Genomic DNA, 57,671 nt, shown 5'->3' on the forward strand with positions numbered 1-57,671 from the left:
CTGATCGAAGCCACCGGCGTCAAGACCCATGGTCTGCACGCCGTGGTGGTAGGGGCATCCAATATCGTCGGTCGCCCCATGACCCTCGAGCTGCTGCTGGCCGGTTGCACCACCACGACCTGCCACCGTTTCACCCAGGATCTTGAGACCCAGGTTCGCCGCGCCGACCTGCTGGTCGTCGCCGTCGGCAAACCGAACTTCATCCCGGGTGAGTGGGTGAAGCCTGGCGCCCTGGTGATCGATGTGGGCATCAATCGCCTCGCCGACGGCAGCCTGGTGGGTGACGTCGAGTTCGCCACCGCCCGCAGCCATGCCGCCTTTATCACCCCGGTTCCGGGCGGCGTCGGCCCCATGACGGTGGCCAGCCTGATGGAGAACACTCTGATAGCCTGCCGTGACTACCACAGTTAAGAGCCCAGGCTCTGAATAACAGAAGGCAGGCCCAGGCCTGCCTTCTCTCTTTGCACATCCCTCGTCCGCCAACCGCTCAGCCTCACTGCGTCACTTTCTTCGATGCACCTCGGCGCTGCGTCCGAAATGATCCTGTAACGCCGCCAGCACCCGCCGCACCTTGTGAGACACCTCTCGTTCAGGCGTGATGGCATGCAACGCCATGGTCGCCATCCGGTGATCGGGAAGCACCTCCTGCAGGCGTCCTTGCGCCAGATCGTCAACCAGCTCGGTCTCGGGCAACAAGGCAATGCCCTGCCCCGCCAGGGCGAACTGGCGCAGGGGCAGCACGTTGTTGCACAGCACCCTGGGAGCGAGCCGCAGCGGCTGCGGCACCCCCTGTTCATCCGGCAGGGTCAAACCAGCCCCGGGCAGATCGGTCAATAGCCAGTCATGACTCGTCAACTCCGCGAGGCGAGTCGGCACCCCACGCCGGGCCAGGTAGGCCGGTGATGCACACAGCAGCATGCGCGTCTCGCCGAGGCGACGGGCCACCAGACTCGAATCGACCAAGGTGCCGACTCGCAGTGCCACATCGATGCGCTCTTTGAGCAGATCACGCTTCTCGTCATCGGCGATGATGATGAGGCGCAAACCGGGATGCGCCTGCAACAAGGGGGAGAGCGCCTGGGCCAGGGGCAGACCCGCCATGCCCACGGGGGCCGTTATCCTCACCTCCCCCATCAGGCTGTCGCGCACCTCCCCAAGCCGCAGTTCGGTCTGAGCCAGGGTCTGGCGCAGGGACTGACAACCTTGCCACACCACCTCTCCCGCCTCGGTCAAGTCGAGACGGCGCGTGGATCTGTGCAACAGGGTGAGGCCAAGCAGGGTCTCGAGCTGGCTGATATGCTGGCTGACCGCCGAGGGCGTCATGCCCAGGGCCTTGGCTGCCCCCGTCATGGTCCCCGCCTCCACCACGGCAGCGAAGATGGCATAGCGTTTAAGCTGCTCCATTATTAAGCCCTGCTTATGAGTGAGTGAATATTTTACCAGATTATTAAATCACACCGGGAGGCGTAGGCTAGACCTATCTTAATTGTGCAGGAGAATTTCCCATGAAGATTGCCCTGATAGGCGCCACTGGTTTTGTCGGCCATGCCATCCTCGAGCAAGCCATTGCCCGGGGTCACACCGTCACCGCCATCGTCCGTGACACCAGCAAGATTGCTCCCCATCCGCAGATCCAGGTGATGGGGGTGGATGCGCAGGATCCCCAGGCATTGGCGTTGGCGATCGCAGGCCACGATCGGGTGATCAGTGCCTATAACCCGGGCTGGGCCACCCCGGACATCTATGAACAATACCTCACAGGAGCGGCCGCCATCGTGCAGGCGACCAAGGCGGTAACAGGCTGGCTGCTGGTGGTCGGCGGTGCCGGCAGTCTGGAAGTGGCCCCCGGGGTCCAGCTGGTCGATACCCCCGAGTTTCCGGCCGAATGGCGCCAGGGGGCCCTGGCGGCTCGCGATGGGCTAGTCGCACTGCGCAGCGAGTCTGAGCTCGACTGGCGCTTCGTCTCCCCGGCCGTCATGCTGGTGCCGGGGGAGCGCACTGGTCAATATCGGTTGGGGGGCGATCAGGTGTTGTTCCTGGAGGATAAACCGGCCGAGATCTCTGTCGGCGATCTGGCCGATGCCATCCTCAATGAGGCCGAGCACCCAGTCCACCTGCGCCAGCGCTTCACCCTGGGCTACTGAACCCGCCCATGGAGCGCGATATGCGCTCAATAAAAGAGTAGGGAGGCCATGGCCTCCCTACTCTTTTTGCATCAGACAAGCTGGCTCATGTCGCCCGACACCAGCGGTTGCGTCCCGTCTGTTTGGCCCGATAGAGCGCCAGATCGGCGTCGGCCAGCAGCTCACTCAGGCTCTCCCCTGGAGAGGCCTGGCGCAAGCCGCCGCTGATGGTGACCCGCATTGCCTGCACCAAGGGACGATCTGCGACCCCCTGGATCAGGCGATCGGCCTGCTCCGCCAGCTCGCTCTCCCCTCCCGGCGGGAGCAAGACGGCAAACTCCTCGCCGCCCATGCGCCCGAGCAGGGCCCGGGGTGGCAGTAATCCCTCGAGTCGTTGGCAAAGCTGCACCAACACGGTATCCCCCGTGGGATGACCGTGTTCATCATTGATCTTCTTGAAGAAATCAACATCGAGCAGCAACAGGGCTCCACCTTCACGTTCCAGACGTTGCTCGGTCGCCTCGCTGAAGGCGCCGCGATTGAGCACCCCGGTCAGATGATCATGACTCGCCACTTGCTGCAGGCGGGCGAACAGCTGATCCCGCTCGGCCACGGCGCAGGCCGTGGTGATGGCACTCAGGGCCAGTATGGAGATACCGGTACGAAAGGAGTAGACGGTGGCCGCGTCCTTGCTCCACTGATGCAGCAGCTGGTCATCGAGCACGGTGAACATATAGAGGGAGGCGGCGCAGGTGGCCAGACAGGTAAAGAAGCGGTTGCCAGAGAGGGCCAGCCAGATGAGGGCGGGCACCGGCAACACCAGCAGACCGGGGCCCCCCAGATGCTTGTCGAGCAGCAGGATCAACAGCAAGAAGAGCAATGCCGGGACAAGATAGCGGCGGTCGCGCCACATCTCCTGGCGACATTGCCGCCAGGAGCCCGGCAGCGTCAACAGGCTGGGTAATAACACCGAGAAGTTAATCAGCTCGGCCAAATACCACATGATGGTGCTCTTCCAGCCGGTCGAACTGCCCAGCCAGACCACGGCGGCGCCGCCACACAGAGCCCCGGCCAGGATGGCGGGTTGGCAATGGAGCATCAGTCTGGGGATCGCCGTGGCGCTGATCAGGCCTTCGGGACCCCACCCCTGACGACGCAGGCTGAGCCAGGCGATGGCGACGGTGAGAATATTGGCGCCGTTGAGCAGCAGACTCTTGCGCAAGGGGGTGCCATAACAGGCATCGACCAGCAGGAGGCCAAGCAGCGCCACCAGTAGATGCACCAGCCCAGCCCTGGGATAGTAGCGCAGCAAGATGCCAACCAGAGCGGCATTGGCGGGCCAGAGCAGGGAGAAGCTGCTGCCACCTCGCGCGGCCACCCCGATCCAGGTGAGCAGGGCACTGATCAGCAGCAGGCACATCAGGGCAGCAAACTCGCGACCTAGTCGTGATCCAGACTGAAGTGAGGGGCTGGCCGGCCCGGGATCAATAGACAAGAGGATCTCCCTGTGTGGCAAATGAGCCTCGATACTAAGGGAGTGAGCGCCTGACGCCAAGCCAAGAGTGGTTTGGTGTTGCAATAGAACAGTATTAATACCGCAAACCGAACTCTATTTCGATTTTTGTCTATAACTAAGAATTATTTGTTGTTTTGCCATCTCAATCCGAAGAGATAGCATCCTTCCAACCCAAATGGCGCCGTGCTCTGCGACGCTGTCATCCCAGGATCCCAGTTGGAGGTGCTCATGGTATTGCTTTCCCCCCTGTGTGACTCACGTCATGCTTCCAACGCAGTGCTCTCCCCTGCGGCCCGGCCAGTCAGTGACTCATCCGCACCCATTGTGCCAACCAGCAGTCTGCCCACCCTGGATTACGGCCAGTTGTTGCCGGGATCCCCGCACCGGGACCAGGCCCTCATGGCGCTGCGCCGGGCGGCGCGCGACCCCGGCTTCTTCTATCTGGAGAACACTGGGCTGGATCTGGGCCAGCAGACCGAGCTACTGGCCCTGGCAGCCCGGCTCTTTGCCCTGAACGATGCCCAGAAGCAAGAGGTGCAGATGGTGCACTCCCCCCACTTTCGCGGCTACAACCGGGTGGGGGTCGAGCTGACCCGGGCCCGCCCGGACTGGCGTGAGCAGTTCGACATCATGGCCGAAGAGCCCTGCCTGCCCGATGCCCTGTTGCACCACCCCTGGCAAGGATTACAGGGCCCCAACCTGTGGCCCTCCGCCCTGCCCGAACTCAGGGGGGCCCTGCTGGGCTGGCAGGCGCAGTTGACCCTGATTGGATTGACCCTGATCCGCGCCTTCGCAGAAACCCTGGCGCAACCGGCCGATGCCTTCGATGAGAGCTTGAGCCCGCTCCCCTATCGCCATACCAAGCTCATCCACTACCCGGGACGGGACGAGGATGACGGTCAGGGGGTGGGTGCCCACAAGGATCCCGGCTACCTCACGCTCCTGCTGCAAGATAGTCACGGCGGACTCGAGGTCCTGACCGAACAGGGGTGGACACCGGCGCCCCCCCGAGCGGGAGCCTTGCTGGTCAATATCGGTGAACTGCTGGAACTCGCCTCGAACGGTTACCTCAAGGCCACCCTGCATCGGGTGGTCAGCCCGCCCCCGGGGGTGTCGCGCCTCTCCTGTGCCTTCTTCATGGCGGCCCGGCTCGATGCCACTGTGCCCTTGCTGACGCTGCCCCCCTCCCTCGCGGCCGAGGCGACGGGGCTCCAGAGCGATCCGGACAACCCGCTCTTTTATCAGGTGGGGGAGAACGTGCTCAAGGGACGACTGCGCTCCCACCCGGATGTGGCGGCCCGCCACTATGCCACCCCACCGGCCCGGGAGCCCCAGCGGCGAACGCCCGCATAACCTGCCACTCTTATCCCCTTATGGCGATCGGTCGCCACAAGGACACCCCATTCACCCTGCGCAGCCGCGCCCAGGGCTATAAGAGGCCAGCCCACTGGCCATGACGGAGAGATGATGAAATTCAAGACCATGAGCGTACACAGCGGCCAACGGCTCGATCCCCAGACCGGCGCCCTGACGACCCCGCTCTATCAGAGCAGCACCTTCAGCTATTTCACGGCCCAGGCTGGCAAGGAGCGGTTCGCCGGGCAAGCGCCAGGCTACATCTACAGCCGCTTCGCCAACCCCACCACCGCCGAGCTGGAGGTGAAACTCGCCGCCCTTGAGGGTGCTGACGAGGCATTGGTGGTCGCGAGCGGCATGGCGGCGGTGAGCGCCATTCTCTATGCCCTGGCCGACAGCGGGGACGAGGTGGCCTATGTCGGCCCCCTCTATGGTGGCACCGAGGCCTTCCTCAAGCAGACCTTCAGCCGCGCGGGTATCCGCATCACCGGCTATGACAGCGACCGGGATCTGCTGGCCAATATCCACCCGGGCACCAAGTTGGTACTGTTCGAAACCCTGACCAATCCCACCCTCAAGCTGGTGGATCCCCGCATTGTGGTCGACGCCGCGCGCAGGGTCGGTGCCCTCACCGTCTGCGACAACACCTTCCTCACCCCCTATCTGCTGCGCCCCCTTGAACTGGGTATCGACATCGTCATGCACAGCGGCACCAAGTATCTCGGCGGCCACGGCGACATCATCGCCGGGGTGGTGGCCGCCCGCCACGAACTGATGGCACGCATCCGCACCGTGGCACTCAAGCACCTGGGCTCCCCCATCGGCCCCCAGGAGGCTTACTTGCTGCAACGGGGGGTCAAGACCCTGCCCCTGCGCCTGGATGCGCACCTGCACAACGCCCAGCGGGTGGCCCAGTTCCTGGCCGCGCACCCTGGCGTCAAGAAGGTGATCTATCCGGGCCTCGCCGATCATCCCGGCCATGGGGTGCTGGGAGAGATCGCCACAGGTTACGGCGCCATGATCAGCATAGAGCTGGAGGGGGGCTTCCCCCGCTGTGCCCGCCTGCTCGATCAGTTGCAGCTCTTCGTGCAGGCGGTGAGTCTGGGGGATCTGGAGAGCCTGGCCTGTCACCCGGCCAGCACGACTCATGCCGCCATGGATGAGGCCAGCCGAGTGGCCGCCGGGGTCAACGATGACCTGATCCGGCTGAGCATTGGGGTCGAGGATGCCGATGACCTGATTGCCGACCTGGCCGCGGCCCTGGCCCACACGTGAGCTTGAGCTTGGCGTCATGATGGCCAGCCACAGAGAGCAGAAGGGAAGGCAGATGCCTTCCCTTCTTGTTTCGAGCACGCTAGCTCAACGGCTCTCGCGTTTCATCCAGAGAGCCGGTGGCTGCCATCCCTTAGCCACGGGCCAGCAGGATGCGCAACATGCGGCGCAGCGGCTCGGCAGCGCCCCACAGCAGCTGATCACCGACCGTGAAGGCGGCCAGGTATTCCGGGCCCATGTTGAGCTTGCGCAGGCGGCCAACCGGTATGTTGAGGGTGCCGGTCACCGCGGCCGGGGTCAGCTCGCGGGCGCTGATGTCGCGCTCGTTGGGGATGACCTTGACCCAGTCGTTGTGGCTGGCCAACAGGGCTTCAATCTCGGCCAGCGGCACATCTTTCTTGAGCTTGATGGTGAAGGCCTGGCTGTGGCAGCGCAGGGCGCCAATGCGCACGCACAGACCGTCGACAGGCACCGGGGCCGCCTCGATGCCGAGGATCTTGTTGGTCTCGGCCTGACCCTTCCACTCTTCCCGGCTCTGGCCGTTGTCGAGTCTGGTGTCTATCCAGGGGATCAGGCTGCCAGCCAGGGGCACACCGAAGTTGTCCACCGGCAAGTCGCCGGAGCGGGTCTTCTCGGTGACCTTGCGCTCGATATCCAGAATGGCGGAAGCGGGATCCGCCAGCTCGACCGCCACTTCATCACGCAACATCCCCATCTGGGTGATCAACTCACGCATGTGACGGGCGCCGCCACCCGAGGCCGCCTGGTAGGTCGCCACGCTCACCCACTCCACCAGATCGGCCTTGAACAGACCGCCCAGGGCCAGCAGCATCAGGCTGACGGTGCAGTTGCCACCGACGAAGGTCTTGGTGCCGGCATCCAGTGCCTGGGCTATCACATCGCCATTGACCGGATCCAGGATGATGACGGCCTCTTCTTCCATGCGCAAAGAGGACGCGGCATCAATCCAGTAACCCTGCCAGCCGGCGGCTTTCAGGCGCGGATAGACATCCTTGGTGTAGTCGCCGCCCTGGGCCGTGATGATGATCTCCTGCTCAGCCAGCGCCGCTATGTTGAAGGCATCCTGGAGCTGACCGGCATCGACGCCGAAGTTGGGGGCGGCCTCACCGGCCTGGGAGGTGGTGAAGAAGGTGGGTTGAATGTGCGCAAAATCCTGCTCTTCCTGCATCCGGCTCATCAGGACAGAGCCCACCATGCCACGCCAACCGACCAAACCTACTTTTTTCATAATGTCCTACCCTGGATAACGACTTGATAGTGCGGAGCCTCTATCGTTCCGACCCGGGAGGCATTCGCCTCCTGACACCACAGTGGCGCCATGTAGATCCTGAACAGATAAAATTCTGCTGCGAAAAATGTGTCTATCCACATTACGGATTGTGGCGAGGGACGCAAGTCGATTTGCGCAATATTCCCTGCCGTTTGCTGCAATATCAAGCGATGAGGCCCGGGGAGGCGCCTCTCCTTGGCAAGCGCGATCCGGCTCTGGCAATATGAGTCCCAACGGCCATCGCGCCCGGCGGGGACGACCCCGCTGCCTGACCGCTGGCAGGGACGACCCTGCCCCCTGATGGATACCCCTTTTATGCCCTGGATATTGCTGCTCATCGCCGGTCTGTTCGAGGTCGCCTGGGCCATTGGCCTCAAATACACCGACGGCTTCAGCCGCCCCCTTCCTACCTTGCTGACCCTCGCCGCCATGGGGGTGAGCGTCTTGTTGCTGGCCCTGGCGGTCAGGCACCTGCCCCTTGGCACCGCCTACGCCGTCTGGACCGGCATAGGCGCAGTCGGCACAGTGCTGATGGGGATCTGGCTGTTTGGCGAGCCCGCCACGGCGGTGCGACTGTTCTGCCTGGCGCTCATCATCGGCGGCATACTGGGTCTCAAGGCCATCGGCTAACTGGCCCTCTTCTCTGTCCCGGATTGGCAACCAATCAGCTCTTTCTCTATCCGGGCCCCTGGCATCATCTCCAGCAAGCCGGCGATCAGCCGATCGCCGGCCTCCTGCAAGGCAGCCAGCGGCATCTCCGGCAGACTCTCCAGAATGAACCACATCTGCTCAGACTCCACGCTGAGTCGGGTTCTGACACCCTGCCGCCAATTCCAGCGGCGACAGGTCACCCCCATGTCATCCCGCCAGACGACCTCTCCCGGCTCGGGCGTTTCCTGCGCAGGCAACCCCCCTTTCATGGTGTCAAACCGTTCGCTGCCATCGGCAATCACCAGGCGGGGCACCCCCTCATAGGCCACCAGATTTTCCCCTCCGACCGGAATGGCATACTCGATGCTAATGGCGTTGTAGAGATCGACGATAGGATCGATGCTCGGCAGTGCCCCCTCCCGCAGCACTCTCTTTCGCAGGGCTTCGGCCGAGCAAGGGGTGCGTTGTGGTTTGGCACCGAACCGCCTGAACACCTCGGCCCACGCCGACAGATGAGCGTGCGCCCAGGGCGCGCCTCCCGCCGCGACGGACTGGCAGGCCCGCTTTAATGCCTGGGCACCCACGCTCATATCGGTGATGGCGGCCGCATCGACCTGGATGCTGAGGGCTCTGAAGCCGGGCGCCAGTGTGGTGATGTCAGACTCCACTCGCGGTGTCATGGATGGCATAGGGACTCCCAATTCGTGATCAACGGCCGAGCCGATAGAGGAATAGTGAAGGCGAACAACTTGTCGCAGCAGCAATGGGCGCTATCACGCCGTGTTCACCCGGCAAAACGTGGCAGCATGATGCGCAACGGCCAGACATAATGAAATCTACTTTTCCTTAATATCATTAAGAATTTCTAATGATGGTCAGGTAGGCTAGCACTTGCCGCTCGCCACAACAGGCGCAACAGCCTTGTCCACTCCCCTTTCAGACACTGAAAAGAGCGCGGACGGCGCCATTGTCTAGGCCGCATCTCTTGCGACTCATGCTATTATCTGCGACCAAACATGAGCCAATAAAAATCAGGATATCGTGATGACAGACCACACTTTTATTCCCGGCAAGGACGCGGCGCTGGAAGACTCCATCGAGCGCTTCCAGACCAAATTGCAGGCCCTGGGGTTTGATATTGAAGAGGCCTCCTGGCTCAACCCCGTGCCCAATGTCTGGTCCGTGCACATCCGGGACAAGGAGTGCGCTCTTTGCTTTACCAACGGTAAAGGGGCCAGCAAGAAGGCGGCCCTGGCCTCGGCGCTTGGCGAGTACTTCGAGCGTCTCTCCACCAACTACTTCTTCGCCGACTTCTATCTGGGCCAGCAAATCGCCGATGGCGACTTCGTGCACTACCCCAACGAGAAGTGGTTCCCCATCGAGGGCGATCACTTCCCGGCGGGTCTGCTCGACGACTTCACCCGTCACTTCTACAACCCGGAAGGGGAAGTGACCGCCGACATGCTGGTGGACCTGCAATCCAACAACGAGGAGCGCGGCATCGTCGCCCTGCCCTTCGAGCGCCAATCCGATCATCAGACCGTTTACATTCCGATGAACATCATCGGCAACCTCTATGTCTCCAACGGCATGAGCGCCGGCAACACCAAGACCGAGGCCCGCACCCAGGGGCTGTCCGAGGTGTTCGAGCGTCACGTGAAAAACAAAATTATCGCCGAGGCCATCAGCCTGCCGGAGATCCCGGCGGAGGTGATCGCCCGTTACCCCGGCATTGCGGCCTCCATCGCCGCCCTTGAGGCCGAAGGCTACCCCATCTACAGCTTCGATGCCTCCCTGGGCGGTCGCTATCCGGTCATCTGCGTGGTGCTGCTCAACCCGCGTAACGGCACCAGCTTCGCCTCCTTCGGTGCCCACCCGCGCTTCGAAGTCGCGTTCGAGCGTACCGTCACCGAGCTGCTGCAAGGCCGTGGCCTGAAGGATCTGGATGTCTTCGTCGCTCCCTCCTTTGATAACGAGCAGGTGGCGGATCACCACAATCTGGAGACCCACTTCATCGACTCTTCCGGTCTCATCAACTGGGATCTGTTCAAAGAGGAGTCAGACTTCGAGTTCGCCGACTGGGATTTCCGGGGCACCTCCCAGCAGGAGTTCGATCACCTGATAGGCATCTTCCACGAGCTGGAGCAGCCGGTCTACATCGCCGACTACGAGCACCTGGACGTCTACGCCTGCCGCATCCTGGTACCCGGCATGTCCGACATCTACCCGGCCGAAGACTTGCTGCTGGCCAACAACAACATGGGCGCCAACCTGCGGGAAGTGATCCTGGCCCTGCCGTCCCTGGAGTGGGACGCCGAGCAGTACATGGCTTTCTACGATCAGCTGGAAGAGGAAGGTCACGACGAGCGTACCCGGGTGCGCGAGCTGCTTGGCATCGCTGCCGCCAAGGGCACCGCCCTGCACACCCTGCGCATCGGTGAACTCAAGGCCATGCTGGCCCTAGCCGCAGGCGAATTGGAGACGGCGCTGGATCTCATCAACTGGACCATGGAGTACAACCAGTCGGTGTTCAGCCCTGAACGTGCCAACTACTACCGCGCCCTCAAGAGCTGCGTCGAGCTGTTCCTGGACCAGGAACGCGAGCCCGAGCAGTACAGAGCCGTGTTCACCCGCATGTATGGCGAACAGGCATTGGCACAGGCGTGGGCCCATGCCAGCGGCGAGGCTCGCTTCCACGGGTTGGAGCCAGCCGATGAGTCTCTCAGCCAGTTCCCGCTGCACCAAAAACTGCTGGCAGCCTATGAGAAGCTGCAAAAAGCCAAGCGCAACGCCAACTGGCAGTGAGTGCTGCGCCGCAGTCATCAAAAACCGGGCCCACGTGGCCCGGTTTTTTTATGTCATGAAGGGTCAAGTCACCCAGGCCGCAGCGGCCCTATCCTCACCCCTTGCTGACTGCACCGCTCACCCCTTGCCCAGCCTGGCGCGCAGGGCGGCGATCACCATGGGCAGCAGGGAGATGCCAATGATGACGAAGATGAGCAGGGTGAAGTTCTCCTTGACCAGGGGCAGGTTGCCGAAGAAGTGGCCCACATAGACGAAAGAGAGCACCCAGCACAGGCCACCCACGGCGTTAAAGGCCATGAAACGTGGATAACTCATCTTGCCCATGCCTGCCACGAAGGGGGCGAAGGTACGCACTATGGGGGCAAAGCGGGCGATGATGATGGCCTTGCCACCATGGCGGTCGAAGAAGGCGTGGGTCTGGTGCAGATAATCCTGACGGAACAGTCGTGAGTCGGGGCGGCTGAACAGCCGCTCCCCAAACAGCCGACCCAGGGTGTAGTTGGTGAGATCGCCGAGTATGGCGGCCAGCACCAGCAGGGCACTGAGCAGATGCACATCCAGGGCACTGTCTACCGTGAGGGCGCCTGCGGCGAACAGCAGGGAGTCACCGGGCAGGAAGGGCATCACCACCAGCCCCGTCTCGCAGAAGATGATGAGAAACAAAATGGCATAGATCCAGACGCCGTAATCGGCAAACAGTGCCTTGAGGTGGATGTCTATGTGCAAGATGAAGTCGACGAGGAACAAGATAAGATCCATGGATCGGGCTCGGTATTAAGGGATGGATGATGACAGAGGGGCCGAGTCTACCCCTTCCCCTCCCTTACCACAATTTCGCCGCAAACCATGGCCAACATCTGGGGCAGCGCAGGCTGGCGCCTGGCTACTCATCCCCCTCCTGTTTCCCCTTTTTCTCCCCCGCTTTTTCGGCAATGGCCTGACGCACCTCGGCGGGCAAGCAGGACTCCCAGCCCCAGATCAGCCAGATGAAGAGCGTGAGATCATCCACCCAACCGAGCACGGGAATGACATCCGGCACCAGATCGAGAGGGCTGAGGCCATAGACGAACACCAGCAGTGCCAACCCCTTGGCCCAGAGCGGGGTGGCCGGGTGGCGAAAGCCCAGATAGAGGCGACGTAACTTGGGCCCAATCCCGAGCAGGGCGCGCAGCGGCCTCAACTTTCAATCAACTCGTGGCGCAGTCGCTGGATGCTGTCGCGCAGGGCGGCGGCCTGCTCGAACTCCAGATCCCGGGCATGCTGGAACATCTGCTCTTCCATGCGTTTGATCTCCTTGGTGATCTCGCTGGTGGTGCGGGCATGGTACTCCCCTTGCGGCTCGGCGGCCTTGCGACTCCCTTTGCCAGCCTTGCCCGAGATGCGGCTGCCCCCCATGTCCATCATGTCCCCCACCGCCTTGTTGAGGCCCTTGGGGGTGATGCCGTGCTCGAGGTTATGGGCATGCTGCAGGGCGCGGCGCCGCTCCGTCTCCTCGATGGCTACTTTCATGGAGTGGGTGATGCGATCCCCATAGAGGATGACCCTGCCGTTGAGGTTGCGAGCGGCCCGGCCAATGGTCTGGATCAGTGAACGGGTGGAGCGCAGGAAGCCCTCTTTATCGGCATCCAGTATGGCCACCAGGGAGACCTCCGGCATGTCGAGCCCTTCGCGCAGCAGGTTGATGCCCACCAGCACATCGAACTTGCCGAGCCGCAGATCGCGGATGATCTCGACCCGCTCGACCGTCTCGATGTCCGAATGCAAATAGCGCACCCGCACGTCGTGATCCGCCAGGTATTCGGTGAGATCCTCCGCCATCCGCTTGGTCAGGGTGGTGACTAGCACTCGCTCGTCCACCGCCACCCGCAGCCGGATCTCGGAGAGCAGGTCGTCCACCTGGGTGCCGACCGGACGCACTTCAATCACGGGATCGAGCAGGCCGGTGGGGCGCACCACCTGTTGCACCACATCACCACCGGATTTTTCCAGCTCATAGGGGCTGGGGGTGGCCGAGACAAACACCGTCTGTGGCATCAGGGCCTCAAATTCGTCGAACTTGAGCGGCCTGTTGTCCAGGGCAGAGGGCAAGCGGAAGCCGTACTCCACCAGGGTCTCCTTGCGGGATCTGTCCCCCTTGAACATGGCGCCTATCTGCGGCACGGTCACATGGGACTCATCGATGATGAGCAGACCATCCCCCGGCAGGTAGTCGAACAGGGTGGGCGGCGGCTCCCCCGGCGCGCGCCCCGACAGGTAGCGGCTGTAGTTCTCGATGCCCGAGCAGTAGCCCAGCTCCTGCATCATCTCGATGTCGAACTGGGTGCGCTGGCTGATGCGCTGCTCCTCCACCAGTTTGTTGAGGGAGATCAGCTGTTCGCGCCGCCCCTTGAGCTCCTCCTTGATGTGATCGATGGCACCGAGGATGGTTTCGCGGGGGGTGGCGTAGTGGGTCTTGGGATAGATGGTATGACGCACCACCGTCTGCTCGATGGCGCCGGTCAGGGGGTCAAACAGGGAGAGTCGCTCTATCTCTTCGTCAAACAGCTCGACCCGCAGCGCCAGCTTGTCCGATTCCGCCGGATAGATGTCGATCACCTCGCCACGCACCCGGAAGGTGCCGCGCTGGAAGGCCAGGTCGTTGCGGCTGTATTGCAGCTCGGCGAGGCGACGCAGTATGTCTCGCTGGTTGATGATGTCGCCGAGTTTGAGGTGCAGCATCATGCTCAGGTAAGCCTGGGGGTCCCCCAGGCCATAGATGGCTGACACCGAGGCGACGATGATCACGTCCCGCCGCTCCAGCAGTGCCTTGGTGGCCGACAGCCGCATCTGCTCGATGTGATCGTTGATGGAGGCATCCTTCTCGATGAAGGTGTCCGTGGTCGGCACATAGGCTTCCGGCTGGTAGTAGTCGTAGTAGGAGACGAAATACTCCACCGAGTTCTCGGGGAAGAACTCCTTCATCTCCCCATAGAGCTGGGCGGCCAGGGTCTTGTTGGGCGCCAGTATCATGGTGGGCCTGTTCAGGGTCGCTATCACGTTCGCCATGGTGAAGGTCTTGCCCGAGCCGGTCACCCCAAGCAGGGTCTGGTGGGCGAGTCCGGATTCTATCCCCTCAAGCAGTTGGCTGATGGCGGCAGGCTGATCCCCCGCAGGGGAGAACTGGCTGACGAGTTGAAACGACTTGCTCATGAAGACTCCGGACAAGAAACGGCAAAGGGCAAGTGTACCTCGACTTGTACCACTGCGGGTATAGCCTCCCCCCATGTACCCCGACCCATACCACTGGGGTATTACCCTCCTCCCCCATCATGTAGTGCCTCGACTTGTACCACTGGGGGTATAACCTCCCCCCATGTCCCCCGACCCATACCACTGTGGGGATCACCCTCCTCCCCCATCATGTAGTACCTCGACTTGCACCACACCGGGTATCGCTCTCCTCCCCCAGTCGGCGGTTGACCCCGTCCGGCGACCTCTGTATAGTGCTCCTCCTTGCCTGATGTTCCCTCGTAGTTCAGTCGGTAGAACGGCGGACTGTTAATCCGTATGTCACTGGTTCAAGTCCAGTCGAGGGAGCCAATTCCTCACCATCTCGGTGCAAGTTATCCACTTTAGTGCCCCTCGCTACCAAATTTAATGCACAAGCTGCCACGGCTTGACAGCACTCCCCTTTATTCGCCCTCACTCCCCCTTCAGCACTTTGTGCTGTTGCAGCTAACCATTTGATTTTTATGCAAACAATTATTTGCCGGTATTTTTTGAACAGGCCTTGCAACCCAGTATTGGCAAGGCCTGGCGGCCTGTTTTCAATTTTCACACACAGGGTTATCCACAGAATCTGTGGGTAAGTCGCGCCAGCCCAGACCCAGCCTGGGTTTGGCTCATTCAGCCCCCATTTATCTTGGCCCCCCAGGGCAAACCCGATTTTATGCTGTTTTGCCTCGTCTCCTTGAACCGGATTTTTTTGGCGTCTGAAGGATCTTTTTTAATACAGGATTCCCCACCCCAGATGCAGTGGGTCAGCGGTGCATTTGACACCAGTCCAGGATCCTGAGGTTGGGAAGCGCCGTGCCAAACCGGCAGCAGCTTGCTCTGTAATCACCCCCATTTTTTACGGGGCACAGGATTCTATAAATGCCGAGGGGCATCCGCTTGTCTGCTGGGACAGACAGCATGAATCACTAATTGACAGCGGTTCACGCAGACAGAAAAACCCATCCTTTCCCCCCAGCGCGATGGGTCGCCTGGGCGTGGCCGCCCAATATGCAGCTTTGTCCCAACCGGCGCTTCTTTATTGGCGGGGGATGCGGCACAATATCGGCCCCACTTTTTTCTCGGTTTGTCCGGGCATGACCATAGATTTCGTGACACTGCTACACCAAAGCGACTCCCTGCTGCTGTTCGTGGTACTGGCCTTCGGCCTGCTACTTGGCAAGGTGCGGGTCGGCAACTTCCAGATTGGCAACACCATAGGGGTGCTGTTCACCGCCCTGCTGTTCGGTCAGATGGGGTTTCAATTCTCCGCCACCACGGAAAACGTCGGCTTCATGCTGTTCATCTTCTGTGTCGGCATAGAGGCGGGACCGCATTTTTTCAGCGTCTTCCTGCGCGATGGCATCCACTACATCACCCTCACCCTGGTGATATTGCTCACGGCGCTGCTGTTGACGGTGGGCCTGGCCAAGTTCTTCAACCTGGGGCCCGGCATGGCGGCGGGCATACTGGCAGGCTCGCTCACCTCGACCCCGGCCCTGGTAGGTGCCCAGGATGCCCTGCGCAGCGGCCTGCTCAACCTGCCCCATGGCACCGACATGCAGCCCGTGCTCGACAACATGGGCATCGGCTATGCGCTCACCTACCTGGTGGGGCTGGTCGGCTTGATGCTGGTGGTGCGTTATCTGCCCGCCCTGGCCCGCCTCGATCTCAGCACAGAGGCCCAGAAGATAGCCCGCGAACGGGGCCTGTCTGACAATGAGAACCGCAAGACCTATCTGCCCATCATCCGCGCCTACCGGGTCGGCCCGGAGCTGGCCGCCTGGATAGGGGGCCGCACCCTGCGTGAGACCGGCATCTATCCCCACACCGGCTGCTATGTGGAACGGATCCGCCGCAACGGCATACTGGCAAGCCCCGATGGTGACGCCGTCATTCAGGAAGGGGACGAGATCGCCCTGGTCGGGTATCCCGAGAGCCACGAGAAGCTGGATGTCAACTATCGCAACGGCAAGGAGGTGTTCGACAGGAACCTGCTTGATCTGCAGATCGTCACCGAAGAGATAGTGGTCAAGAATGATTCCGTGGTGGGCCGTCATCTGGTGGAGCTCAATCTCACCGAAAAAGGCTGCTTCTTGAACCGGGTGGTGCGCTCCCAGATAGAGATGCCGTTCGATCGCAACATCATGCTGCAAAAGGGTGATGTGCTGCAGATCAGCGGCGAGAAGATCAGGGTCAAGCATCTTGCCAACAAGATTGGCTTCATCAGCATTCACAGTCAGACCACGGATCTGGTGGCCTTCACCACCTTCTTCGTGCTCGGCTTGCTGATAGGCTCCGTCTCCCTGGTATTCGGTCAGCTCGAATTTGGCCTTGGCAACGCCGTCGGTCTGCTGCTGGCGGGGATCCTGATGGGTTACCTGCGCGCCAACCACCCGACGGTCGGCTATGTGCCGCCGGGTGCCCTGCGTCTGGCCAAGGATCTGGGCCTGGCCGTCTTCATGGTGAGCACGGGCCTCAAGGCCGGTGGCGGCATTCTGGATCACCTGAGCCAGGTGGGCGCCGTGGTGCTCTTCTCCGGCATGCTGGTCACCACCTTGCCGGTGCTGGTGGGCTACCTGTTCGGGGTCTGGGTGCTCAAGATGAACCCGGCCCTGCTGCTCGGCGCCATCACCGGGGCCCGGACCTGCGCCCCCGCCATGGACGTGGTCAACGAGGCGGCCAACAGCTCGATCCCGGCGCTCGGCTATGCGGGCACCTACGCGGTGGCCAACGTCATGCTCACCCTGGCCGGATCCTTTATCATCGGCTTCTGGTTCTAAGCCGCGTTTGAACAGGGGGCATCATCTGCCCCCTGTTCAATCCCCTCGGCCAGGGTGCAGCCTCTGCCCCCACTTTCTGACTTGCCTTTCTTGCGCTCTTCTCCCCGCCCCTCTGTCCGGCCCCTCGGCGCTCTTTTCGGGATATTTCTCTCGTAGCTGAACCCAGGCTGTCTGATCCCGGCAACTGCCATTGACAGTCATACCCATCTCCACAAAGCTGGCCCGCGCTTTAATGTGACGCAATTCTCATTCTCTTTTTCTCAGCCGGAGGCCACCATGCTCCCTCACTCCTATTCTCGTCTCGCGATCGCCCTGACCCTCGGTATCCTGCTCGGCGGCTGTGGCCAAGCGGGGTCCGACGCCAAGACCATCGCCTCCCCCATATCAGTGCAGACCCTTACCCTGACTCCCCAGCCCCTGAGTCAGGATATCAGCCTGCCGGGACGCACCTCGGCCTCCCGGATCGCCGAGGTCCGCCCCCAGGTGTCCGGCATCATCCTCCACCGTCTGTTTGAAGAGGGGGCCAACGTCAAGGCGGGGGATCCCCTCTACCAGATAGATCCCGCCAGCTATCAAGCCGCCTTCAACAGTGCCAGTGCCCAGCTGGCCAAGAGCAAGGCCGATGCCGAGGTGGGCTACAAGACCTATGTTCGCTACCAGGCGCTCGTCAAGCGCGGCCTCATCAGCCGTGAACAGTTCGATCAGGCCGAAGCGACCTGGCAGCAGGCCAAGGCGCAGACAGGTATCGACCAGGCCAGCCTGGAACAGGCGAAGATCCAACTCGGCTATACCCAGGTACGAGCCCCCATCTCGGGGCGGATCGGCATCTCTCAAGTCACCGAGGGGGCGCTGGTCACCACCAATCAGACCAACAGCCTGGCCACCATACAGCAGCTGGATCCCATCTATCTGGACATGACCCAGGCGGTGAACACCCTGGGAGACGTGAGCGACAGCTTGCGCCCGGGGGCGGCGCCGAAAAAAGTCAGCCTGCAGACCCAGACCGGGAAATCCTATCCCCAGAGCGGCAGCCTCGCGTTTGCCGATGTGAGCGTCAATGAGTCCACCGGCAGCCTGACCCTGCGCGCCATCATCCCCAATCCCCAGCAGAGCCTGCTGCCGGGCATGTTCCTGCGTGCCACCATTGCCGATGACAAGCCCGGCACCGGATTGCTGCTGCCCCAGACCAGCGTGACCCAGTTGCCTGGTGGCAAGGGCGCCGTGCTGCTGGTCAATGCCAACAACCAGGTAGAGCCGCGCCAGGTCAGTCTGGGCGCGAGTCGGGGGGATCAGTGGGTGATAGCAGATGGCCTCAAGGCGGGAGAGAGGGTCATCGTCTCCGGCCAGGTCAAACTGCGTCCGGGCATGGCGGTCAAGGCCACGGCCGCCATGCCAGTTTCCACTCAGGCGGCGGGGTAAGTCATGTCACGTTTCTTCATCGATAGACCCGTCTTCGCCTGGGTGCTCGCCATCCTCGTCATGTTGGGCGGGGTACTTGCCATCATGGGCCTGCCCATCGCCCAATACCCGACCATAGCCCCCCCCGCCATCCAGGTGAACGCCGTCTACCCCGGGGCCTCGGCCTCGACCGTGGAAAACAGCGTGACCCAGATCCTCGAACAGAACATGAAGGGGCTCGACCACCTGCTCTATATGTCCGCCACCAGCGACTCTGCCGGCAACGTCTCCGTCACCCTCACCTTCCAGGCGGGTACGGATCCGGATATCGCCCAGGTCCAGGTGCAAAACCGCTTGCAGCAGGCCAATAGCCAGTTGCCCGCCGAGGTGCAGCAGCAGGGGATCAGCGTGCGCAAGAGCTCCTCGAGCTTTATGAGCCTCATCGCCTTCAAGTCCGACGATGGCAGCATGAACTCCCAGGACATCGCCGACTATGTCGGCTCCCATCTGCTCGATCCCATCAGCCGCCTGGAAGGGGTCGGTGACGTCACCCAGTTCGGTACCCAATACGCCATGCGCGTCTGGCTCGATCCCAGCAAGCTGACCAGTTACCAGCTCACCCCCCTGGACATCTCCAACGCCATCAAGGCCCAGAACAGCGAAGTGACCGTGGGTCAGATTGGCGGCACCCCGGCCATCCAGGGCCAGATGATCAATGCCACCATCACCGCCCGCAACCGCCTCGAAAGCCTGGCGCAGTTTCGCAACATCTTGCTCAAGGTCAACCAGGATGGCTCCCAGGTTCGCTTGAGCGATGTGGCGCGCCTCGAACTTGGCGGTGAAAGCTATGACAAGATCGCCCGTCTCGATGGGGACAACGCCTCGGCCATGGGCATCAAGCTGGCCACCGGCGCCAATGCCCTGGATACCCAGAAGGCGGTCGATGCCAAGCTGGCCACGCTCTCGCAAAGCTTCCCGCCTGGCCTCAAGATGGTGAAGGCGATGGAGACGGTGCCTTTCATCAAGATCTCCATCGAGGAGGTGATCAAGACCCTGCTCGAGGCCATAGTGCTGGTCTTCCTGGTGATGTACCTCTTCTTGCAGAACCTGCGGGCGACCCTGATCCCCACCATCGCCGTGCCCGTGGTACTGCTGGGTACCTTCGGCATCATGTCGGCCCTGGGGTTCACCATCAATACCCTGACCATGTTCGGCCTGGTGCTCGCCATCGGTCTGCTGGTCGATGACGCCATCGTGGTGGTGGAGAACGTCGAACGCATCATGCAAGAGGAGGGGCTGAGCCCCCTGGAGGCGACGCGCAAGTCCATGACCCAGATCAGCGGCGCCCTGATTGGCGTCGCCCTGGTGCTCTCGGCGGTGTTCGTGCCCATGGCCTTCATGCAAGGGTCAACCGGCGCCATTTATCGCCAGTTCTCCCTGACCATCGTCTCGGCCATGGCGCTCTCTGTGCTGACCGCGATGATTCTGACCCCGGCCCTGTGCGCCACCCTGCTCAAGGGGGATCACCAGCCTCACCAGCACGGCTTCTTCGCCTGGTTCAACCGCCGCTTCGAGTGGCTCGCCCATCGCTATGAAGGGGGCGTCAGCCGGATATTGCAGCGCTCGGGCCGCAGCCTGATCCTCTATGTGGCACTGCTGATCACCCTGGGCTGGATGTTCCATCTGCTCCCCTCCTCCTTCCTGCCGGAAGAGGATCAGGGCAACTTCATGGTGATGGTGCAGCTCCCCGCCGGCGCCAGTCAGCAGCGTACCGAGGCGGCGGTGGCCAAGGTGCAGCACTATTTCGCCACCCATGAGCAAGCGACGGTGCAAACGGTGCTCGGCATCACCGGCTTTAGCTATTCGGGCAACGCCCAGAATGCGGGCATGGCTTTTGTCTCTCTCAAACCCTGGGATCAACGCCAACAACCGGGGCAGGATGTCAACGCCATCATAGGCCGCGCCATGAAGACCTTCAGCAAGATTGACGATGCCATGGTGTTCGCCGTCAACCCGCCCTCCATCCGTGAACTGGGCCACGCCACCGGCTTTGATTTCTATCTCGAAGACAATGGCGGTCTGGGGCATGAGCGGCTGATCGCCGCCCGCAACCAGCTGCTCAAGGCCGCGAGTCAGGATCCTGCTCTGCAGAAGGTGCGACCCAGCGGCCTCAATGACAACGCCCAGTTCTTCATCGACATCGACTACGAGAAAGCGATGGCCCTGGGGCTGAACGTCGATGAGATCAACCGCACCCTCTCCATCGCCTGGGGCTCCTCCTACGTCAACCAGTTCGTCGACCATGGTCGCACCAAGAAGGTCTATCTGCAGGCGGATGCCCCCGATCGGATGTCAGCCCAGGATCTCGACAAGTGGTTCGTGCGCAACACCAAGGGGGACATGGTGCCTTTCAACGCCTTCAGCAGCACCCATTGGGGTTATGGGGCGCCGCAGCTGGCGCGCTATAACGGCAACCCTGCCGTTGAGATAGTCGGTGAAGCGGCCCCGGGGCACAGCACGGGGGAAGCCATGGCCGCCATCGAGCGGATGGCCAGCACCCTGCCCCACGGGGTCAGCATCAGCTGGACCGGCATGTCCTACCAGGAGCGCCAGGCTGGCAACCAGGCGCCCATGCTCTATGGCATCTCCATCCTGATCGTCTTCCTCTGCCTGGCGGCGCTCTATGAGAGCTGGAGCGTGCCGCTCTCGGTGATCCTGGCCGTGCCGCTCGGGGTGCTGGGCGCCGTGCTGGCCACCAGTCTGCGGGGCCTGGAGAACGACGTCTACTTCCAGGTGGGCCTGCTCACCACCATGGGGCTCACCGCCAAGAATGCCATCCTCATCGTCGAGTTCGCCAAGGAGCTGCACGAACGAGGCATGGACTTGCTCGAGGCGACCATGACCGCCTGCCGCCAGCGGCTCAGGCCCATCATCATGACCTCCCTCGCCTTCATGCTCGGGGTCTTGCCCCTGGTGCTCAGCAGTGGCGCCGGGGCCAATGCCCGTCACGCCATCGGCACCTCGGTGCTGGGCGGCATGCTCAGCGCCACCCTGCTGGCGATCTTCTTCATTCCGCTGTTCTTCTTGCTGGTGTTCAAGCTCAGCCATCGCAAGTCAACACTCTGACGCCGGGACAGCCATCACCACAAGGGGGAGCCTCAGCTCCCCCTTGTTCTCTTCATGATGTGAACGGCCAATCACCGACTGGCCTCAACGCTCGCGCACTATGTTGCGATCCTTGGGCCATTGATCCCCGAGCTCGGCATATTTTTGCTCGAGCAGATGACGACGGATCTTCATGGTCGGGGTCAGCACGCCGTTCTCGATATTCCAGGGGGCCTTGACCACCAAGATGCCCCGCAGCCTGGCATGGGATTCGAGCTTGTCGTTGACCCGCTGACGGGCGGCCTCCAGCTCGGCATCTATCTGGGCACTGTTCCCCTTCATGGCCTGCTCCGAGAGCTGCACCAGGGCGATGGGCTGCGGCATGCCATAACCGATCACGCACAGCTGCTCGATGATGGACTCCTGGCCGAGCAACCCCTCGATGGGCACAGGGGCCACATACTTGCCCTTGGCCGTCTTGAACACATCCTTCATCCGCCCCGTGATGGTGAGGTAGCCTTCGCTGTCGAGCTTGCCCATGTCTCCGGTGCGCAGCCAGCCTTCGGTATCGATGGCTTCGCTGCTGTGTTCCGGATCCTTGTAGTAGCCCAGCATCATGCCCTCGCAGCGGCAGAGGATCTCCCCCTCCGGCGAGATCTGGATGCGCACCCCGGGCCCCGCCTTGCCGACCGTGCCTATCTTGTCGGCCCGGAAGGGGTAGTTGAGGGTGGCGTAGGCATGGTTCTCCGTCATGCCCCAGGCCTCGGTGATATTGAGGCCGATGCTGTGATACCAGGCGAGCAGCGCCGGAGCCACCGGAGCCGAGCCGCAGCCCAGCACCCGTGCCTGATCCAGCCCCAGACCCTGTTGCAGCTTGCGTTTGATAAGCGTGCTGACAAAGGGGATCTTGAGCAGCAGGGCCAGCTTCTTCTGGGGCAGTTTTTCGTGGATCTTGATGCGGAACATGGCCCAGAGCCGGGGCACAGAGATAAATACGGTAGGACGGCAGCGTTTGACGTCCTCGATAAAGGTATCCAGGGATTCGGGGAAGCTTATCTCGGCGCCGCTAAACAGGCTGCCACCATAGATGTAGACCCGCTCGGTGATGTGGGCGAGCGGCAGGTAGGAGAAGCCGCGATCGGCCTCCCGCAGCCCCACGGCCTCGACCAGCTTCTCGCAAGACCAGGCGTAACGCTCGACGCTGAGCATGGCTCCCTTCGGCTTGCCGGTGCTGCCGGAGGTGTAGACCAGGCTGAGCAGATCCTCGCCCCGTTGCGGGGCCAGATCCCGGGCCGGTTCGTGGCTGGCCAGCAGGGCATCCCACTGGTGCTGGGCCGGCATGGTGTCATAGGGCATGGCGATGCGGGGAAGCTCCGCGGGCAGACCCGCTTCCTGGCTATGCCAGTCATCGAGTTTGCCGACGAATACCGCCTTGGCCTCGCTGTGGCGCAGCACATACTCAATGGTGTCTATGTTGGCGGTGGGATAGATGGGGACGCTCACATATTGCCCCATCTGCAGCGCCAGATCGGCGATGAACCACTGGGCGCAGTTCTTGGAGAGCAGGGCTATCTTGTCCCCGGGCTCGAACCCCAGGGCGCGCAGGGCTGTCACCAGACGGCGCGCCTCGTCGGCGACCCTGGCCCAGCTGAAATCTTGATACTGACGGTTGATGGTCTGACGAAGATAGACTCGATCCGGGCACTGTTGTTCCCACTGATAGAGCATCTCAAGCGGCAGCCGTTGGGCTATGGTAGAGGCGCTGGTCATGGTGCTTTCCCTGAAACAAATGAGGTAGTTTATTATTAACCTTTTGTTAACCTTCGGGAAAGCACAACCTTAAACTTGTGTTTGAAATGTGTCTGGGATCAAGCTTCTGCCTGCAGTTGCAGTCGCTTCCACATGGCCTGTACCAGGGTCTCATCCTGCTCCGACAACTCCCCCTGCAAGATGGCGTCGTTGAGGCTGCGCAGCACGTAGCTCTTCACATCCCGGATCAGCGTCTTGCCCTCCAGCTCGGCCCTGGCCACCGCCAGGGAGATATGGCCCCGCAGATAACCCCCGGCAAACAGCTCATCTTCGGTCGCCGTGGTCACCATGCTGTCTATCAGTGCCAACAATTTGTGTTCAAATTCATGAATCGTCATTTAACGCAGCCTCATTCGCCGGGATTGCCGGCAAGATAACTTGGGGTTGGAACCCTGATCCGGTTGATCGGGCTCCACAGGGCATGCCGCATCCTTGCAGTGCTATTGTGGGTTGGCCACCGGATAGATGACCTGATCCCTATATCCTGTCGTGATCCTTTGATAACCGCACAGCGCGCGATCCAGCGCCTCGTCACCGGTATCCACCAGCAGAGGGCGCCCTTCCAACGCCGCCAGTTTGCGCTTGCTCGCCACCACCAGGATGTTGTCCAGACCGACCGCCCGGATCACCTCCGGGCTGAGCTGCTGGTTGCCGCGACCAAACAGGTGCCCCTGTCCGCCTATCAGGGTAATGATCAGTCGGCAGTGGCGGCCACGAGTCCGGGTCAGGATCTCGTGAGCGCCCAGATCCTGCCCGATCAGCTGACCATTTTCCACCAGATCCACACCGAGCAGACTATTTTCCAGACCCAGCCGGTCCATGCAGGCCGCAACGGTCCCCCCCGATCCCATCAGGTAGAGGGTATCGGGCTCCATCTGCTCCATCACTTCGGCCGCTATCTCGTCGAGCACCAGCTCTTCACTCTCCCGGCCCCCCTGCTTGACCGACTGCACGTAGCGCAGATCGTTCGGAACCTTGAGCTGACCATAATGGCGGGCTCGCACCCGCCCCTCGCGAAAGGCGACCTCGTCGATGTCCATCACCTCCCCCTCCATCAGGCTGAGCAGCTCACCTGCGATCATCCGGGCCACAACCCGGCCGCTCGCCTGAGGGGTCACGCCATAGACCCCAGAGTGAATTTTGCAGCCAGCCGGGATACCGAGCACGTGCAGCTGCTCTCCCACCTCGGCGCAGATATCCCGGGCCGTGCCATCACCGCCAGCAAACAGCAGCAGATCGACGCCAGCGTGCATCATCAAACGTGCCGCGGCTCTGGTGTCTTCCGGTGTCGTCTGGAGCGAAACGGGGTCATAGATCACCCTATGGGGCAGGCCAAGCTCATCCGCCAGGCGCCCTCCCATCTCACCGGCCACCGTCACTATCTCAAAAGAGTGAGCCAACCCAATCAACGGTTGCAGCGCCTGGCGGGTACGCTCATTGGCCCTGGGCACGGCACCCCGGGCCAGTGCCTCGCCCAGCATGCCGTCACTGCCCTTGAGGGCGACCTGACCACCTATGCCGGCCACGGGATTCACTATCAGACCTAACCGAAACATGTTCTTCCTCTCAGGGCCAAGGGTTGGGATCACGCGATGGCACCATGGTACAACGTGATAAGCACTGTTAGAATGCACCGCTTTTTTATTCACTCACAAGGCTAGTTACATCATGTTTGAATGGATGCTTGACCCCACCGCCTGGGTTGCCCTTGCGACCCTGACACTGCTCGAGATCGTACTGGGCATAGATAACATCATTTTCATCTCTATCCTGGTCGGACGTCTGCCTGAAGCGCAGCGTCAGCGCGCCCGAGTGATTGGCCTTGGCCTCGCCATGGGTACCCGCATCCTGCTGCTGCTCTCTCTCGCCTGGGTGATGCGCCTGACCGATCCGATGTTCAGCATCTTGGACGAGGCGATCTCCGGCCGTGATCTGATCCTGCTCATTGGTGGCCTCTTCCTCATTGCCAAGAGCGTGCATGAGATCCATGTCTCCCTGGAGGGGGCGGCCGAAGCAAGTACCGCCCAGACAGTGGGGGCCAGCTTCGTCAGCATACTGATACAGATCGCTATCCTGGACATCGTCTTCAGTCTGGATTCTGTCATTACCGCCGTCGGCATGGCCGACCATGTTCCCGTCATGGTCTTGGCCATCATGATCGCAGTCGGGGTCATGATGTTTGCAGCAAAATCCATCGGTGACTTCGTCGATGAGCATCCAACCATCAAGATGCTGGCCCTTGCCTTCCTGATCCTGGTCGGGGTCGCCCTGATGGCAGAAGGTCTGGATCTGCATATTCCCAAGGGTTATATCTACTTTGCCATGGCCTTCTCCCTCGTCGTGGAGATGATCAATATCCGTCTGCGCAGGCACAACTCCAGGCCGGATTGAGAGCCATTCATCCAACAAATGAGGGCGCTGTGGCGCCCTTCTTATTGTCTGCCAAAACGTCCTGTTATTGGTTGGGCACTATGATGGATACCCGACGATTCTGGGCCCTGCCTTCACGGGTCTTGTTGTCGGCGATGGGTTCAACCTCGCCTCGCCCCTGAATGATCAGGTTGGCCGGGACCATGCCGGCCAAGACCATGACATCGGCCACCGACTGGGCACGGGTCAGAGAGAGCCGCTGGTTATAATCGGCCGGGCCGTTGGTGTCGGTATGACCTTCGATCCGCACCCGGTTCAAACCGACCAGTCGCAAATTGTCGGCCAATGTACGCACAGCCCCTTGCGTCTGCTCGCTGAGTCGGCCCACATCGTTGGCAAACAATACCCGATTGGAGAGGTCCAGGGTCCAGCCCTCTTCGGTCAATCGAAACCCCTGCTCCTTGAGCATGGCGAGCTGTTCGGCGCTCAGGCCCGTCTGGGTGGCGCAGCCACCAAGCAGCGTCAGCAGCAGCCCGGTCAGGGCGACGCGAATAACCATCTTCATTACCTACTTTCCTCTTTGGGTGTGTGAACCTCTGACTCCCTGGCCCGCTGCGCCTTGCCTTGCCGCTTGGCAAGATACATGGCGTGATCGGCGTGCTGCAACAGGGCCTCGGCGCTGTCGCCATCGGTGGGGAAATGGGCAGCCCCTATGCTGAGGGTGCAATCGAGCCGACTGTCATCGGCCAGGGCAATGGGTTCGGCCATGGCCTTGCCGATGCGATTGATGATATCGACCACATCCCGATCGGCCGAGATGGGGCTGAGCAGTACCACGAACTCATCGCCCCCCAGGCGCGCCACCAAGTCCTGTGGCCTGAGCTGATGCTGGACACGCCGAGCGATGGCCACCAGCACCTCATCCCCAGTGCCATGGCCCAGGTTGTCGTTGATCTGCTTGAAGTTGTCACAATCGAGGTAGAGCAGGGAGAAGCGCTCGGCGCGGGCCCGGCCATTGTTCACCGCCTGTTGCAGGCGAGCTTCAAACAGCGCCCGATTGGGCAATTCGGTGAGGTTGTCGTGGGTGGCCAGGTGCAGCAGGCTGGCATTTTCGCGCTCTTGATGGGCCTGCCAGGCCTCGAGTTCATCGAGCAGCGAATTGAAATCCTGGCCCAGGGTATCTAGTTCGGTGATGCTCGCTTCGGGCACCCGCAGTTTCAGGGAACGCTCGCGGCTGACCCCATGGGCCACCTGTGCCAGGGATCTCAGCGGTGTGGTGATGGAGCGTTGCATCAGGCGGGCAATATAGAGCGCCCCCAGGGTACTGAGCAGCATGCAGACCAGCATGGCCGCCAGCACCTGTACCAGGAAGCTGAGCAGATACTGGCCATGACCAACCAGCTTGATACGGGCAACCTCGTGGCCATTGTGGATCATGGGCAGTTCGATGGGCCCGGGCAGCACCAATTCGGCCAACTGCCGCTCCAGGGCGAACCAGGGCAAGGAGGCGGGTCTGGACCAATAGGCCAGCAACTTCCCCGAGGCGAGCACTATGCTCACCTCGGCCACATCCTCATGGGAGGCAATATTTTGCAGCGCCTCCCGGGCCGCCTCCCCATCCTGAAACACCACAGCGGCCTCCGTGGTATAGCCGATGGCGCGCGCCACCAGGTCAAGATTGTGATCCGTGTAAAAACGCAGAGAGAGCATGGCCATGGCGGTGAGCAAGCCCCCCACCAGACAGACCGCCGTCAGGGAGACCATCAGATGGGTGCGATCCAGGCTCTGCCGCAGGGTCAGCCGTTTTTTGCCAAGGCGGATGAAGGAGATCATGGTCGCGCCTCGTCAGCCCGGCCCAGCTTGAGCACGGCGGGATGCACCTTGACCCCGCTCAGGGCCAGGGCATCGAGATTGACGTTGAAGCGCACCCGCTCATCCCCCACCTGCAGGCAGAAGACACTGCTGGTGCTGCAGGGGCCATCCTTCTCACTGATGCTGAGTACGGCATGGCCTTGCAAATGGGCAAACAGCGCCAGCCGTTCTGCCTCGGTGACATCCCCCAGATAGATCACATCGCAATGCCCCGGGATCAGGGGATCGCCAACACTGTAGCGGCTGACCGTGACCCGGCGGCCATTGGCTTGCTGGCGGAGATGAAAGAGGCTATCGGCATACTCGGTCGGCCCCAGCACACAGAGTCGCAATGCCGGGGGTTCCACAGGCCAGCGGGTATAACTGAGAATATCGAGCACCGTCTGGCGCACGTGTTCCACGCGCAACTCGGCCTGGGTGCCAGAACGGCCAGGGGTCTGGATATCGGCCAGAGCCAGGGAGCTTGCCAGCAGGAAGAGACCGGCAAACAGATGAAGCAGATACGATAAGTGCATAGGTTTGATCATAGAGATAGCCGAACAGATCCTAACATGTCCCTGAACCACAGGGTTAGCCCGACAGTGCAGTGCCACGGCGCTTCCTGTCAACCGCCAGCGCCAGCATAACGCCGTTATCCACAGCGCTGGCCTCCAAGGCCATGATAGATCAAGACAGGTTATGGCCTTTTTCCATAGAAAAAGAGGCCAAACGGCCCCTTTGCATCGGCTGAAGAGCGGGTCTGTTACTTCTTGCCGATGCCATATTCCCGCAGCTTGTTGGCGATGGCGGTGTGAGAGACCCCGAGGCGCTTGGCGAGCTGGCGGGTCGAGGGGAAGGCCGGGTAGAGACGCGCCAGCAAGCGGCTCTCGAAGCGCTTGACCGCCTCGTCCAGTGCCCCTTCGAACCACTCGTCGATGAGCGGCATGGCATCGGGGGCGACCGGCAGGTCTATCTGTTCGGGGCCAATCTCGTCCCCTTCCAGCAGCGTCATGGCGCGGTAGAGGCAGTTGCGCAGCTGACGCACGTTGCCCGGCCAGCGGTAGGCGGTCAGGTATTCGGCCATGTTACGGGTGAAGCGTGGGCGCGGGCGCTGCAACTCGCTGGCGAAACGGGCGACGAACTGCTGGGCCAGGGCCATGATATCCGCCTTGCGCTCGCGCAGGGGGGGCAGCGCCAGACTCAGCACGTTGAGACGGTAGTAGAGATCTTCGCGAAACTTGCCCTCGGCCACCAGATCCAGCAACTGCTTCTGGGTGGTGCAGATGAAGCGCACATTGACCTTCACCTCCTGCTCGTCGCCGACCCGGCGAAACACCCCGTCTTGCAGCACGCGCAGGAACTTGGTCTGCAGGTGCGCGGACATGTCCCCTATCTCATCGAGCATCAGGGTGCCGCCGCTGGCAAGCTCGAGTACACCGCGCTTGCCCTCGGTGTTATTGCCAAAGGCGCCGGGGGCATAGCCAAACAGCTCGCTCTCGGCCACGTTGTCGGGCATGGCGGCGCAGTTGAGGGCCATAAAGGGGTGGCTGGAGCGCAGGCTGGCCCCATGACAGGCGCGGGCCAGCAGCTCCTTGCCGGTGCCGGTTTCGCCGACGATGAGCAAGGGAGCATCCTGCATCGCCAACTTGCTGGCCTCGGTCAGAACCTGTCTCATCTTGGGGCTCTCTGCCTGCAGATGCTCGAAACCACCCACCTCGATGGCATGCAGGGCGCTGAAATGCAGACCGACCCGGCGGGCAGACTTGAGCACCACCACGGCGCCCGCCAGGGCTTGCTTGCCCTTCTCTTCGGCCACGAACAGCGGCATCAGATCCGCCAGGTACTCCTCACCGCCCAGGCTCAGCTTGCAGGTCTGCGGCTTGATGTCGCTCGACTCGAGCCAACGGGTGAAGGCGAAGCCCTTGATCAGGGAGCCAAGGGCTACCCCCTTGACCTCCTCCTGTGGCAGGTTGAGGGTGGTCAGGGCCGACTGGTTGACCTGGGTGATGCGACCGCGACTGTCGAGGGAGAACACCAGATCCGGCAGCGCCTTGAGCAGGGCGCGGATCTCGTGATGCTCCCGCTCGGAGGGCAGGTAGGGGATGGTCTTGACGTCATGTACCCCGGGGATGCGGCGGATCTCGGGCATCAGGTGCTGGAAGTCGCGAAACTCCAGCTCGGGGAAATTGAGGTAGATGATGCCTGTGGTATCGATTTCGATGCCGCGCAGATCGATATTGTGCTCCACCAGACGATCGAGCAATTCCCGGGTCAGACCCAGGCGGTCTTCACAGCTGACTTCAAGACGCATTCGAGGCAGGCTTCCTGGCTAACTTCATGATGGGCGTGATAATAACGTCTCCCCCCCGCCAGTGCGAGACTTGCCCGGTAAAAATGAGGGCCCGCCCCGGTTTGCACCGGGCAGGCCCACGACGCCGTCACTGCCGTCCCCCTAGAGAGGGCTGGCGTGCACTATTTGAACAAGCTGTCGGTGCGCGCCGCCATGATGAAGTCATTGCGGTGCAGGCCGTGGATCTTGTGGGTCCACCAGGTCACCGTCACCTTGCCCCACTCGGTCAGGATCCCCGGGTGATGAAACTCCGCCTCGGCCAGTTCGCCGAGCCGGTTGGTGAAGGCGAGCGCCTCCTTGAAGTTGCGAAAGGTGAATTCACGGCGCAGTTGCAGTGCGCCCTGTTCACTCACCGGCTGCCAGTCGGGAAGGGCGCGCATCAGCTCGGCCAATTCATGCTCGCTCACCCTGGGGGCATCGGCCCGGCAGGCCTCACAACGCTGGGTTGCCAGTTCAGACATGTTTTTCTCCTTCTCTAACGACAGCGGGATGTCAGGCACCATGCCTGGATGATCGGGTTCAACGTGCGGCCTGGATCTGCCTGGGGGGATAGAGGGGCTCGAACAGCCCCAGCTCCTTGGCCCTGGTCAATTGCGCCAGTATCTCCTCCCGGGTCAGGGTATAGAGGCTGTCCAGGCTCGGCAGTACATAATAGAGGGGCTGCATGATGTCGATGCGATAGGGGGTGCGCAGCACATCTTGCAGCGCGAAAGGGGCGCGGCGCGGCGTGTCGGACAGGGCATAGGCGGTCTCGCCGATGGAGGAGAGGATGCCGCCGCCATAGATACGCAACCCCTGCTCGGTTTGCAGCAAACCAAACTCCACGGTGAACCAGTAGAGCCGGGCCAGGAAGACCCTCTCCTCCTTGCTGGCACTGAGCCCCAGCTGGCCATAGGTGTGGGTGAAATCGGCGAAGGCCGGATTGGTCAACATGGCGCAGTGGCCGAAGATCTCGTGGAAGATGTCCGGCTCTTGCAGATAATCGAGCTCATCACGGCGGCGGATGAAGGTGGCCACCGGGAACTGGCGATGGGCGAGCAATTCGAAGAAACGGTCGAAGGAGATGAGCGCCGGCACCGCCACCACCGACCAGCCGGTGCAGGGCGCGAGCACGGCATTGATCTCCCCCAGCTGAGGAATGCGATCCCGGGGCAGCTCGAGCAGATCCAGCCCGGCCTGATACTCGGCGCAGGCCCGCCCGGCCAGACAAGGCAACTGACGCTCGATCAATATCTGCCAGGTAGCATGTTCATCGTCGCTGTAGTCGATGAATCCCTGGCTATCGGCTTGGCGGGCACTGTAGTGATTTCCCATGCTGGCATCCTGCGACATCGGTGGCGATAGCGAGTCGGTCGCCATGTCCGTGAGCCACTCCCATTGGCTCAGAAGAGGTTATCTTGCCCCACCACTGACAGCAGGGCCTGATGGGATCACTGTAACGATTTCTCCCCTAAAAAAGCAGCCGACCCAGGGTCGGCTGCTCATTGATGAATGTAAAGAAAATGTGACAAGCGGGCTCATCCCCCGACTACCCCTTGCTCAGGTAGCCCGCTATCTTGCGCACCAGCCCCTTGCGCATCTCGGAGAGTCTGGGCTTCTCGTCCGCGCACCAGGGCAGCGGGCGGCACGCCTCTATGGTGCGCAGGCCAAGCCGGGCAGTGAGCAGACCGGCCCCCACCCCTTGCGCCGCCCGGGCCGAGAGCTTGGCGGTCAATTCCGCCCCCAGCAGATCCATGCCCACCTCGGTCACCAGCTCGGTCGCGCCGGCATAGAGCATGTTGCGAAATACCTGACGGATCAGGTGAATGCGGCTCCAGTAGCCGAGCTCGATGGCATAGACATCGGCGATATCTTCAATCATGCGCAGGTTGCGCCACAGCATCAGCATCATGTCGACGGCGGCGAGGGGGCTCAATGCCACCAGCACGGCCGCCTCCCCCGACCACTTGGCCACCCGGGCCTGGGCTAGCTTGTCGCGCTCGGTCAGCACCAGCTGGCTGTAGAGGGTCAGCACCTCGCGATCGCTGTGGCTCTCGTCGAGCTGGGCGAGCCAGTGCTGATAGCCCTCCCGCCCCTTGTCGCCACTTTTTACCGCCAGCCCTTCGCAAAAGGCTTGCCCCTGCCCCACCCCCTGATGGGCCAGCAGATCCTCGGCCTTGGAGCGTACATCCTGGCGCCGCTTGAGTTTGCGCAGCCGCAGCCACTCGCGCCCGACCACGGTCGCGGTGCCGACCAGCACCAGGCCGGAGGCGACAAGCCAGGCTCCGCCCCAGAATGGCGAGGCGAGGAAGCTCTCATAGAGAAAGCCGACAAACTGCCCCAGGGAGAGCAGACCGACCGCCCCCAGGCCCCAGGCCAGCAATCGGTGCCGGCGTCGGGGGCGCACCGTCAAGGCGGGTTCAACCTCGGTCAGTTCATCCAGGGCTTCCAGGCGCTCGAAGCTCTCATCCTCCAGCACCTGAGCCTTGGCAAGGGGGGCGGGCTCCGGGGGAGTGAGCGGCTCTTCCAGCACGACTCTGCCCTGCAACCTGGGCTCCTGTTTTAGCTCATTCATGCCGCTCTCCTCTCTCCCAACCTCTGAGCTGGGAGCTATTCAATGGATCCCTAGACCCGGGATCACAGCACTGTGTGTCCCGAGCCGGGCCAATTTATTCCAACCGCTCCCCAGCAGACATGCCGGGGAGCATAGAGACATATCATGCAAGGCCATGGCGTTCTGCCCTGATGGACCCCAATGGCCGCTATTCCAGCTTGTCGCCCAGCAAGAACTCCAGGGCGGCATCGAGGCGAATATGGGGCATCGCCTGATGGGGGCTCATGGGCAGAGGACGGAAGGCCTGGAAGTCGAATTGCTGACCCTGCCACCAGGCGGCAGACGGGATCTGGGCCGGCACTTCCCCCGGGAATATCAGCAGTGGCTCACCGGCGAGACTGGTGCCCTTGATGGCAGGAAACTCGCGCCCGCCCGCCATGCCCTTGCCCGCGTCGGTCGCCTTGATGGAGGCCAGCGCCAGACACTCGGTCGCGATGCCTTCGAAGCGCGCCTGACCCCGTCCGCTCTGCACCAGATGCTGCAGCAAGGAGACCAGGGGAGCATGTTGATCCGGGGTGACGTGATCGGCCTTGCTCGCCACAAACAGCAGCTTGTCGATGCGCGGCGCAAACAAGCGGCGCCACCAGCTGCTCTTGCCATAGGCAAAGCTCTCCATGATGCGGGCGATGGATTGCTGCATGTCGCCGAAGCTCTCGGCCCCGGCGTTGAGGGGTTGCAGACAATCCACCAGCACTATCTGACGATCGAAACCGGCGAAATGTTGCTCGTAGAAGCCTTGCACCAGATGCTGCTTGTACTGCTCGAAGCGCCGCTTGAGGGTGAGATACAGGCTCTCTTCCCCCAGGGTTCCCGCGGGGCTCTCCCAGACCCAGGGCACGAACTGCAACATGGGGGCCCCCTGATATTCCCCCGGCAGCACGAAACGACCGGGCTGAATGAGGTGCAGCCCCAGCTCGCGCTTGCAGGCATGCAGATAGTCGGTGTAACGCTCGGCGAGACGCGCCACCTCCCCCTCATCAAATGTTTGCTCCGCTCGCCAAGGCTGACCCTGCTCGGTCAGCTGCCAGGACGCGGCCAGGGCTTGCAAGGCGGGGCGTTTGAGCTGCTCGCGCACCTGCTCGCTCCACTGCTCGTAGCTCAGCTCAAGCAGCGGCAGGTCCAGCAACCACTCCCCCGGGTAATCCACCAAGTCCAGATAGAGGGTCGATACCTCCCCCAAGTGGCGACGCAGAGGGTGGCGGGTGCGATAACGCAGCTCGAGGCGAACCTCGGCCACGCCACGGGTCGCCTCAGGCCAGGCGGGGGGATGGGCGAAGAGGCTGCCCAGCCCCCGCTCATAGGGAAAGGTGGGAATGTGCAGATTCTGCTGAGGCACGCGGCGCGCGCCCAGCAGACGCCCCTGACGGGCGGCATCCCAGAGGGGCAGGCGGCCATCGATGGCAGCATGCTCGAGCTGATGGACCAGGGCGGTGATGAAGGCGGTCTTGCCGCTGCGCGACAAGCCGGTCACCGCCAGACGCAGGTGCCTGTCACGCACCCGATTCACCGCGTCCTCGGCCTTGTGCTGCAAGGCCGAGAGCTTTCTCTCTAGAGTGCGTATCAAAGTTTGTTGAATTCTCGCTGCAGGGTGAACTCCTTGGAGGTCACCAGTTTCTCGATCTGCTGCACCCTGGGCTCCAGGGCGGCCAGCTCGCGGCTCACCTTGTCCAGGGCCTGCAGCGGCGTCATGCCCGCCTGCCAGCTATGGGCCTTCATCCGGCTCTCCGCAGGAGTCGGCGAGTCGGGCGTCAGCAACACCGGCTTCTTGTCGAGCAGGAACCAGGCCGCGATATAGGCGGTGAAGGTGATGAAACCGGCGAAGATGAGGCCACTGATGGCCAGCAATCGCACTATCCAGGTCTCGACCCCAAAGTACTCGGCGAGACCGGCACAGATACCGGCGATACGCCCCTTCTGGGGATCGCGGTAGAGATTGCGGCGGCTCTCTTGTCCAAAGGATTCACTCATACCTTGTTCCTCCAGCCAGGTACCTCGGCGTCCTGCCTGGATACCGAGACCCCGAATATACCCATACGGGACTCATCATTCAGCATAGAGAAGCTCATACCTTGTTCCTCCAGCCAGGTACCTCGGCGTCCAGAATGGACTCGAGGGCCCCGACCCGCTCCTGCATCTTGTCGGCTTTTTGCAAGAGGCCCTGCAACTGATCCCGTTCGTTATCGGCCAGTCCGACCCCGATCCGCCCCTTGGCCCTGTAGTGCAGCACCAGCCAGATGGGGGCGACCACCACCATGAAGACCATGATGGGTGCCACGAATATGCCAAGAATGTCTTCCATGCATTACTCTCCCTGTTTGCCGTCGCTGGCCTGACCCATCTTCTGGCGCAGGGCATCCAGCTCGCGGCTGATCTGATCGTCGACTTCCAGCTCGGCAAACTGGCTCGCCAGGGTCTTGTCGGACTGCCCAAGATCGGCGCGGGCCTCCATCTCGTCAATACGGCGCTCCATGCGTTCAAACTTGTCGACCACCCCTTGGCTGCCGCCACGGGCGACCTGGCTCTGCACATTCAAGCGGCTGCTGGCCGCCTCGGTGCGGATGACCATGGCCTTCTGACGGGCGCGAGCATCTTCGAGCTTGGCTTCGAGCTGGCGGATCTCGTCACCCAGCTTGTCGATGCCTGCGTCCACGGCCTGGCGCTCACGCGCCAGGTTATCGCCAAGCTCAGCCTGCTTCTTCTTCTCGATGAGGGCGGCGCGCGCCAAATCTTCACGCCCCTTGGAGAGGGCCAGCTCGGCCTTGCTCTGCCACTCGTCGACCCGCTCCTGATGGCGGGCGACCTGGCGGCCAATCTCTTTCTGATCGGCCAGGAAGCGAGCCAGGTTGGAGCGCTCCTTGACCAACTCATCTTCCATCTCCTGAATGATCAGGCGCACCATTTTTTGCGGATCTTCCGCCTTGTCCAGCAACGCCGTCAGGTTGGAGTTGATGATGTCGGCTAACCGGGAAAAAATGCTCATGATGAGACTCCTTTGATTGCATGAGTGATTTACCATTCGAGTATTGCAACCACCATGCCAAATATTTAAATATCGCTAACCCAATGATTTATCTAGGAACACCATGCCACATGACTCGAATGAAGAACAGTAGGGTGATAAAAATAACCAACTCTTGGTAAGATTGACCAGCTTTTACCAACCACAGGGAACATCATGGCCACGGAAAGCCTGCTTGGCGTGTCGAACGCCTTCCTCGAGATAGTTGAACAGACCTCACGGCTGGCGCCACTGCGCAAACCCGTGCTCATCATCGGCGAGCGGGGCACCGGCAAGGAGCTGATCGCCCATCGCCTACATTATCTCTCGCCGCGTTGGGATCAAAGCTTTGTCACCATCAACTGCGCCACCTTGAGTGAGAGCCTGCTGGAAACCGAGCTGTTCGGCCACGAGGCGGGATCCTTCACCGGCGCCGCCAAGCGCCATCAGGGCCGTTTCGAGCGCGCCGATGGGGGCACCCTCTTCCTCGACGAGTTGGCCACCACCAGCGCCCGGGTTCAGGAGAAGCTGCTGCGGGTCATCGAATACGGTGAGTTCGAACGGGTTGGCGGTGCCAAGGCGCTCAGCGTGGATGTGCGGCTGGTGTGCGCCACCAATGAAGACTTGCCTGCCCTGGCCGAACGTGGCGGCTTTCGCCATGACCTGCTCGACAGGCTGGCCTTCGATGTCATCACCCTGCCCCCCCTGCGTGAGCGGCGCGACGACATCCTGTTGCTGGCGGAGCATTTTGCCCACGGCATGACCCGAGAGCTGGGTTACGATCTGTTTGCCGGTTTCTCCCGGGAGGCGAAGGCGCGGTTGCACGACTACGACTGGCCCGGTAATGTGCGCGAACTCAAGAACGTGATTGAACGCAGCATCTATCGTCAGGCCAATCCCAGGCTGGCCCTCGGCGAACTGGTGATAAACCCCTTCGACTCTCCCTGGCGTCCCGGGGCGCGGCGCACCGCGTCCACCACCGGCATCGAGCCGGTCCGAGGATCCACGGGGCAAGAGGCGGATACAGCTGATACAAATGAGGCTTTTTCATTCTCTTTGCCGACCCTGCCTTGCGATCTGAAAACCCAGGTGGCGAGCGTCGAGATAGATTTACTCAAGCAAGCGATGCGACAATCCCAGTATAATCAGCGCAAAGCCGCCCAACTGCTGACCCTGAGTTACCACCAGTTTCGCGGGATGTTACGCAAATATCAGCTGCTGGACGGGGACAATGACCCCGTCTGAAAAGGTGGAGCGTCCTGTGACAGGTCGCCGCCGTGGGGGCCATCGGCTTCGCCAACTTGCTAACGACATGGTTTCATAATGAGAATGCTCACACCACTGCTGCTCGCCAGTCTCGTACTGCTTGGCGGCTGTCAGAAACAGACGGAAGCCTCCACAACGGGGCTCATCTACTGCAGCGAAGGGGCGCCCCAGACCTTCAATCCCCAGTTGGCCAATTCGGGGGCAACCCTGGATGCCAGCGCCCGCCCCCTCTACGATCGCCTGCTGGAATCGGATCCCTATACCCTGGCGCTGCACGGCAGTCTGGCCCGCGACTGGCAGGTGAGCGAGGATGGGCTCATCTACACCCTGAACCTGCGTCAGGATGTGTTGTTCCATCACACCGCCTGGTTCTCCCCCAGTCGCCCCCTCAACGCCGACGATGTGCTGTTCACCTGGCAGCGGCTGCTCGACAGCGCGAACCCCTATCACCATGTTTCTGGCGGCCACTACCCCTATTTCACCAGCCTGGGGCTGGATAATCTGCTGCACAGTGTGCGCAAGACGGGCCCCTATCAGGTGGTATTCGAGCTCAATCGCCCCGATGCCTCCTTCCTCGCCACCCTGGCGAGTGACTATGCGGTGGTGCTCTCTGCCGAGTATGGCCAGGCCATGCTGGCCGCCGGTACCCCCGCCCTGCTCGACAGCCGCCCCATAGGGACTGGCCCTTTTCGCTTCAAGGAGTATCGCCACAACGAGTTCATCCGCTTCGAGCGCCATCCCGGTTACTGGCGCGGCCCGGCCCCCCTCGAACAGCTGGTCTATGACATCACCCCCAAATCCTCCAAGCGGCTCGCCAAGCTGCTCACCGGTGAATGTGACGTGATGAGCTACCCCTCCGCCAGTCAGCTGTCGGTGATCCAGCAGCATGATGATCTCACCCTGGCGGTGCAGCCCGGCATGAACGTGGCCTTCCTCGCCCTCAATACCCGCAAGGCGCCCTTCAACAAGGTGCAGGTACGCCAGGCCATCGCCAGTGCCATCAATGTGCCCAATCTGTTGCAAGCGGTCTATTTCGGGACAGGCCAGAGTGCCAACAGCCTGCTGCCGCCGCGCTCCTGGGGTTATGATCCCAGCTCGCCGAGTCGCAAGCAGGATCTCGACCGGGCGCGGGCGCAGCTCAAGGAGGCAGGACTGCCACAGGGCTTCGAGATGCAGGTGCTGGTGCCGCCGGGTTCGCACCCCTACAACCCGGACGCCTTGAAGACGGCTCAGCTCATCCGCAACGATCTCGCCGAGGTGGGCATACGGCTGCGCATCGTGCAGCAGGAGGCTCCCGTCATAGAGCAGCGTCTGAGCAAGGGGAATTACGACAGCCTGTTATCGGGCTGGATGGCCGACAACGCCGATCCGGACAACTTCTTCCGCCAACTGCTGAGCTGCAACGCCGTGGCCCAGGGCAACAACGACAGCCGCTGGTGCAACCCGGCCTTCGATCAGTTGCTCGACGATGCGGTGGGCAGCGGCAAGCTCTCGTTCCGGCTGCGCAACTACTATTATGCCCAGCGCATGCTCAACGAGCAGCTGCCCCTGATCCCCCTGGCGCATGCCCTGCGTATCCAGGCCAGTCGCAAGGACGTGCTGGGGCTGGAGTTGATGCCCTTCGGTGGCACCTCCTTCAATCAGGTCCACCGCAAATGAGCATGCCAATCCGGACATCATCCCTGCCATGGCTAGCCTCCGACCAGCCTGCTGACAGCGCTGGCCTGCTCATTCGTCCCCAGGGGGACGCCCTCTTCATCCCGTCGCAGAGGCACTAGCATGCTGTTTTACATATTGCGTCGTATCAATCTGCTGCTCATCACCCTGCTGGCATTGACGGTGGTCGCTTATCTGCTCGATTACCGTCTGCTCGGCCAGCAACCGAGCTTCTGGAGCGGCTACCCCGATTTCCTGCGCCATATCTTCGAGGGAGACCTGGGGGTCTCCAGCGTCTCGGGGCGCCCCGTGCTCGATGAGATCCGCCACTACTTCCCGGCCACCTTGAGCCTGTGCGTCGCCGCCTTTGCCATCTCCTTGTGTATCGGCATTCCGCTGGGCACCCTGGCCGCCCTCTATCAGGGTCGTGGCCTGGATATGGGCATCATGACCGCCGGCCTCATCGGCTACGCGGTGCCCGTGTTCTGGCTGGCGCTGCTGGTGGTGATGTTCTTCTCCCTGGATCTCGGCTGGCTGCCCGCCTCCGGCCAGCTCAGTCTGCTCTATGACGTGCCATCGATCACCGGGGTCGCCCTGGTCGATGTGCTGCTGAGCGAGGAGCCCTGGCGTGATGCCGCGCTGCACGATGCCCTGCGCCACATGATACTGCCCTCTCTGGTCCTGGCCGTGGTGCCCACCACAGAGGTGATCCGCCATGTGCGCAGTTCCCTCATCGACGTGATGAAGCAGAACTACATCAAGGCTGCCGCCAGTCGCGGCCTCTCCCGCCGCCAGATTGTCTGGCGCCATGGCCTGAAGAATGCCCTGCCCCCGGTGCTGCCCCTGCTCGGCCTGCAGCTCGGCAGTGTACTCACCTCCGCCATGATCACCGAAGTGGTGTTCGAGTGGCATGGCATAGGACGCTGGCTCATCAACAGCATCGCCCTGCAGGACTATGCCGCCATCCGTGGCGCCACCCTGGTGGTCGCCGGTTTCGTCATCTTCATCAGTGTCAGTACCGACCTGCTGACCACGCTCATCTATCCGGCGCGGCGCAAGGAGTTGTATGCAAGACAAGGATAATCTCTACCCCGAGCTGCGGATCCTCTCCCCCCTGGAGCAGACCTGGGCGGCCTACCGGCGTAATCCACTGGCCATGGCCGGGCTCTGGTGCTTTGTCGCCCTGCTGCTGCTGACCCTGATTGGCCCGTTGCTGGTCCCTTATGGCATAGATGAGCAGCACAGCGAGCATCTGCTGCTGGCTCCCTCCTGGGCCAACAGCGGCAATATCGACTACTTCCTCGGCACCGATGATCTGGGCCGCGACATGCTGTCGCGACTGGTGGTCGGCGCCCGGCTCACCTTCGGCTATGCCCTGGGGGTGGTGACGATCGCCATGGTGATCGGCACCCTGATCGGCATGCTGGCCGGCATGAGCCGAGGGCTGAAGTCGAGCGTACTGCACCATCTGCTCGATACCCTGCTCTCCATTCCGTCCTTGTTGATGGTCATCATCATGGTCGCCATCCTGGGCCCCGGTCTTGGCAATACCCTGATCGCCATCACCCTCGCGCTGATCCCGCCCTTCATCCGCGCCACCTATAACGCCGTCCATACCGAGATGCAGAAGGAGTACATCATCGCCAGCCGCCTCGACGGTTCGCCCCCCTGGCGCATCATGCGGCTGGCCGTGCTGCCCAACATCGTCGAGACCCTGGTGGCCCAGACCACCCGCACCCTGTCGGCTGCCATACTGGATATATCGGCGGTGGGCTTCCTCGGCCTCGGTGCCCAGTCCCCCCAACCTGAGTGGGGAACCATGCTGGCCGACTCGAGCGACCTCATCTATCTGGCGCCCTGGACAGTCACTCTGCCAGGGATGGCCATCCTGTTTAGCGTGCTGGTCACCAACCTGGTCGGTGAAGGAATAAGAGAAGCACTCAAAGAGGGAAATGACTGATGCGGGTGAACCATGATATTCGCAGCCCGGGCATCTCCACCCCTCTCACAGGAGGGATCGCCTGATGCCACTGCTTGATATACGCAACCTCACCATCGAAATCGACACGCCCCAGGGCAAGGTCAAGGCCGTCGACAAGGTGAGCCTGACCCTGAGCGAGGGGGAGATCCGCGGTCTGGTGGGGGAATCCGGCTCGGGCAAGAGTCTGGTGGCCAAGGTGATTGTCGGTATCCAGAAGGATAACTGGACGGTGCGGGCCGATCGGATGCGCTTCAATGACATGGACTTGCTCACCATGGAGCCCAGGGAGCGACGCCGCATCATGGGTCGCGAGATAGCCATGATCTTCCAGGATCCCACCAGCTGCCTGGATCCCTCGGAGGTGATAGGCACCCAGCTGGAGGCTGCCATCCCCACCACCGCCTTCAAGGGCAAGCTCTGGCAGAGTTTCCAATGGCGCAAGAAGCAGGCCATCGCCCTGCTGCACAGAGTCGGCGTGAAAGATCACCGCAAGGTGATGCGGGCCTATCCCCATGAGCTGTCGGACGGCATGTGTCAGAAGGTGATGATCGCCATGGCCATTGCCAACCAGCCGCGATTGCTGGTGGCGGACGAGCCCACTAGCGCCATGGAGTCCACCACCCACTCCCAGATATTGCGTCTGCTCGACAAGATGAACAAGCTGGGCAACACCACCATCCTCATCATCAGCAACGACATCGCCGCCATCGCCAACCTGACCGACAACATCAATGTCATGTACTGCGGCCAGATGGTGGAAGTGGGCACACGGGAGCAGATCCTGGGATCGCCCCATCACCCCTATACCCATGCCCTGCTCCAGTCGATCCCGGATTTTGACAAGCTGGTGCGTCACAAGTCCAGACTCGAGACCCTGCCCGGGGTGATCCCCCCCCTGCAGCACTTGCCGATCGGCTGTCGACTCGGGCCCCGTTGCCCCCACGCCCAGAAGCTCTGCGTGCAGACCCCCTTGATGAGCAAGATCAAGGGCCATCAGTTCAGCTGTCACTTCCCCCTGAACATGGAGGAGCCCAAGAAATGATGGCCAGCCTCCCGTTGCGTACCGCAATGCCTGAGCGCATTCACCCCAGGACGCGGATCCATGTTCCCGTCGTTATGCTGATCCCGGAGTCATACCTGTGTTGAACGAGCCCACTTTTTCCCCCTCTCTGCTCCAGGTCCGGTCGCTCAGCAAGACCTATCAGAACCGTACTGGCCTGTTTCGATCCCGCGCCGTACAGGCCGTCAAGCCGCTCTCCTTCGATCTCGAGGTGGGCCAGACCCTGGCCATCGTCGGTGAGGCGGGTTCCGGCAAGAGCACCCTCGCGCGGATCCTGGCGGGCATGATTGAACCGTCCAGCGGCGAGATCCACATCGAGGGGCAGTTGATGCGCCATGGGGATTATCAGGCCCGCTGCAAGCTGCTGCGAATGATATTCCAGGACCCCAACTCCTCCCTCAATCGCAAGATCCGGGTGGGCCAGATCCTGGAGACGCCACTGCGCCTCAATACCGAGCTGAGTGAAGAGGAGCGGGAGGAGAAGGTGATGCAGACTCTGCGCATGGTGGGCATGCTGGCGGATCACGCCTTCTTCTACCCCCAGATGCTGTCGGCAGGCCAGCAACAGCGGGTTGCCCTGGCCCGGGCACTGATCCTCAATCCCAAGATAGTGGTCGCCGACGAGGCCCTGTCGACCCTGGATATCTCGGTACGCTCCCAGATCATCAACCTGCTGCTGGAGATGCAGGAGACCATGGGGCTCAGCTACGTGCTGGTGGCCAACGATCTGGGGGTGGTGAGCCACATCAGCGACGAGGTGCTGGTGATGCATGATGGCCAGGTGGTCGAGCGTGGCAAGACCCTCAAGGTCTTTGCCGATCCCCAGCATGGGGTGACCAAGAAACTTATCCAGAACTACAACAACGAATATCGCCGCTAAGCTTGCCGCCGCCAGCCGCCCGTCTCGGCTGGCGGCATAGCCGCTCTTCCCTCCCCCTTATTTTCCCCATAAAAAAACCCGGCACTGTGGCCGGGAATTGCGCTCAAACATGACACTTGCGTCGCTTGTGTTCAGGAACCCTTGCAAGGATAGGTGCCCCTACTGGGTGCAGCCACTGTCAGATCTGACAGGGGGACCGCTGTGGAAGCGGAACTGTTCATCGGGCGTGAGGATGAGACTCGCCTCCAGGGCGCCGAAGAAGGCGACACGCTCGCTGATATCCTCACCGGCATACTGCTCGGCCAGCGCCAGATAATCCTGATAGTGACGGGCCTCGGAGCGCAGCAAAGAGGTATAGAAACGACTCAGCTCCTCATCCAGATGCGGTGCCAACTTGGCGAAGCGCTCACAGGAGCGCGCCTCGATATAAGCGCCGATGATCATCTTGTCGACGACGGCGGCAGGCTCATAGGTGCGCACATGTTGCAGCAGGCTGCGCGCGTAGCGGGAAGCGTTCACGGCGCCGTAATGAATGCCGCGCGCCGCCATCAGTTCAAGTACCTGTTCGAAATGGTGCAACTCCTCCTGGATGAGACGCACCATCTTTACCAGCAGTTCGTTGCGCTCCAGCTCGTCAAAGACCGTCCTGGCCTCCTCCCCCATGGTGCGTTTGCCCAGGATCTGCGCCTTCTCAGGCAAGGCATCCAGCTCCCGGTAAAAATCGAGCTTGGGCAATAGGTGGCGCTTGCCCTTGGGCAGACAGTAACGACGCACCAGACTGTGAGCGGTGAGCGCGGCCTTGTTCTCGCAGTTGGCATGGTCGATGAGCAGTGTGGGCAGATTGGCAGGATCCCGCGCAACCTCAATCCATTCATCCGGGGTGTCACAGTGCAGAAATTGGCGAACTGGCGCGAGCAAGGCGTCCATCGAATGACCTCGATACGGGATGGGGGCGCCATGTTACCGGATCTTGGCGGGGAACTCGAGTCCAGCCCCCGCCTTGACGACCAGGAGATCATTAACAATAACTAATGGCAGGGCAAACCAGCCGAGGTTCGCCATATTTAGGGGTAATATCATGATCCTGAACCATATATGGGGGCTTTACGCCCACCCGAAAGATGAGTGGCACGACATAGACGACCACCAGGAAACCGTCGGCCACAGCCTCACCCATGTCGCGCTGATGGCGCTGATCCCCGCCGTCTGCTGTTACTTCTCCGCCGTGCACATTGGCTGGCAAGTGGGCCGCGGCGATCCCATCATGCTGACCATGAGTAGCGGCGTCTGGATGGCGAGCGCCATGTATCTGGCGCTCATGGTCGCCGTCGTCCTGTTGGCAGTACTGGCACTCTGGATGGCCCGCACCTTCGGCGCCAACCCCAATATGTCCCAGACGCTGGAGCTGGCCGCCTACACGGCAACCCCGCTGTTCATGACCGGCTTTGCCGCCCTCTATCCCGTGATGTGGTTCATCATGCTGGTGGGCTTGGTGGGGCTGGCCTGGTCCATCTACCTGCTCTACACCGGCATCCCCATACTGATGCATATCCCCGAGGAGCAAGGCTTCATCTATGCCAGCTCCATGGTGACATGCGGCCTGGTGTTGCTGGTCTGCCTGATGGCGGGGACTGTGCTCGTCTGGGATTGGGGGCTGGGGCCCGTCTTTACCAGCTAGCCGGAATGCGGCTAATGCCCATGAAAAACGGAGGCCATTGGCCTCCGTTGTCTTGCATGCTGTCTCACACAACCTGGAAAACGTTTAACTGCCTTCGTTAAAAATTTCCAGATTGTTGGTCTCTTCCTGCCACTCACGCACCGCCTTGTTGTCGTCGTTGCGCAGGGAGTTGAGGTGATCCAGATAAGCCTGATCCACATCCGCAGTCACGTAGTTACCGTTGAACACCGAGGTCTCGAAGTGACGCAGTTCCGGGTTCAGCTCACGCACCGCCTCTTCCAGGTCTTCCAGATCCTGGAATATCAGCCCGTCGGCACCGATAAGCGCACACACCTCTTCCACTTCACGACCATGGGCGATCAGCTCGTTGGCGGTTGGCATGTCGATGCCATAGACGTTGGGGAAGCGGATCTCGGGGGCGGCCGAGGCGAAGTAGACCTTGGCGGCGCCAGCTTCGCGGGCCATCTGGATGATCTGCTCTGAGGTGGTGCCACGGACGATGGAGTCATCCACCAACAACACCTTCTTGCCCTTGAACTCGGAGCCGATGGCATTGAGCTTGCGGCGCACCGATTTCTTGCGCTGGGTCTGGCCCGGCATGATGAAGGTCCGGCCTATGTAGCGGTTCTTCACGAAGCCCTGGCGGTAAGGCAGCCCCAGGGTGTGGGCGATTTCCAGCGCCACATCACAGGAGGTTTCCGGGATGGGAATGACCACATCCACGTCCAGATCGTCCCAGTCACGGGCGATCTTCTTGCCCAGCTTGCGACCCATGTTGAGGCGCGCGGCATAGACGGAGACCTTGTCGATGCACGAGTCCGGGCGAGCGAAGTAGACGTATTCGAAGATGCAGGGATTTATCTGCGGCGCATCGCTGCACTGCTCGGAGAAGAGCTGGCCCTGCTCGGTGATGTAGATGGCCTCGCCCGGGGCGACGTCACGTACCGTCTCAAACCCGATGGCATCGAGTGCCACGCTCTCGGAGGCGAGCATGTATTCGAGCTGGCCCTGTTCATCGATACGGCGACCCAGGATCAGCGGGCGTATGCCGTTGGGATCACGGAAGCCGATGAGGCCATGGCCTATCACCAGGGAGACCACGGCGTAAGCACCACGGATCTGCTGATGGGTCTTGCGCACGGCCTGGAAGATATCTTCCGGACGCAGCGCCATCTTGTCGCACAGATCCAGCTCGTGGGCCAGCACGTTCAGCAGCACTTCGGAGTCCGAGGTGGTGTTGATGTGGCGGCGAGCGACCTTGAACTGCTGCTCTTTCAGATCTTTGGCGTTGGTGAGGTTGCCGTTATGGGCCAGCACCATGCCATAGGGGGAGTTGACGTAAAAAGGCTGGGCTTCCGCGGCGCTGGAGCTGCCGGCGGTGGGATATCGGACATGTCCAATGCCGATATGCCCTTTCAGTCGCTGCATGTGACGCACTTCAAACACGTCCTTCACCAGGCCGTTGGCCTTGCGTTGCCGGAAGTTTCCACTATCAATGGTCACGATCCCGGCGGCGTCCTGGCCCCTGTGCTGCAACACCGTCAAGGCGTCGTAGAGGGCCTGATTGACGGGGGTGGTGCCAACTATACCGACAATACCACACATGTCCTTGCTACCTCGAAGTCACTGTACCTGTTTAAGAAAACTCGATGAGTTCTGCATGAAATCAAAGAACCACTGGATGACCAGCCCGAATTCGGGGATCAACCGGGATCCCTGCCACCAATCCGCCTGAGGCAGGCTGGTGAAGGTATCCATAAAAAACAGCAGGGCGCTGACGATGAGCGCACCACGCAGGGCACCGAAGCAGATGCCGAGTACCCGATCCGTACCCGATAGCCCCGTCTTGTTGACCAGCTCCCCCACCACATAGTTGACGATGGCGCCAAGGATCAGGGTTGCGACGAAGAGGGCCGCGATGGCCAAGCCATTGCGCAGTAGCTGATCGGTGATGGAGGTGAAGAAGACGGCGAGATCGGGGTAGAAGTTACTGGCGATAAAGAAGGCGACAAACCAGGTAACGAGGGACATGGCTTCCTTGACGAAACCACGCACCAGGCTTATCAGGGCTGAGAGGGCAACGATGCCCAAAATTGTGTAATCAATCCAAACCATGAGTCGTTCGTGTGTCTTGCAAAATTGCGGCGAATTCTAACAAAAACGATTGCGGATTGCTTGGGAAACTTCTTCCCTTCCCCGCCAAAAATGAAGGGGCGCCCAGTTGGCGCCCCTGATGACTTAGCCCTGTGCCGGGTAGAAAGTGGCGGCGCCCGGACCGACCGGCAGCCCCAGCACAAACACCCAGACATAGAACAGCAGGCTCCAGCCCAGCAGGAATACCAGGGTATAGGGCAGCATGGTCGCAATGAGCGTGCCTATCCCTAAGGATTTCTGGTAACGCACCGCCACCGCCAGGATCAAGCCGAAGTAGCTCATCATGGGGGTGATGATGTTGGTCACTGAATCCCCGATCCGGTATGCCGCCTGGATGACCTCAGGGGAGTAACCAATCAGCATCAGCATGGGCACGAAGATGGGCGCCGTGACCGCCCACTGGGCCGATGCCGAACCAATCATCAGGTTGATGACGGCGCACATCAGTATGAAGCCAAAGAAGAGACCGGGACCGGTCAGGCCCAGAGCCTGCAGGGCCCCTGCCCCCTTGACCGCAAACACTGTCCCGAAGTTGGTCCAGGAGAAGTAGGCAACGAACTGGGCCGCGAAGAACACCAGGACGATGTACATGCCCATGGTACTCATGCTGGTGGACATCGCCTTGATCACGTCCTTGTCGCTCTTCATGGTGCCCACGACCTTGCCGTAGACAAAACCTGGCACGGCGAAGAAGACGAAGATGAAGGCGACAATGCCGTGCAGGAAGGGAGAGCCCGCAATGGCCCCCGTCTCAGGATGGCGCAATATGCCATCCGCTGGTACCACGGTCAGCGCCAGCAGGCCACTGACCACCAGCACGGCCACCAGGGCCGACCAGAGGCCACGCTTCTCCCGGGCAGTCAGGGACTCTGCCTGTTGATCCAGAGAGACACTCGCCTCGCTCGGGTCATATTTACCGAGCTTGGGTTCGACTATCTTCTCGGTCACCCAGGCGCCCAGGCCGGTGATGAGGAAGGTACTGACGAACATGAAGTACCAGTTCACCTCGGGGCCGACCACATAACCGGGATCGATGATGCGGGCCGCTATCTGGGTGATGCCTGCGAGCAGGGGATCCACGGTGCCAAGCAGCAGATTGGCAGAGTAGCCACCGGAGACACCGGCAAAGGCCGCCGCCAGACCCGCCAGAGGATGGCGACCCAGGGAGTGGAAGATCATGGCCGCCAGGGGGATCAGCACCACGTAGCCAAGCTCGGCCGCCGTGTTGGACATGATCCCGGCAAAGACGATGGTCAGCGTGACCATGCGGCGGGAGGCGCTCATCACCATGCCCCGCATGGCGGCGCTGAGCAGGCCGGAGTGTTCGGCAATGCCCACCCCGAGCAACGCCACCAGCACAGTGCCCAGCGGTGCGAAGCCGGTGAAGTTGGTCACCAGGTTGGAGACGATGCGTTGCAAGCCTTCGGCACTGAGCAGGCTGACCACGGTGATCATGCCGTCGACGCTGCGGCCGGGCGCCCCTTCCGGGCGCGGATCCACCACGCTGACGCCCAGCCAGGCGGCGATGCCGGAGGCCACAATCAGAGTGAGGGAGAAGAGGGCAAATAGTGTGATGGGATGTGGTAGCAGATTACCAAGCCATTCGACCCCGTTCAAAAAGCGGTTGAACAGGCCGGGGCGCGCGGGCGCCAATGGTGTCGTCCTCGACGTCATCAATTACTCCTTATTCATTTGAAACATGCAATCGGCCGGTGCAGCCGATACGCCTGCGTTTCTAGTGAACCTGAGCAAGGACGAAGTGCGCACCCTGATCACCGAGCCGAATCAATCCGCGATGAATTGACCGCGAGCCTTTTACCCCCGGTGCACTGAATAGAAGATGAATAAGGGATTCAAAAACAAAAAAGCCATGGAAATCCATGGCTTATGACATTCAAATGGGGCTGGTTAACCGATGTGGGTCAGGCCGCCCATGTAGGACTGCAAGGCCGCCGGAATAGCGATACGGCCATCTTCCTGCTGGTAGTTCTCGATCACCGCCACCAGGGTACGACCCACCGCCAGGCCGGAGCCGTTGAGGGTATGGATCAGCTGGGGTCTGCCATCGATGCGCACCCGCGCCTGCATGCGGCGCGCCTGGAAATCGCCACAGTTGGAGACGGACGAGATCTCGCGGTAGGTGTCCTGGGCTGGCAGCCACACTTCCAGATCGTAGGTCTTGGCGGCGGCGAAGCCCATGTCACCGGTGCACAACGCCATCACTCGATACGGCAGCTCCAGCAGTTGCAACACCTTCTCCGCATGACCGACCATCTCTTCCAGCGCATCCCAGGATTGCTCCGGGTGTACCAGCTGGACCATCTCGACCTTGTCGAACTGGTGCATGCGGATCAGGCCCTTGGTATCGCGACCGTAGGAGCCGGCCTCGGAGCGGAAGCAGGGGCTGTGCGCCGTCATCTTGATGGGCAGCTCCTGCTCATCGAAGATCTCGTCACGGGCCATGTTGGTGAGCGGCACCTCCGAGGTCGGGATCAGGGAGAGCTTGCGCTCCTTGCTGCCCTCTTCGGCGTCGGAGACGATACCGGTGTTGAACAGATCTTCGGAGAACTTCGGCAGCTGGGTGGTGCCATAGAGGCTGTCCGGATTGACCAGATAGGGCACGTAGCACTCGGTGTAGCCATGCTGCTGGGTATGCAAGTCCAGCATGAACTGCGCCAGGGCGCGGTGCAGGCGGGCAATCTGCCCCTTCATCACCACGAAGCGCGAACCCGACAGCTTGACGCCGTTCTTGAAGTCCAGCCCCTTGAGGCCCTCGCCCACTTCCACATGATCCCGCGGCTGGAAATCAAATGCACGGACGGTACCCCAACGGCGTACTTCGACGTTGTCATTCTCGTCGCGACCGACCGGGGTGCTGTCGCTTGGCAGGTTCGGCATGCCATCGGCGATGGCTTTGATATCGCGCAGCAGGGCCTCGAGTTCGACCTTGCTGGTTTCCAGCTCGTCGTTGATCTGGGTCACGATGGCCTTGAGCGGCGCCACATCTTCACCACGGCGAGCCGCCTCACCGATGGACTTGGAGCGGGCGTTGCGCTCGGCCTGCAGCTCCTGGGTGCGGGACTGCAGATCCTTGCGTTTCTCTTCCAGAGCATTGACCGCCGCTACGTCCAGAACGTAGCCACGTGTCGCCAGACGCGTGGCAGCATCGATGATATCGCTGCGCAGATATTTGGGATCCAGCATGGTTTACCTACTTTTTCAGATGGGATCTGGGCCTGGGTTATCAAACCTGGCGAGAGAACAGATCCGGAAGTTAACATCGGTTGGCGCACCCCGGGTCTTCAGAGTCGAGCCTGCAAAATCAGGCGTTCGACATCAAGAAGATGGCGCAAGGCCGAGACAAACGGGGTCAGAGGGGCAGTGTAGCAGACCGCCCCCCTGCCCGAACAGGGACTATTGCTGTCGTTTTTGCCAAGTTTGAGGGCACAAGGCGGCCAATATTCGCCGATCCTGTCGATTGGCGTGCCAATCTCCAGACCGGTCCCCTACTTCTCTCTTCGGCGGGGACTCTGCCCATCCAGCTCACGCAGATAATCGAGTTTCTGGGCTATCTGTTTCTCAAGCCCGCGATCCGTCGGCTGGTAATATTGCGTGCCGGCCAGTTCAGGCGGGAAGTAGCTCTCGCCGGCGGCATAGGCACCGGGTTCGTCATGGGCATAGCGATATTCGGCGCCATAACCCAGATCGCTCATCAGCTTGGTCGGGGCGTTGCGCAGGTGCGGTGGCACCTCGAAGTCCGCTTGCTCCTTGGCATCTCGCAGCGCCGCCTTCCAGGCGGTGTAGACCGCATTGCTCTTGGGGGCGCAGGCGAGATAGACAATGGCCTGGGCGATGGCCCGCTCCCCTTCTGCCGGGCCGATGCGGTGGAAGCAATCCCAGGCCGACAGCGCCACCTGCATGGCACGGGGATCGGCGTTGCCGACATCTTCCGAGGCGATGGCCAGCAGACGACGAGCGATGTAGAGCGGGTCGCAGCCCGCGCTCACCATGCGGGCATACCAGTAGAGCGCCGCATCGGGGGCCGAGCCGCGAATGGACTTGTGCACCGCCGAGATGAGGTCATAGAAGTGATCGCCCCCCTTGTCGAAGCGCGCCACGTGCTCCCCCGCTACGGCGGCGAGCAGGGCGCTGTCGATCACTCTCTCCCCCTCCCCGTTTGCCTCGGCCATGTCTCCCAGCAGCTCCAGATAGTTGAGGGACTTGCGCCCGTCCCCATCCACCGCCTTGGCCAGCGCCTCCTTCACCCCGGGGGCGAAGGTGAGGGTCGGATCATTGAGGCCCCGTGGGTCGGTCAGGGCCTGACTGATCATGGCGAGGATATCTTGCTCTTCCAGCCGTTTGAGCAGATAGACCCGGGCCCGGGAGAGCAGTGCGTTGTTGAGTTCGAACGAGGGGTTTTCGGTGGTGGCACCGATGAAGGTGATGGTGCCATCTTCGATGTGGGGCAGGAACACATCCTGCTGGCTCTTGTTGAAGCGGTGCACCTCATCCACGAACAGTATGGTACGCACTCCGCGCCAGCTGTTCTCCTTGGCCTTGTCGATGGCGGCGCGGATCTCCTTGATGCCGGAAGTGACCGCGGAGAGCCGCTCCACCTCGGCCTGGCAGTAGTGGGCAACGAGTTCGGCGAGGGTGGTCTTGCCGGTGCCGGGGGGGCCCCACAGGATCATGGAGTGGCAGTGCCCCGCCAGGATGGCTTTGCGCAGGGGCTTGTCCGGTCCCAGGATATGCTGTTGGCCTATGTACTGGTCAAGAGTCTGCGGCCGCATCCGTGCGGCCAGTGGACGAAAGTCCGATGAGAAGTCCAAAGAGAGATTGCTCATCAGCGTTGGTCGTCCAGCGCGACCCCCTTGGGCGTCTTGAACACGAACTCGTTGCCCTTGAGCGCCGGCTTGCGATTGAAGCCGCTCAGGGTGAACTCGCTCCACTGACCCTGGGCCTCTTTCACGTCGAAGCGGCTGATGTTCTCCTGCCGGTCGAAGGTAATTCTGAAGGAGGCGATCAGTTCGTCCTGATTGCGGCTGGTGACGGTGAACACATCATCCTGCTCGGTCACGTCGTAGTTTTTCCAGTACTTGTCATCGCTGCTGGCGATCAGGATGAAAGGGGTATTGACCACGGCATCTTGCAACTTGAGGGCGGTGACCTGTTCGACGAAGGGATCGTAGATCCAGACATCCTTGCCATCGGCCACGATCAGGCTCTCGTCCGGTGAGGTGGTGTGCCAGTTGAAGCGATTAGGGCGCGACACCAGCAGATCGCCGCTCGCTTTTTGCAGCTCTTTGCCCTTGCTGTCAAAGACGGTCTGCTGGAACTGGGCGGAGAAGAGGTTGACGGCTGCCAGCTTCTGCTTGAGATCACTGGCCGCATCGGCCCACACCTGGCTGCTGGCGATGAGCAGCACGGTTCCCATCAATAACTGTTTTTTCATAAGGTCTCTCGCTAAAAGGCCACACCCGCTAAGGGCATGGCCAGGACACACACGCTATCAATCACGTACCGGAGGCGGTGCCAGCACATCCCGTTGGCCGTTGCCACCGGGGCTGCTGACGATGCCCTGGTTCTCCATCTGTTCGATGAGCCGGGCCGCTCTGTTGTAGCCAATCTTGAATTTGCGCTGCACGCTGGAGGTTGAACCACGACGGGATTCCACCACGAAGGCCACCGCCTCGTCGAACAGCGGGTCCAGCTCTTCATCACCACTGCTGCCATAATCGCCGCTGCCGCCCTCCTCCGACTCACCGGAGAGGATCTCCTGGATGTAGTTGGGCTCACCGCGCAGCTTCCAATCCGCCACCACCTTGTGCACCTCGTGGTCATCGACGAAGGCGCCGTGGACCCGGGTCGGGTTGGAGGTGCCGGCCGGCATGTAGAGCATGTCCCCCATGCCGAGCAGGGATTCGGCGCCGCCCTGATCCAGGATGGTGCGGGAATCTATCTTGCTCGACACCTGGAAGGAGATCCGGGTCGGGATGTTGGCCTTGATGAGGCCCGTTATCACATCCACCGAGGGACGCTGGGTCGCCAAGATCAGGTGAATACCGGCGGCCCGCGCCTTCTGGGCGATACGGGCGATCAGCTCTTCCACCTTCTTGCCGACGATCATCATCATGTCGGCAAACTCGTCCACCACCACCACGATGTGCGGCAGCTTCTCGAGCTCGGGGGCCATCTGATCCATGGAGTCCCCCGGGCGCCACAGCGGATCGCGCATGGGGTTGCCCGCATCAGATGCCATCTGCACCTTGGTGTTATAGCCCTTGAGGTTGCGCACCCCGACCGCCGACATCAACTTGTAGCGACGCTCCATCTCGCCCACGCACCAGCGCAGGGCATTGGCGGCGTCCTTCATGTCGGTCACCACCTCGGTAAGCAGATGCGGTATCCCCTCGTAGACCGAGAGTTCCAGCATCTTGGGATCGATCATGATGAAGCGCAGATCGTCCGGGCTCGCCTTGTAGAGCATGGAGACGATCATGGTGTTCACCCCGACCGACTTGCCCGAGCCGGTGGTACCGGCCACCAGCAGGTGCGGCATCTTGGCGAGATTCACCACCACGGGCTCACCGGCGATATCCTGGCCGAGCACCATGGTCAGGGGGCTCTCGCTGTTGTGGAAATCTTCGCAATCCACCACTTCGCGCATGTAGACCGTCTGGCGAACCCGGTTGGGCAGTTCGATGCCGATGAAGGTCTTGCCGGGGATCACCTCCACCACCCGCACGCTGCTGGCAGAGAGCGAACGTGCCAGATCCCGCGACAGGTTGGTTATCTTGCTCGCCTTCATGCCTGGGGCAAGGTCGAGCTCGAAACGGGTGATGACAGGGCCCGGGTAGACGCCGACCACCTTGGCCTGCACGTTATAGTCGGCAAGTTTGGCCTCCACCAGACGCGCCATGCGCTCCAGCTCCTCCGGGCTCATCGACTGAGTCTTGGCCGGGGGACGGTCGAGCAAGTCCAGGCTCGGCAGCGGCGCCATGTTGGCCATGGCGGTGCGTTTGGAGACAGGAGGGCGGGCCGCGGCAGGGCTTGGTGCATCGTCACCATTGTCAGCCCAAGGCAGGTCCATCTCCTCTTCGCTGGCCTTTACCACCGGCTGACGGGGACGCTGGCCACGTTTGACGGGGGCCGGAGCGGGCGCGTCATCCTCATCATCGAAATCCGGATCGAACTGGAAAGTATCTTCGTCCAGCTCAGGCAACCACTCCTCGGATTTGACCGCCCTCTTCCCCTTGCCGCCTTGGGGCCCCTTGGCACCGCGCAGCCAGCCACTGTGAGGCTCATCGTCCTCATCATCCAGGGCCAGGGTACCGGCACTGCCTTCCAGCAGCGGATCCGGCCCGTCATAACGGGGTTGACGCCAACCGCCACTGAGCCAGTGTCCCAGGGTCGTGGGCAGGTGGTAGATAGCAGACACCGACCCCGTGCAGGCGCTGCCGATCCGCTCGACGATGGTGAGCCAGGACCAGCCGGTGAACAGCGTGATGCCTGTTGCCACGAAACAGAGCAGCATCAGGTTGGCACCGACGCCACCAAACAGCGGGATCACGGCCGAGGCAATCACATCGCCGACCAGACCACCGGCCGAGAAGTTCTGCATGTCGTTGAAGTTCATGCTGGCGATGGCCGACATGCCAAGCACCGTCAGGATGAAGCCTACGATGCGCACCGACAGGGTCAGGTAATCGACTTCCAGCAAGCGGCTCGGTCGCCAGAACAGACTCCAGCCCAGCAGTACCAACAAGGGCGGCACCAAGTAGGAGAAGGCCCCGAAGGTGAACATGGTAATATCGGCTATCCAGGCACCGGCGCTCCCCGCCAGATTCTTCACATCCCCTTCCCAGGATGTCTGGGACCAGCCGGGATCGGCGGGGTGGTATGTGAGCAGGGCAAGCAAGAGGTAGGCAGCCAACAGTGTGATGGCGATCAAGACGGCTTCGAAGATCCGTTGGGTGCCTGATAAAGGAGTAAACAGCTTTTTCTCGGCCAAACTCCGGCTCCTTTCTGAAAACAAAATAACGCGTGGGACAAGGGGGCCCAGTATCCCTGAAAAACCTATCGTTTGTCAGCCTGTCTGCCCATTGACGCGACAGACTCGACAAGCAGAAACGAGCGGACTGGCCGCTCGTTTCTCATTTTTATGATGCATCAATTGCGTGACACATCACAGAACAAAATACTCTATCGGGTACTAATTACCAGTCGACTACTCTGTTTTACTTCTTCCATCACCACATAGGTGCGCGTGTCGTTGACGCCGGGCAGTCGCAACAGGGTTTCCCCAAGCAGGCGGCGGTAGGCAGACATGTCGCTGACGCGGGTCTTGAGCAGGTAATCGAAATCACCGGAGACCAGATGACATTCCTGGATCTCTTCGAGTACTTGAACGGCTTTGTTGAACTGTTCAAACACGTCCGGGGCGCCCCGGTTCAAGGTGATTTCCACAAACACCAGCAGAGAAGCATCCAGATAATGAGGGTTCAGAATAGCGGCATATCCTTCGATATAGCCTTGTCGCTCCAGGCGACGAACCCGTTCCAGACAGGGTGTGGGACTCAGGCCAACTCGTTTGGACAACTCAACATTCGAAATCCTGCCATCCTTTTGCAGTTCATTAAGAATGTTGCGATCAATCCTGTCCAAATCCTTTAGCCGACTCTTAGCTTCCATCATTTTATTCCATCCTTTGGCTATTTTTTGGTAAGAATCACCAGTCATTTTATAATTATGGTCACAAATCCTGTCAATACCTGAATATACTAGGCGCAAATGTCGCTTAACAATATGGCAACATAAAACACCAATCTATAGACGAGGGATAGCATGATTATCGGTGTACCTAAAGAAATAAAAAACCATGAATATCGCGTAGGCATGGTTCCAGCCAGTGTACGTGAACTGACAGCACGAAACCATACTGTTTTCGTCCAAAGCGGGGCGGGAACTGGCATCGGCTTCACCGACGCAGATTATCAAGCTGCTGGCGCCGAAATGTTGGCCTCTGCTGCCGATGTTTTTGCAAAGTCACAGATGATAGTCAAGGTCAAAGAACCCCAGGCCGCCGAGCGTGCCATGCTGCGCCCCGACCAGGTGTTGTTTACCTATCTGCACCTGGCGCCAGACCTGCCCCAGACCCAAGAGTTGATCGGCAGCGGCGCCATCTGCATCGCCTATGAAACCGTCACCGATGACCGTGGCGGCTTGCCCCTGCTGGCCCCCATGTCCGAAGTTGCCGGTCGCATGTCTATTCAAGCCGGCGCCCAGGCGCTGGAGAAATCCCGTGGCGGCAGCGGTATGTTGCTCGGCGGCGTACCCGGGGTCGAGCCGGCCAAGGTGGTGATACTGGGTGGCGGAGTGGTCGGTTCCAATGCAGCCCGCATGGCCGTTGGCATGCGGGCCGATGTCACCATCCTGGATCGCAGTGTTGATGCCCTGCGTCGCCTCGACAGCGAGTTTCAGGGCGCCGCCAAGGTGATCTACTCCACCAGCGAAGCCATAGAGCGCCACGTGTTAAGCGCCGATCTGGTGATTGGTGGTGTGCTGATCCCAGGCGCCGCTGCGCCGAAACTTGTCACCCGTGACCATATTGCCCGCATGAAGCCAGGTTCGGCCATTGTCGATGTCGCCATCGATCAGGGTGGCTGCGTCGAGACATCTCATGCCACCACACACCAGGATCCCACTTATATCGTCGATGAGGTGGTGCACTACTGCGTGGCCAACATGCCCGGGGCCGTGGCGCGTACCTCCACCTTCGCCCTCAACAATGCCACCCTGCCCTTCATCATCCGTCTGGCAGATCAAGGCTACAAAGCCGCTCTGCTTGCCGACAAGCACCTGCTGAACGGCCTCAACGTGATGGCGGGAAAATTGACCTGTGCCGAGGTCGCCGAGGCCCATGGCCTTGCCTTCACCGACCCCCTGACCCTGTTGAACTGATCTCCCTTGCCAACAAGTCGAGATGAGTGAAAATCCGCCCGCGATGGGCGGTTTTTTTATGGCTGATATTCAGGGCGGGCGATTAACACAATCGACGCACTGCCCTTTGACCCCGGATCACGAATTCCCTACAATCGCGCAAACTCATTACGTCTCGGAAATCACACCATGAGCGAAGTCATTCACAGCAAGCTGCTGATCCTGGGCTCAGGCCCGGCAGGCTACACGGCCGCCGTCTACGCCGCCCGTGCCAACCTCAATCCCCTGCTGGTCACCGGCATGCAGCAAGGTGGCCAGTTGACCACCACCACGGAAGTGGAGAACTGGCCCGGTGATGCAGAAGGGCTGACCGGTCCGGCGCTGATGGAGCGAATGAAGGAACATGCGGAGAAGTTCGATACCCGCATCCTGTTCGATCACATCAACGAAGTGTCCCTGAACCAGCGTCCGTTCCGCCTCAAGGGTGACAGCGGTGAGTACAGCTGTGATGCCCTGATCATCGCTACCGGCGCCTCTGCCAAGTATCTGGGTCTGCCATCTGAAGAGGCCTTCAAGGGTCGCGGCGTCTCCGCCTGTGCCACCTGTGATGGCTTCTTCTATCGCAACCAGGAAGTGGCCGTGGTCGGCGGCGGCAACACCGCCGTGGAAGAGGCACTCTACCTGGCGAACATCGCCAAGAAGGTGCACCTGGTTCATCGTCGCGACGAGTTCAGGGCCGAAAAAATCCTGATCAAGCGCCTGCACGACAAGGTCGCCAGTGGCAACATAGTGCTGCACACCTACCAGACCCTGGACGAGGTGCTGGGCGACGAAATGGGCGTGACCGGCATCCGCCTGCGCAGCACCAAGGATGACAGCACCTCTGAGCTGCCGCTGATGGGGGTCTTTATCGCCATCGGTCACCAGCCGAACACCCAGATCTTCGAAGGCCAGCTGGCCATGGAGAATGGCTATCTGCTGGTCCGCGGCGGTCTGCAAGGCTTCGCCACCCAGACCAGCATTGAAGGCGTGTTCGCCGCCGGCGACGTGGCCGACCACAACTACCGTCAGGCCATCACCTCGGCCGGTACTGGTTGCATGGCCGCCCTGGATGCCGAGCGTTTCCTCGACGCGCAATAAGCGCCTCTCGCCCTGTGCAGGGCCAGATGCTGTCAATGACAAAGGCATGCCTCGGCATGCCTTTGTTGTATCCAGACCCCGCATCACGTCTTTGGTCTGTTCTCGATTTGTGGCCAATACCGCCTCTTCTCTGCCACTCGGGTCAGCGACAGAGGCTGACGACACGGGTGACTCCTTGTGCTAGTCATGACTCAATATGTCTTGTCGACCCGCACCCCATCATCAAAATAGAGGATCCGCACCTTGTCGCCCTGGGCGAAGACCATGGCCGGATCGAAGTCCTGGATCACATTGACCAGCGCGTCCTGATCGTTGCGAATGAGCAGCTCCACCAACTTGTTCTCCACCACCTCAGTGCCGGACTGGTAATACTGCGCCGCACCGGCGCCCGCCA

General features: G+C 61.3%; 50 protein-coding genes and 1 tRNA gene (2 of these 51 cut by a window edge). 20 read left to right on the top strand and 31 right to left on the bottom strand.

What is annotated here, in order from left to right:
- Positions 1–411, top strand: partial view of a bifunctional methylenetetrahydrofolate dehydrogenase/methenyltetrahydrofolate cyclohydrolase FolD gene (folD, locus tag M2367_RS10440; protein WP_042042858.1) — the final stretch only. It extends 444 nt beyond the left edge of the window; 411 of the gene's 855 nt are visible here — the last part of the coding sequence; its start codon lies beyond the left edge, outside the window; the stop codon is at positions 409–411.
- 90 nt (positions 412–501) lie between these two features.
- Here the strand turns inward: folD and M2367_RS10445 are convergent, their stop codons facing one another.
- A complete protein-coding gene (locus tag M2367_RS10445; RefSeq protein WP_259236647.1) occupies positions 502–1,404 on the bottom strand; it encodes a LysR family transcriptional regulator in 903 nt (300 codons plus the stop codon).
- 101 nt (positions 1,405–1,505) lie between these two features.
- On the opposite strand from M2367_RS10445, the gene M2367_RS10450 reads away from it, so the two are divergent.
- Entirely contained in the window at positions 1,506–2,144 is a 639-nt protein-coding gene (locus M2367_RS10450) for an NAD(P)-dependent oxidoreductase (protein WP_259236648.1), read from the top strand.
- Between the two features lie 85 nt (positions 2,145–2,229).
- Here the strand turns inward: M2367_RS10450 and M2367_RS10455 are convergent, their stop codons facing one another.
- Positions 2,230–3,618 (bottom strand): sensor domain-containing diguanylate cyclase, encoded by a 1,389-nt coding sequence (locus M2367_RS10455; RefSeq protein WP_259236650.1) that lies wholly within the window; start codon positions 3,616–3,618, stop codon positions 2,230–2,232.
- Positions 3,619–3,963: 345 nt separating this feature from the next.
- Here M2367_RS10455 and M2367_RS10460 point away from each other — a divergent pair, with 345 nt between their 5' ends.
- Both M2367_RS10460 and M2367_RS10465 read left to right on the top strand, forming a co-directional pair.
- Positions 3,964–4,992, top strand: coding sequence for an isopenicillin N synthase family dioxygenase (locus M2367_RS10460; protein ID WP_404972874.1), 1,029 nt, complete (start codon positions 3,964–3,966; stop codon positions 4,990–4,992).
- 114 nt (positions 4,993–5,106) lie between these two features.
- The gene (locus M2367_RS10465) at positions 5,107–6,270 is read left to right on the top strand and encodes a PLP-dependent aspartate aminotransferase family protein (protein WP_224432756.1); all 1,164 of its coding nucleotides are present in this window, start codon (positions 5,107–5,109) and stop codon (positions 6,268–6,270) included.
- 130 nt (positions 6,271–6,400) lie between these two features.
- On the opposite strand, the gene asd is transcribed toward M2367_RS10465, so the two are convergent.
- Positions 6,401–7,516 carry an aspartate-semialdehyde dehydrogenase gene (asd, locus tag M2367_RS10470; protein WP_259236652.1) on the bottom strand — a complete coding sequence of 372 codons (1,116 nt, stop codon included), beginning with the start codon at positions 7,514–7,516 and terminating at the stop codon, positions 6,401–6,403.
- A gap of 357 nt (positions 7,517–7,873) precedes the next feature.
- Here asd and sugE point away from each other — a divergent pair, with 357 nt between their 5' ends.
- Positions 7,874–8,188 carry a quaternary ammonium compound efflux SMR transporter SugE gene (gene sugE, locus M2367_RS10475; protein ID WP_259236801.1) on the top strand — a complete coding sequence of 105 codons (315 nt, stop codon included), beginning with the start codon at positions 7,874–7,876 and terminating at the stop codon, positions 8,186–8,188.
- Here the strand turns inward: sugE and M2367_RS10480 are convergent.
- On the bottom strand, positions 8,185–8,898 hold the full coding sequence (locus M2367_RS10480; RefSeq protein WP_259236653.1) for a B3/4 domain-containing protein: 714 nt from the start codon (positions 8,896–8,898) through the stop codon (positions 8,185–8,187). The two genes, sugE and M2367_RS10480, sit on opposite strands and share 4 nt — an antisense overlap.
- A 355-nt stretch (positions 8,899–9,253) precedes the next feature.
- On the opposite strand from M2367_RS10480, the gene ycaO reads away from it, so the two are divergent.
- Positions 9,254–11,014, top strand: coding sequence for a 30S ribosomal protein S12 methylthiotransferase accessory factor YcaO (gene ycaO, locus M2367_RS10485; protein ID WP_259236654.1), 1,761 nt, complete (start codon positions 9,254–9,256; stop codon positions 11,012–11,014).
- 117 nt (positions 11,015–11,131) lie between these two features.
- Here the strand turns inward: ycaO and M2367_RS10490 are convergent, their stop codons facing one another.
- The 3 genes from M2367_RS10490 to uvrB all read right to left on the bottom strand — a co-directional run bounded on the left by M2367_RS10490 (position 11,132) and on the right by uvrB (position 14,203).
- Positions 11,132–11,773, bottom strand: coding sequence for a DedA family protein (locus tag M2367_RS10490; RefSeq protein ID WP_224432753.1), 642 nt, complete (start codon positions 11,771–11,773; stop codon positions 11,132–11,134).
- Positions 11,774–11,897: 124 nt separating this feature from the next.
- Entirely contained in the window at positions 11,898–12,194 is a 297-nt protein-coding gene (locus M2367_RS10495) for a YkvA family protein (RefSeq protein ID WP_042042869.1), read from the bottom strand.
- Complete coding sequence (gene uvrB, locus M2367_RS10500; RefSeq protein WP_259236655.1) at positions 12,191–14,203, bottom strand: excinuclease ABC subunit UvrB; 2,013 nt, start codon at positions 14,201–14,203, stop codon at positions 12,191–12,193. Before uvrB ends, M2367_RS10495 begins: the two co-directional genes overlap by 4 nt.
- A 314-nt stretch (positions 14,204–14,517) precedes the next feature.
- Here uvrB and M2367_RS10505 point away from each other — a divergent pair.
- The 4 genes from M2367_RS10505 to M2367_RS10520 all read left to right on the top strand — a co-directional run bounded on the left by M2367_RS10505 (position 14,518) and on the right by M2367_RS10520 (position 21,573).
- A tRNA-Asn gene (locus M2367_RS10505) sits at positions 14,518–14,593 on the top strand.
- A gap of 770 nt (positions 14,594–15,363) precedes the next feature.
- Positions 15,364–17,049, top strand: coding sequence for an aspartate:alanine antiporter (locus M2367_RS10510; RefSeq protein ID WP_259236656.1), 1,686 nt, complete (start codon positions 15,364–15,366; stop codon positions 17,047–17,049).
- 276 nt (positions 17,050–17,325) lie between these two features.
- A complete protein-coding gene (locus tag M2367_RS10515) occupies positions 17,326–18,468 on the top strand; it encodes an efflux RND transporter periplasmic adaptor subunit (protein ID WP_259236658.1) in 1,143 nt (380 codons plus the stop codon).
- Between the two features lie 3 nt (positions 18,469–18,471).
- Complete coding sequence (locus M2367_RS10520) at positions 18,472–21,573, top strand: efflux RND transporter permease subunit (protein ID WP_224432751.1); 3,102 nt, start codon at positions 18,472–18,474, stop codon at positions 21,571–21,573.
- 84 nt (positions 21,574–21,657) lie between these two features.
- Here M2367_RS10520 and M2367_RS10525 read toward each other — a convergent pair whose 3' ends face one another.
- The 3 genes from M2367_RS10525 to M2367_RS10535 all read right to left on the bottom strand — a co-directional run bounded on the left by M2367_RS10525 (position 21,658) and on the right by M2367_RS10535 (position 24,917).
- On the bottom strand, positions 21,658–23,322 hold the full coding sequence (locus M2367_RS10525; protein ID WP_259236659.1) for an AMP-binding protein: 1,665 nt from the start codon (positions 23,320–23,322) through the stop codon (positions 21,658–21,660).
- A gap of 98 nt (positions 23,323–23,420) precedes the next feature.
- The gene (locus M2367_RS10530; RefSeq protein ID WP_042042874.1) at positions 23,421–23,699 is read right to left on the bottom strand and encodes a YfcL family protein; all 279 of its coding nucleotides are present in this window, start codon (positions 23,697–23,699) and stop codon (positions 23,421–23,423) included.
- A gap of 102 nt (positions 23,700–23,801) precedes the next feature.
- A complete protein-coding gene (locus M2367_RS10535) occupies positions 23,802–24,917 on the bottom strand; it encodes an ATP-NAD kinase family protein (RefSeq protein ID WP_224432750.1) in 1,116 nt (371 codons plus the stop codon).
- Positions 24,918–25,029: 112 nt separating this feature from the next.
- Here M2367_RS10535 and M2367_RS10540 point away from each other — a divergent pair, with 112 nt between their 5' ends.
- The gene (locus tag M2367_RS10540; protein ID WP_259236660.1) at positions 25,030–25,752 is read left to right on the top strand and encodes a TerC family protein; all 723 of its coding nucleotides are present in this window, start codon (positions 25,030–25,032) and stop codon (positions 25,750–25,752) included.
- Positions 25,753–25,816: 64 nt separating this feature from the next.
- Here the strand turns inward: M2367_RS10540 and M2367_RS10545 are convergent, their stop codons facing one another.
- The 11 genes from M2367_RS10545 to pspA form a co-directional block, all read right to left on the bottom strand.
- Positions 25,817–26,296 carry an OmpA family protein gene (locus M2367_RS10545; protein ID WP_259236661.1) on the bottom strand — a complete coding sequence of 160 codons (480 nt, stop codon included), beginning with the start codon at positions 26,294–26,296 and terminating at the stop codon, positions 25,817–25,819.
- Positions 26,296–27,564 carry a diguanylate cyclase domain-containing protein gene (locus M2367_RS10550; protein WP_259236662.1) on the bottom strand — a complete coding sequence of 423 codons (1,269 nt, stop codon included), beginning with the start codon at positions 27,562–27,564 and terminating at the stop codon, positions 26,296–26,298. The genes M2367_RS10545 and M2367_RS10550 overlap by 1 nt, the downstream gene beginning before the upstream one ends.
- Complete coding sequence (locus M2367_RS10555) at positions 27,561–28,118, bottom strand: YfiR family protein (protein WP_259236663.1); 558 nt, start codon at positions 28,116–28,118, stop codon at positions 27,561–27,563. Before M2367_RS10555 ends, M2367_RS10550 begins: the two co-directional genes overlap by 4 nt.
- Before the next feature lie 227 nt (positions 28,119–28,345).
- Positions 28,346–29,893, bottom strand: coding sequence for a transcriptional regulator TyrR (gene tyrR / locus M2367_RS10560; protein ID WP_042042879.1), 1,548 nt, complete (start codon positions 29,891–29,893; stop codon positions 28,346–28,348).
- A 161-nt stretch (positions 29,894–30,054) separates the two neighbouring features.
- Positions 30,055–30,393: a 4a-hydroxytetrahydrobiopterin dehydratase gene (locus tag M2367_RS10565; RefSeq protein ID WP_042042880.1), complete on the bottom strand. Its 339-nt coding sequence runs from the start codon at positions 30,391–30,393 to the stop codon at positions 30,055–30,057.
- A gap of 58 nt (positions 30,394–30,451) precedes the next feature.
- Complete coding sequence (gene phhA / locus M2367_RS10570; RefSeq protein WP_259236664.1) at positions 30,452–31,246, bottom strand: phenylalanine 4-monooxygenase; 795 nt, start codon at positions 31,244–31,246, stop codon at positions 30,452–30,454.
- A gap of 214 nt (positions 31,247–31,460) precedes the next feature.
- Positions 31,461–32,486: a YcjF family protein gene (locus M2367_RS10575; RefSeq protein WP_042042882.1), complete on the bottom strand. Its 1,026-nt coding sequence runs from the start codon at positions 32,484–32,486 to the stop codon at positions 31,461–31,463.
- A gap of 187 nt (positions 32,487–32,673) precedes the next feature.
- Positions 32,674–34,089, bottom strand: coding sequence for a YcjX family protein (locus M2367_RS10580; RefSeq protein WP_259236665.1), 1,416 nt, complete (start codon positions 34,087–34,089; stop codon positions 32,674–32,676).
- Positions 34,086–34,493 carry an envelope stress response membrane protein PspC gene (gene pspC, locus M2367_RS10585; protein ID WP_224432743.1) on the bottom strand — a complete coding sequence of 136 codons (408 nt, stop codon included), beginning with the start codon at positions 34,491–34,493 and terminating at the stop codon, positions 34,086–34,088. Before pspC ends, M2367_RS10580 begins: the two co-directional genes overlap by 4 nt.
- Before the next feature lie 94 nt (positions 34,494–34,587).
- Positions 34,588–34,824, bottom strand: a complete 237-nt coding sequence (pspB, locus tag M2367_RS10590; protein ID WP_005907556.1) for an envelope stress response membrane protein PspB — start codon at positions 34,822–34,824, stop codon at positions 34,588–34,590.
- 3 nt (positions 34,825–34,827) lie between these two features.
- A complete protein-coding gene (gene pspA, locus M2367_RS10595) occupies positions 34,828–35,505 on the bottom strand; it encodes a phage shock protein PspA (RefSeq protein ID WP_042042885.1) in 678 nt (225 codons plus the stop codon).
- Positions 35,506–35,700: 195 nt separating this feature from the next.
- Between pspA and pspF the strand changes: the two genes are divergently transcribed.
- From pspF to M2367_RS10625, 6 genes are all read left to right on the top strand, one after another.
- On the top strand, positions 35,701–36,768 hold the full coding sequence (gene pspF, locus M2367_RS10600; RefSeq protein ID WP_224432742.1) for a phage shock protein operon transcriptional activator: 1,068 nt from the start codon (positions 35,701–35,703) through the stop codon (positions 36,766–36,768).
- 84 nt (positions 36,769–36,852) lie between these two features.
- Positions 36,853–38,448, top strand: a complete 1,596-nt coding sequence (sapA, locus tag M2367_RS10605; RefSeq protein ID WP_224432981.1) for an ABC transporter substrate-binding protein SapA — start codon at positions 36,853–36,855, stop codon at positions 38,446–38,448.
- A gap of 120 nt (positions 38,449–38,568) precedes the next feature.
- Complete coding sequence (locus M2367_RS10610) at positions 38,569–39,528, top strand: ABC transporter permease subunit (protein ID WP_042042888.1); 960 nt, start codon at positions 38,569–38,571, stop codon at positions 39,526–39,528.
- Positions 39,512–40,405 (top strand): ABC transporter permease subunit, encoded by an 894-nt coding sequence (locus tag M2367_RS10615; RefSeq protein WP_224432741.1) that lies wholly within the window; start codon positions 39,512–39,514, stop codon positions 40,403–40,405. The genes M2367_RS10610 and M2367_RS10615 overlap by 17 nt, the downstream gene beginning before the upstream one ends.
- Before the next feature lie 64 nt (positions 40,406–40,469).
- Complete coding sequence (locus tag M2367_RS10620; protein WP_224432740.1) at positions 40,470–41,468, top strand: oligopeptide/dipeptide ABC transporter ATP-binding protein; 999 nt, start codon at positions 40,470–40,472, stop codon at positions 41,466–41,468.
- Positions 41,469–41,565: 97 nt separating this feature from the next.
- Positions 41,566–42,366: an ATP-binding cassette domain-containing protein gene (locus M2367_RS10625; protein WP_224432739.1), complete on the top strand. Its 801-nt coding sequence runs from the start codon at positions 41,566–41,568 to the stop codon at positions 42,364–42,366.
- 159 nt (positions 42,367–42,525) lie between these two features.
- Here the strand turns inward: M2367_RS10625 and M2367_RS10630 are convergent, their stop codons facing one another.
- Positions 42,526–43,293 (bottom strand): tRNA isopentenyl-2-thiomethyl-A-37 hydroxylase MiaE, encoded by a 768-nt coding sequence (locus M2367_RS10630; protein ID WP_042042892.1) that lies wholly within the window; start codon positions 43,291–43,293, stop codon positions 42,526–42,528.
- Between the two features lie 151 nt (positions 43,294–43,444).
- Between M2367_RS10630 and M2367_RS10635 the strand changes: the two genes are divergently transcribed.
- Positions 43,445–44,044 carry a Yip1 family protein gene (locus tag M2367_RS10635; protein ID WP_042042893.1) on the top strand — a complete coding sequence of 200 codons (600 nt, stop codon included), beginning with the start codon at positions 43,445–43,447 and terminating at the stop codon, positions 44,042–44,044.
- Between the two features lie 84 nt (positions 44,045–44,128).
- Here the strand turns inward: M2367_RS10635 and purF are convergent, their stop codons facing one another.
- The 8 genes from purF to lrp all read right to left on the bottom strand — a co-directional run bounded on the left by purF (position 44,129) and on the right by lrp (position 54,892).
- Positions 44,129–45,649, bottom strand: coding sequence for an amidophosphoribosyltransferase (purF, locus tag M2367_RS10640; RefSeq protein WP_042042894.1), 1,521 nt, complete (start codon positions 45,647–45,649; stop codon positions 44,129–44,131).
- A gap of 18 nt (positions 45,650–45,667) precedes the next feature.
- Positions 45,668–46,159 (bottom strand): CvpA family protein, encoded by a 492-nt coding sequence (locus M2367_RS10645; RefSeq protein ID WP_224432737.1) that lies wholly within the window; start codon positions 46,157–46,159, stop codon positions 45,668–45,670.
- A 123-nt stretch (positions 46,160–46,282) separates the two neighbouring features.
- Complete coding sequence (locus M2367_RS10650) at positions 46,283–47,872, bottom strand: AbgT family transporter (protein WP_224432736.1); 1,590 nt, start codon at positions 47,870–47,872, stop codon at positions 46,283–46,285.
- A 234-nt stretch (positions 47,873–48,106) separates the two neighbouring features.
- Entirely contained in the window at positions 48,107–49,402 is a 1,296-nt protein-coding gene (gene serS, locus M2367_RS10655) for a serine--tRNA ligase (RefSeq protein ID WP_259236666.1), read from the bottom strand.
- 302 nt (positions 49,403–49,704) lie between these two features.
- Entirely contained in the window at positions 49,705–51,042 is a 1,338-nt protein-coding gene (locus M2367_RS10660; protein WP_042042899.1) for a replication-associated recombination protein A, read from the bottom strand.
- Entirely contained in the window at positions 51,042–51,650 is a 609-nt protein-coding gene (gene lolA, locus M2367_RS10665) for an outer membrane lipoprotein chaperone LolA (RefSeq protein WP_042042900.1), read from the bottom strand. Before lolA ends, M2367_RS10660 begins: the two co-directional genes overlap by 1 nt.
- Positions 51,651–51,707: 57 nt before the next feature.
- Positions 51,708–54,209, bottom strand: a complete 2,502-nt coding sequence (locus tag M2367_RS10670; protein WP_259236667.1) for a DNA translocase FtsK — start codon at positions 54,207–54,209, stop codon at positions 51,708–51,710.
- Between the two features lie 191 nt (positions 54,210–54,400).
- A complete protein-coding gene (gene lrp, locus M2367_RS10675; RefSeq protein ID WP_005300047.1) occupies positions 54,401–54,892 on the bottom strand; it encodes a leucine-responsive transcriptional regulator Lrp in 492 nt (163 codons plus the stop codon).
- A gap of 150 nt (positions 54,893–55,042) precedes the next feature.
- Between lrp and ald the strand changes: the two genes are divergently transcribed.
- On the top strand, positions 55,043–56,158 hold the full coding sequence (gene ald / locus M2367_RS10680) for an alanine dehydrogenase (RefSeq protein ID WP_259236668.1): 1,116 nt from the start codon (positions 55,043–55,045) through the stop codon (positions 56,156–56,158).
- Between the two features lie 168 nt (positions 56,159–56,326).
- Positions 56,327–57,277, top strand: a complete 951-nt coding sequence (trxB, locus tag M2367_RS10685) for a thioredoxin-disulfide reductase (RefSeq protein WP_042042903.1) — start codon at positions 56,327–56,329, stop codon at positions 57,275–57,277.
- A gap of 191 nt (positions 57,278–57,468) precedes the next feature.
- Here trxB and M2367_RS10690 read toward each other — a convergent pair whose 3' ends face one another.
- Positions 57,469–57,671: the 3' portion of a glycine zipper 2TM domain-containing protein gene (locus tag M2367_RS10690; RefSeq protein WP_042042904.1), read on the bottom strand. It continues 268 nt past the right edge of the window; 203 of the gene's 471 nt are visible here — the last part of the coding sequence; the start codon falls outside the window, past its right edge; the stop codon is at positions 57,469–57,471.

This window comes from Aeromonas sp. BIGb0445, from assembly GCF_024809075.1.
In the GTDB taxonomy this organism is placed as follows: domain Bacteria; phylum Pseudomonadota; class Gammaproteobacteria; order Enterobacterales; family Aeromonadaceae; genus Aeromonas; species Aeromonas rivuli.

Bases quoted from the DNA above. Each gene is read 5' to 3' on its own strand.
- M2367_RS10445 (WP_259236647.1), bottom strand. From the start codon at position 1,404: ATGGAGCAGCTTAAACGCTATGCCATCTTCGCTGCCGTGGTGGAGGCG.
- M2367_RS10450 (WP_259236648.1), top strand. From the start codon at position 1,506: ATGAAGATTGCCCTGATAGGCGCCACTGGTTTTGTCGGCCATGCCATC.
- M2367_RS10465 (WP_224432756.1), top strand. From the start codon at position 5,107: ATGAAATTCAAGACCATGAGCGTACACAGCGGCCAACGGCTCGATCCC.
- asd (WP_259236652.1), bottom strand. From the start codon at position 7,516: ATGAAAAAAGTAGGTTTGGTCGGTTGGCGTGGCATGGTGGGCTCTGTC.
- sugE (WP_259236801.1), top strand. From the start codon at position 7,874: ATGCCCTGGATATTGCTGCTCATCGCCGGTCTGTTCGAGGTCGCCTGG.
- M2367_RS10480 (WP_259236653.1), bottom strand. From the start codon at position 8,898: ATGCCATCCATGACACCGCGAGTGGAGTCTGACATCACCACACTGGCG.
- ycaO (WP_259236654.1), top strand. From the start codon at position 9,254: ATGACAGACCACACTTTTATTCCCGGCAAGGACGCGGCGCTGGAAGAC.
- M2367_RS10490 (WP_224432753.1), bottom strand. From the start codon at position 11,773: ATGGATCTTATCTTGTTCCTCGTCGACTTCATCTTGCACATAGACATC.
- uvrB (WP_259236655.1), bottom strand. From the start codon at position 14,203: ATGAGCAAGTCGTTTCAACTCGTCAGCCAGTTCTCCCCTGCGGGGGAT.
- M2367_RS10510 (WP_259236656.1), top strand. From the start codon at position 15,364: ATGACCATAGATTTCGTGACACTGCTACACCAAAGCGACTCCCTGCTG.
- M2367_RS10515 (WP_259236658.1), top strand. From the start codon at position 17,326: ATGCTCCCTCACTCCTATTCTCGTCTCGCGATCGCCCTGACCCTCGGT.
- M2367_RS10520 (WP_224432751.1), top strand. From the start codon at position 18,472: ATGTCACGTTTCTTCATCGATAGACCCGTCTTCGCCTGGGTGCTCGCC.
- M2367_RS10525 (WP_259236659.1), bottom strand. From the start codon at position 23,322: ATGACCAGCGCCTCTACCATAGCCCAACGGCTGCCGCTTGAGATGCTC.
- M2367_RS10530 (WP_042042874.1), bottom strand. From the start codon at position 23,699: ATGACGATTCATGAATTTGAACACAAATTGTTGGCACTGATAGACAGC.
- M2367_RS10535 (WP_224432750.1), bottom strand. From the start codon at position 24,917: ATGTTTCGGTTAGGTCTGATAGTGAATCCCGTGGCCGGCATAGGTGGT.
- M2367_RS10540 (WP_259236660.1), top strand. From the start codon at position 25,030: ATGTTTGAATGGATGCTTGACCCCACCGCCTGGGTTGCCCTTGCGACC.
- M2367_RS10545 (WP_259236661.1), bottom strand. From the start codon at position 26,296: ATGAAGATGGTTATTCGCGTCGCCCTGACCGGGCTGCTGCTGACGCTG.
- M2367_RS10550 (WP_259236662.1), bottom strand. From the start codon at position 27,564: ATGATCTCCTTCATCCGCCTTGGCAAAAAACGGCTGACCCTGCGGCAG.
- M2367_RS10555 (WP_259236663.1), bottom strand. From the start codon at position 28,118: ATGCACTTATCGTATCTGCTTCATCTGTTTGCCGGTCTCTTCCTGCTG.
- tyrR (WP_042042879.1), bottom strand. From the start codon at position 29,893: ATGCGTCTTGAAGTCAGCTGTGAAGACCGCCTGGGTCTGACCCGGGAA.
- M2367_RS10565 (WP_042042880.1), bottom strand. From the start codon at position 30,393: ATGTCTGAACTGGCAACCCAGCGTTGTGAGGCCTGCCGGGCCGATGCC.
- phhA (WP_259236664.1), bottom strand. From the start codon at position 31,246: ATGGGAAATCACTACAGTGCCCGCCAAGCCGATAGCCAGGGATTCATC.
- M2367_RS10575 (WP_042042882.1), bottom strand. From the start codon at position 32,486: ATGAATGAGCTAAAACAGGAGCCCAGGTTGCAGGGCAGAGTCGTGCTG.
- pspC (WP_224432743.1), bottom strand. From the start codon at position 34,493: ATGAGTGAATCCTTTGGACAAGAGAGCCGCCGCAATCTCTACCGCGAT.
- pspB (WP_005907556.1), bottom strand. From the start codon at position 34,824: ATGGAAGACATTCTTGGCATATTCGTGGCACCCATCATGGTCTTCATG.
- pspA (WP_042042885.1), bottom strand. From the start codon at position 35,505: ATGAGCATTTTTTCCCGGTTAGCCGACATCATCAACTCCAACCTGACG.
- pspF (WP_224432742.1), top strand. From the start codon at position 35,701: ATGGCCACGGAAAGCCTGCTTGGCGTGTCGAACGCCTTCCTCGAGATA.
- sapA (WP_224432981.1), top strand. From the start codon at position 36,853: ATGCTCACACCACTGCTGCTCGCCAGTCTCGTACTGCTTGGCGGCTGT.
- M2367_RS10610 (WP_042042888.1), top strand. From the start codon at position 38,569: ATGCTGTTTTACATATTGCGTCGTATCAATCTGCTGCTCATCACCCTG.
- M2367_RS10615 (WP_224432741.1), top strand. From the start codon at position 39,512: ATGCAAGACAAGGATAATCTCTACCCCGAGCTGCGGATCCTCTCCCCC.
- M2367_RS10620 (WP_224432740.1), top strand. From the start codon at position 40,470: ATGCCACTGCTTGATATACGCAACCTCACCATCGAAATCGACACGCCC.
- M2367_RS10630 (WP_042042892.1), bottom strand. From the start codon at position 43,293: ATGGACGCCTTGCTCGCGCCAGTTCGCCAATTTCTGCACTGTGACACC.
- M2367_RS10635 (WP_042042893.1), top strand. From the start codon at position 43,445: ATGATCCTGAACCATATATGGGGGCTTTACGCCCACCCGAAAGATGAG.
- purF (WP_042042894.1), bottom strand. From the start codon at position 45,649: ATGTGTGGTATTGTCGGTATAGTTGGCACCACCCCCGTCAATCAGGCC.
- M2367_RS10645 (WP_224432737.1), bottom strand. From the start codon at position 46,159: ATGGTTTGGATTGATTACACAATTTTGGGCATCGTTGCCCTCTCAGCC.
- M2367_RS10650 (WP_224432736.1), bottom strand. From the start codon at position 47,872: ATGACGTCGAGGACGACACCATTGGCGCCCGCGCGCCCCGGCCTGTTC.
- serS (WP_259236666.1), bottom strand. From the start codon at position 49,402: ATGCTGGATCCCAAATATCTGCGCAGCGATATCATCGATGCTGCCACG.
- M2367_RS10660 (WP_042042899.1), bottom strand. From the start codon at position 51,042: ATGAGCAATCTCTCTTTGGACTTCTCATCGGACTTTCGTCCACTGGCC.
- lolA (WP_042042900.1), bottom strand. From the start codon at position 51,650: ATGAAAAAACAGTTATTGATGGGAACCGTGCTGCTCATCGCCAGCAGC.
- lrp (WP_005300047.1), bottom strand. From the start codon at position 54,892: ATGATGGAAGCTAAGAGTCGGCTAAAGGATTTGGACAGGATTGATCGC.
- ald (WP_259236668.1), top strand. From the start codon at position 55,043: ATGATTATCGGTGTACCTAAAGAAATAAAAAACCATGAATATCGCGTA.
- trxB (WP_042042903.1), top strand. From the start codon at position 56,327: ATGAGCGAAGTCATTCACAGCAAGCTGCTGATCCTGGGCTCAGGCCCG.